The 55,005-nt window shown below is 71.9% G+C and carries 54 protein-coding genes (2 of these 54 only partly in view); 26 read left to right on the top strand and 28 right to left on the bottom strand.

All coding sequences use genetic code 11. From position 1 onward, the window contains the following. From AB0G79_RS07835 to AB0G79_RS07815, 5 genes are all read left to right on the top strand, one after another. Positions 1–860, top strand: partial view of an FAD-dependent oxidoreductase gene (locus tag AB0G79_RS07835; RefSeq protein WP_360801800.1) — the 3' portion only. 382 nt of this gene lie to the left of the window's left edge; the window shows 860 of its 1,242 coding nt (coding positions 383–1,242); the start codon falls outside the window, past its left edge; it ends in the stop codon at positions 858–860. Continuing rightward, positions 857–3,394 (top strand): nitrite reductase large subunit NirB, encoded by a 2,538-nt coding sequence (gene nirB, locus AB0G79_RS07830; protein ID WP_360801797.1) that lies wholly within the window; start codon positions 857–859, stop codon positions 3,392–3,394. Before AB0G79_RS07835 ends, nirB begins: the two co-directional genes overlap by 4 nt. Beyond that, positions 3,391–3,750: a nitrite reductase small subunit NirD gene (gene nirD, locus AB0G79_RS07825; protein ID WP_360801794.1), complete on the top strand. Its 360-nt coding sequence runs from the start codon at positions 3,391–3,393 to the stop codon at positions 3,748–3,750. The genes nirB and nirD overlap by 4 nt, the downstream gene beginning before the upstream one ends. Before the next feature lie 37 nt (positions 3,751–3,787). Next, positions 3,788–4,375, top strand: coding sequence for a TetR family transcriptional regulator (locus tag AB0G79_RS07820; protein WP_360801791.1), 588 nt, complete (start codon positions 3,788–3,790; stop codon positions 4,373–4,375). A gap of 110 nt (positions 4,376–4,485) precedes the next feature. Further along, complete coding sequence (locus AB0G79_RS07815) at positions 4,486–5,262, top strand: SDR family oxidoreductase (protein ID WP_360801788.1); 777 nt, start codon at positions 4,486–4,488, stop codon at positions 5,260–5,262. 31 nt (positions 5,263–5,293) lie between these two features. On the opposite strand, the gene AB0G79_RS07810 is transcribed toward AB0G79_RS07815, so the two are convergent. Both AB0G79_RS07810 and AB0G79_RS07805 read right to left on the bottom strand, forming a co-directional pair. Continuing rightward, positions 5,294–5,716, bottom strand: a complete 423-nt coding sequence (locus AB0G79_RS07810; protein WP_360801785.1) for a VOC family protein — start codon at positions 5,714–5,716, stop codon at positions 5,294–5,296. 110 nt (positions 5,717–5,826) lie between these two features. Further along, positions 5,827–6,276: a group III truncated hemoglobin gene (locus AB0G79_RS07805; RefSeq protein WP_360801782.1), complete on the bottom strand. Its 450-nt coding sequence runs from the start codon at positions 6,274–6,276 to the stop codon at positions 5,827–5,829. Between the two features lie 180 nt (positions 6,277–6,456). On the opposite strand from AB0G79_RS07805, the gene AB0G79_RS07800 reads away from it, so the two are divergent. Then, a complete protein-coding gene (locus tag AB0G79_RS07800) occupies positions 6,457–7,614 on the top strand; it encodes an alkaline phosphatase PhoX (RefSeq protein WP_360801779.1) in 1,158 nt (385 codons plus the stop codon). On the opposite strand, the gene AB0G79_RS07795 is transcribed toward AB0G79_RS07800, so the two are convergent. The 3 genes from AB0G79_RS07795 to dusB all read right to left on the bottom strand — a co-directional run bounded on the left by AB0G79_RS07795 (position 7,584) and on the right by dusB (position 13,421). Then, on the bottom strand, positions 7,584–8,615 hold the full coding sequence (locus AB0G79_RS07795; protein ID WP_360801776.1) for a helix-turn-helix domain-containing protein: 1,032 nt from the start codon (positions 8,613–8,615) through the stop codon (positions 7,584–7,586). The two genes, AB0G79_RS07800 and AB0G79_RS07795, sit on opposite strands and share 31 nt — an antisense overlap. Before the next feature lie 591 nt (positions 8,616–9,206). After that, positions 9,207–11,918 (bottom strand): pyruvate, phosphate dikinase, encoded by a 2,712-nt coding sequence (gene ppdK, locus AB0G79_RS07790; protein ID WP_360801773.1) that lies wholly within the window; start codon positions 11,916–11,918, stop codon positions 9,207–9,209. Between the two features lie 366 nt (positions 11,919–12,284). Continuing rightward, positions 12,285–13,421 carry a tRNA dihydrouridine synthase DusB gene (dusB, locus tag AB0G79_RS07785; protein ID WP_360801771.1) on the bottom strand — a complete coding sequence of 379 codons (1,137 nt, stop codon included), beginning with the start codon at positions 13,419–13,421 and terminating at the stop codon, positions 12,285–12,287. 112 nt (positions 13,422–13,533) lie between these two features. Between dusB and AB0G79_RS07780 the strand changes: the two genes are divergently transcribed. Together AB0G79_RS07780 and AB0G79_RS07775 are read left to right on the top strand one after the other, a co-directional pair. Continuing rightward, on the top strand, positions 13,534–15,012 hold the full coding sequence (locus AB0G79_RS07780) for an MFS transporter (protein ID WP_360801768.1): 1,479 nt from the start codon (positions 13,534–13,536) through the stop codon (positions 15,010–15,012). A 126-nt stretch (positions 15,013–15,138) separates the two neighbouring features. After that, positions 15,139–15,843 carry a VC0807 family protein gene (locus AB0G79_RS07775; protein ID WP_360801765.1) on the top strand — a complete coding sequence of 235 codons (705 nt, stop codon included), beginning with the start codon at positions 15,139–15,141 and terminating at the stop codon, positions 15,841–15,843. A 67-nt stretch (positions 15,844–15,910) separates the two neighbouring features. Here AB0G79_RS07775 and AB0G79_RS07770 read toward each other — a convergent pair whose 3' ends face one another. Beyond that, positions 15,911–17,290, bottom strand: coding sequence for a glycine--tRNA ligase (locus AB0G79_RS07770; protein WP_360801762.1), 1,380 nt, complete (start codon positions 17,288–17,290; stop codon positions 15,911–15,913). A gap of 177 nt (positions 17,291–17,467) precedes the next feature. Here AB0G79_RS07770 and AB0G79_RS07765 point away from each other — a divergent pair, with 177 nt between their 5' ends. The 4 genes from AB0G79_RS07765 to AB0G79_RS07750 all read left to right on the top strand — a co-directional run bounded on the left by AB0G79_RS07765 (position 17,468) and on the right by AB0G79_RS07750 (position 20,639). Next, the gene (locus AB0G79_RS07765) at positions 17,468–18,457 is read left to right on the top strand and encodes a metal ABC transporter substrate-binding protein (protein ID WP_360801759.1); all 990 of its coding nucleotides are present in this window, start codon (positions 17,468–17,470) and stop codon (positions 18,455–18,457) included. A gap of 44 nt (positions 18,458–18,501) precedes the next feature. After that, positions 18,502–19,266: a metal ABC transporter ATP-binding protein gene (locus tag AB0G79_RS07760; RefSeq protein ID WP_360801756.1), complete on the top strand. Its 765-nt coding sequence runs from the start codon at positions 18,502–18,504 to the stop codon at positions 19,264–19,266. A gap of 2 nt (positions 19,267–19,268) precedes the next feature. Beyond that, a complete protein-coding gene (locus tag AB0G79_RS07755) occupies positions 19,269–20,144 on the top strand; it encodes a metal ABC transporter permease (protein ID WP_360801753.1) in 876 nt (291 codons plus the stop codon). Positions 20,145–20,228: 84 nt separating this feature from the next. Further along, positions 20,229–20,639 carry a Fur family transcriptional regulator gene (locus tag AB0G79_RS07750; RefSeq protein WP_360801751.1) on the top strand — a complete coding sequence of 137 codons (411 nt, stop codon included), beginning with the start codon at positions 20,229–20,231 and terminating at the stop codon, positions 20,637–20,639. Between the two features lie 59 nt (positions 20,640–20,698). Here AB0G79_RS07750 and AB0G79_RS07745 read toward each other — a convergent pair whose 3' ends face one another. The 3 genes from AB0G79_RS07745 to recO are packed head-to-tail and all read right to left on the bottom strand — an operon-like array spanning position 20,699 to position 22,827. Beyond that, positions 20,699–21,232: a YcxB family protein gene (locus AB0G79_RS07745; RefSeq protein WP_360801748.1), complete on the bottom strand. Its 534-nt coding sequence runs from the start codon at positions 21,230–21,232 to the stop codon at positions 20,699–20,701. Between the two features lie 10 nt (positions 21,233–21,242). After that, positions 21,243–22,067 (bottom strand): isoprenyl transferase, encoded by an 825-nt coding sequence (locus tag AB0G79_RS07740; RefSeq protein ID WP_360801745.1) that lies wholly within the window; start codon positions 22,065–22,067, stop codon positions 21,243–21,245. Between the two features lie 10 nt (positions 22,068–22,077). After that, the gene (gene recO / locus AB0G79_RS07735; RefSeq protein WP_360801742.1) at positions 22,078–22,827 is read right to left on the bottom strand and encodes a DNA repair protein RecO; all 750 of its coding nucleotides are present in this window, start codon (positions 22,825–22,827) and stop codon (positions 22,078–22,080) included. 146 nt (positions 22,828–22,973) lie between these two features. On the opposite strand from recO, the gene AB0G79_RS07730 reads away from it, so the two are divergent. Together AB0G79_RS07730 and AB0G79_RS07725 are read left to right on the top strand one after the other, a co-directional pair. Beyond that, positions 22,974–23,447 (top strand): carboxymuconolactone decarboxylase family protein, encoded by a 474-nt coding sequence (locus tag AB0G79_RS07730; RefSeq protein WP_360801739.1) that lies wholly within the window; start codon positions 22,974–22,976, stop codon positions 23,445–23,447. 33 nt (positions 23,448–23,480) lie between these two features. Further along, entirely contained in the window at positions 23,481–24,410 is a 930-nt protein-coding gene (locus AB0G79_RS07725; protein ID WP_360801736.1) for an RNA polymerase sigma-70 factor, read from the top strand. Here the strand turns inward: AB0G79_RS07725 and AB0G79_RS07720 are convergent. Together AB0G79_RS07720 and AB0G79_RS07715 are read right to left on the bottom strand one after the other, a co-directional pair. Continuing rightward, entirely contained in the window at positions 24,407–24,622 is a 216-nt protein-coding gene (locus AB0G79_RS07720; protein WP_360801733.1) for a hypothetical protein, read from the bottom strand. The genes AB0G79_RS07725 and AB0G79_RS07720 overlap by 4 nt on opposite strands. Continuing rightward, positions 24,619–24,840: a hypothetical protein gene (locus AB0G79_RS07715; protein ID WP_360801730.1), complete on the bottom strand. Its 222-nt coding sequence runs from the start codon at positions 24,838–24,840 to the stop codon at positions 24,619–24,621. The genes AB0G79_RS07720 and AB0G79_RS07715 overlap by 4 nt, the downstream gene beginning before the upstream one ends. A 132-nt stretch (positions 24,841–24,972) precedes the next feature. Here AB0G79_RS07715 and AB0G79_RS07710 point away from each other — a divergent pair, with 132 nt between their 5' ends. The 8 genes from AB0G79_RS07710 (at position 24,973) to AB0G79_RS07675 (ending at position 32,551) form a co-directional block, all read left to right on the top strand. After that, the gene (locus tag AB0G79_RS07710; protein ID WP_360801723.1) at positions 24,973–25,806 is read left to right on the top strand and encodes a helix-turn-helix transcriptional regulator; all 834 of its coding nucleotides are present in this window, start codon (positions 24,973–24,975) and stop codon (positions 25,804–25,806) included. Then, positions 25,788–25,982, top strand: coding sequence for a DUF397 domain-containing protein (locus AB0G79_RS07705; protein ID WP_360801720.1), 195 nt, complete (start codon positions 25,788–25,790; stop codon positions 25,980–25,982). Before AB0G79_RS07710 ends, AB0G79_RS07705 begins: the two co-directional genes overlap by 19 nt. Next, a complete protein-coding gene (locus tag AB0G79_RS07700) occupies positions 25,979–26,143 on the top strand; it encodes a hypothetical protein (protein ID WP_360801717.1) in 165 nt (54 codons plus the stop codon). The genes AB0G79_RS07705 and AB0G79_RS07700 overlap by 4 nt, the downstream gene beginning before the upstream one ends. A gap of 30 nt (positions 26,144–26,173) precedes the next feature. Continuing rightward, complete coding sequence (locus AB0G79_RS07695; protein WP_360801714.1) at positions 26,174–26,971, top strand: hypothetical protein; 798 nt, start codon at positions 26,174–26,176, stop codon at positions 26,969–26,971. A 66-nt stretch (positions 26,972–27,037) separates the two neighbouring features. Then, positions 27,038–27,850, top strand: a complete 813-nt coding sequence (locus tag AB0G79_RS07690) for a hypothetical protein (protein ID WP_360801711.1) — start codon at positions 27,038–27,040, stop codon at positions 27,848–27,850. Positions 27,851–28,017: 167 nt separating this feature from the next. Next, a complete protein-coding gene (locus AB0G79_RS07685; protein ID WP_360801708.1) occupies positions 28,018–29,388 on the top strand; it encodes an FAD-dependent oxidoreductase in 1,371 nt (456 codons plus the stop codon). Positions 29,389–29,458: 70 nt separating this feature from the next. Beyond that, a complete protein-coding gene (locus AB0G79_RS07680; protein ID WP_360801705.1) occupies positions 29,459–31,102 on the top strand; it encodes a LuxR C-terminal-related transcriptional regulator in 1,644 nt (547 codons plus the stop codon). Between the two features lie 78 nt (positions 31,103–31,180). Continuing rightward, on the top strand, positions 31,181–32,551 hold the full coding sequence (locus tag AB0G79_RS07675) for an FAD-binding oxidoreductase (RefSeq protein ID WP_360801702.1): 1,371 nt from the start codon (positions 31,181–31,183) through the stop codon (positions 32,549–32,551). A 16-nt stretch (positions 32,552–32,567) separates the two neighbouring features. Here AB0G79_RS07675 and AB0G79_RS07670 read toward each other — a convergent pair whose 3' ends face one another. From AB0G79_RS07670 to leuA, 3 genes are all read right to left on the bottom strand, one after another. Next, the gene (locus AB0G79_RS07670; RefSeq protein ID WP_360801699.1) at positions 32,568–33,260 is read right to left on the bottom strand and encodes a TerB family tellurite resistance protein; all 693 of its coding nucleotides are present in this window, start codon (positions 33,258–33,260) and stop codon (positions 32,568–32,570) included. Positions 33,261–33,392: 132 nt separating this feature from the next. Further along, on the bottom strand, positions 33,393–34,829 hold the full coding sequence (locus AB0G79_RS07665; RefSeq protein ID WP_360801696.1) for a choice-of-anchor A family protein: 1,437 nt from the start codon (positions 34,827–34,829) through the stop codon (positions 33,393–33,395). A 229-nt stretch (positions 34,830–35,058) separates the two neighbouring features. After that, positions 35,059–36,831, bottom strand: coding sequence for a 2-isopropylmalate synthase (leuA, locus tag AB0G79_RS07660; protein WP_360801693.1), 1,773 nt, complete (start codon positions 36,829–36,831; stop codon positions 35,059–35,061). A gap of 293 nt (positions 36,832–37,124) precedes the next feature. On the opposite strand from leuA, the gene AB0G79_RS07655 reads away from it, so the two are divergent. After that, the gene (locus AB0G79_RS07655) at positions 37,125–38,201 is read left to right on the top strand and encodes a M4 family metallopeptidase (protein ID WP_360801690.1); all 1,077 of its coding nucleotides are present in this window, start codon (positions 37,125–37,127) and stop codon (positions 38,199–38,201) included. 27 nt (positions 38,202–38,228) lie between these two features. Next, entirely contained in the window at positions 38,229–38,480 is a 252-nt protein-coding gene (locus AB0G79_RS07650; RefSeq protein ID WP_360801687.1) for a protealysin inhibitor emfourin, read from the top strand. Between the two features lie 3 nt (positions 38,481–38,483). On the opposite strand, the gene AB0G79_RS07645 is transcribed toward AB0G79_RS07650, so the two are convergent. The 7 genes from AB0G79_RS07645 to AB0G79_RS07615 form a co-directional block, all read right to left on the bottom strand. After that, positions 38,484–39,815, bottom strand: coding sequence for a TerD family protein (locus AB0G79_RS07645; protein ID WP_360801684.1), 1,332 nt, complete (start codon positions 39,813–39,815; stop codon positions 38,484–38,486). Positions 39,816–39,854: 39 nt separating this feature from the next. Further along, the gene (gene era, locus AB0G79_RS07640) at positions 39,855–40,796 is read right to left on the bottom strand and encodes a GTPase Era (protein ID WP_360801681.1); all 942 of its coding nucleotides are present in this window, start codon (positions 40,794–40,796) and stop codon (positions 39,855–39,857) included. Between the two features lie 60 nt (positions 40,797–40,856). Further along, positions 40,857–41,864 carry a DUF916 domain-containing protein gene (locus AB0G79_RS07635; protein ID WP_360801678.1) on the bottom strand — a complete coding sequence of 336 codons (1,008 nt, stop codon included), beginning with the start codon at positions 41,862–41,864 and terminating at the stop codon, positions 40,857–40,859. A gap of 64 nt (positions 41,865–41,928) precedes the next feature. Continuing rightward, positions 41,929–43,263 carry a beta-xylosidase gene (locus AB0G79_RS07630; protein ID WP_360801675.1) on the bottom strand — a complete coding sequence of 445 codons (1,335 nt, stop codon included), beginning with the start codon at positions 43,261–43,263 and terminating at the stop codon, positions 41,929–41,931. Positions 43,264–43,453: 190 nt separating this feature from the next. Then, positions 43,454–43,936 carry a hypothetical protein gene (locus AB0G79_RS07625; protein WP_360801672.1) on the bottom strand — a complete coding sequence of 161 codons (483 nt, stop codon included), beginning with the start codon at positions 43,934–43,936 and terminating at the stop codon, positions 43,454–43,456. 221 nt (positions 43,937–44,157) lie between these two features. Beyond that, the gene (locus tag AB0G79_RS07620) at positions 44,158–44,520 is read right to left on the bottom strand and encodes a cytidine deaminase (protein ID WP_360801669.1); all 363 of its coding nucleotides are present in this window, start codon (positions 44,518–44,520) and stop codon (positions 44,158–44,160) included. A gap of 88 nt (positions 44,521–44,608) precedes the next feature. Continuing rightward, complete coding sequence (locus AB0G79_RS07615; protein ID WP_360801666.1) at positions 44,609–45,496, bottom strand: helix-turn-helix transcriptional regulator; 888 nt, start codon at positions 45,494–45,496, stop codon at positions 44,609–44,611. 109 nt (positions 45,497–45,605) lie between these two features. Here AB0G79_RS07615 and AB0G79_RS07610 point away from each other — a divergent pair, with 109 nt between their 5' ends. Beyond that, on the top strand, positions 45,606–47,036 hold the full coding sequence (locus tag AB0G79_RS07610) for an MFS transporter (protein ID WP_360801663.1): 1,431 nt from the start codon (positions 45,606–45,608) through the stop codon (positions 47,034–47,036). 1 nt (position 47,037) lies between these two features. Here AB0G79_RS07610 and AB0G79_RS07605 read toward each other — a convergent pair whose 3' ends face one another. The 5 genes from AB0G79_RS07605 to AB0G79_RS07585 all read right to left on the bottom strand — a co-directional run bounded on the left by AB0G79_RS07605 (position 47,038) and on the right by AB0G79_RS07585 (position 51,459). Beyond that, positions 47,038–47,391, bottom strand: a complete 354-nt coding sequence (locus AB0G79_RS07605; RefSeq protein WP_360801660.1) for an MmcQ/YjbR family DNA-binding protein — start codon at positions 47,389–47,391, stop codon at positions 47,038–47,040. After that, positions 47,388–48,683 carry a hemolysin family protein gene (locus tag AB0G79_RS07600; protein WP_360801657.1) on the bottom strand — a complete coding sequence of 432 codons (1,296 nt, stop codon included), beginning with the start codon at positions 48,681–48,683 and terminating at the stop codon, positions 47,388–47,390. Before AB0G79_RS07600 ends, AB0G79_RS07605 begins: the two co-directional genes overlap by 4 nt. 4 nt (positions 48,684–48,687) lie before the next feature. Further along, positions 48,688–49,185, bottom strand: coding sequence for an rRNA maturation RNase YbeY (gene ybeY, locus AB0G79_RS07595; protein ID WP_360801654.1), 498 nt, complete (start codon positions 49,183–49,185; stop codon positions 48,688–48,690). A 12-nt stretch (positions 49,186–49,197) separates the two neighbouring features. Beyond that, positions 49,198–50,235, bottom strand: a complete 1,038-nt coding sequence (locus AB0G79_RS07590; protein ID WP_360801651.1) for a PhoH family protein — start codon at positions 50,233–50,235, stop codon at positions 49,198–49,200. 105 nt (positions 50,236–50,340) lie between these two features. Next, positions 50,341–51,459, bottom strand: a complete 1,119-nt coding sequence (locus AB0G79_RS07585; protein ID WP_360801648.1) for a PfkB family carbohydrate kinase — start codon at positions 51,457–51,459, stop codon at positions 50,341–50,343. Between the two features lie 264 nt (positions 51,460–51,723). Here AB0G79_RS07585 and AB0G79_RS07580 point away from each other — a divergent pair, with 264 nt between their 5' ends. After that, complete coding sequence (locus tag AB0G79_RS07580; protein WP_360801645.1) at positions 51,724–52,968, top strand: MFS transporter; 1,245 nt, start codon at positions 51,724–51,726, stop codon at positions 52,966–52,968. A 311-nt stretch (positions 52,969–53,279) separates the two neighbouring features. On the opposite strand, the gene AB0G79_RS07575 is transcribed toward AB0G79_RS07580, so the two are convergent. Together AB0G79_RS07575 and AB0G79_RS07570 are read right to left on the bottom strand one after the other, a co-directional pair. Continuing rightward, the gene (locus tag AB0G79_RS07575; RefSeq protein WP_360801642.1) at positions 53,280–54,281 is read right to left on the bottom strand and encodes an adenosine deaminase; all 1,002 of its coding nucleotides are present in this window, start codon (positions 54,279–54,281) and stop codon (positions 53,280–53,282) included. A gap of 10 nt (positions 54,282–54,291) precedes the next feature. After that, positions 54,292–55,005, bottom strand: the 3' portion of a protein-coding gene (locus AB0G79_RS07570) for a ribonuclease Z (protein ID WP_360801639.1). The gene runs 189 nt beyond the window's last position; only the last 714 of its 903 coding nucleotides appear in the window; its start codon lies off the right edge, out of view; its stop codon occupies positions 54,292–54,294.

Below are 55,005 nucleotides of genomic sequence, written 5' to 3'. Positions count from 1 at the left end.
TGCGCGCGCTGGTGCGGCCCGGGGTGCGGGCGGTGGTCATCGGCGGCGGGCTCCTCGGCGTCTCGGCGGCGCGGGCCCTCGCGGAGCTGGGCGCGGAGGTCGTCCTCACGCAGCAGGGCGAGCGGCTGATGGAACGCCAGCTGGACGCGGCGGCCTCGGCGTTGCTCCGCGAGCACGTCGAGTCCCTCGGCGTCGAGGTGCACACCGAGTGCCGGGTGAGCGGCCTGCGGCAGCGGGAGGGCGCGGTGACGGCGGTCGAACTGGCCGACGGCTACGTCCTCGACGCGCAGGTCGTGGTCCTGGCGTGCGGGGTGCGGCCCAGGGTGGCGCTGGCCCGCGAGGCGGGGCTCGACGTGGCGCGGGGGGTCGTGGTCGACGACGAGCTCCGCACCTCGGACCCGTACATCCACGCGGTCGGCGACTGCGCGGAACACGCCGGTCACCTCTACGGCCTGGCGGGTCCGGCCATCGAGCAGGCGGACGCCCTGGCGGACCTGCTGCTCCCGGAGTCGGCCGGTCCCCGCCGCGCCGGCGCCCTCACCGGCACCCGCTACACCGGCACCCGCGCCCTGACCCGCCTCACGCTCACCGGCCCCCGGCCGCTCGATCTCGCCGCGTTCGGGGAGGCGACCGCCCAGCCGGGGGACGACGTCGTGCAGCTGACGGACGCGACCCGGGGGGCGTACCGGAAGGTCGTCGTCCGCGGGGACCGGCTCGTCGGGGGCGTCCTGCTCGGCGACCTCGCCGCGGTCGGCACGCTCGCCCGGGCCTGGGAGGGCGACGAAGCCCTCCCCGAGGCCCCCCTTCTCCACCTGCTCACCCACGAAGGCCACGACGGCCATGACGGAGGCCCCTCATGACCACCCCCACCATCGTCCTGGTCGGCCACGGAATGGTCGGCCAGCGCTTCCTGGAGGCCCTCGCCGAGCGTGGCGTCACCGAGCGCGCCCGGATCGTGGTCCTCTGCGAGGAGCCGCGCCCGGCCTACGACCGCGTCCACCTGACCTCGTACTTCTCCGGCAAGACCGCGGAGGACCTCTCGATGGTCGAGGACGGCTTCCTGGAGAAGCACGGCATCGAGCTGTACGTGGACGACCCGGCGGAGTCCGTCGACCGCGGGGCCCGTACCGTCACGGCCCGTTCCGGCCGCGTCTTCGCGTACGACACCCTGGTCCTGGCCACCGGCTCGTACCCCTTCGTCCCGCCCGTCCCCGGCAAGGACGCCCGCGGCTGCTTCGTCTACCGCACGATCGAGGACCTCCTCGCGATCGAGGAGTACGCGAGGACGGCGACGACCGGCGCGGTCGTCGGCGGCGGTCTGCTCGGCCTGGAGGCGGCCGGCGCGCTCAAGGGCCTCGGACTCGACACGCACGTCGTGGAGTTCGCGCCGCGCCTGATGCCGGTGCAGGTCGACGAGGGCGGCGGCGCGGCCCTGCTCCGGACGATCGAGAAGATGGGCCTGACCGTCCACACCGGCACCGGGACGCAGGAGGTCGTGGCCTCCGCCGACGGCGCCGTGACGGGCATGCGCCTGTCGGACGGCTCCGAACTTTCCACGGACATGGTGGTGTTCTCGGCCGGCGTCCGCCCCCGCGACCAGCTGGCCCGCGACTGCGGTCTCGCCGTCGGCGAGCGCGGCGGCATCACCGTCGACGAGCAGTGCCGTACGTCCGACCCGGCGGTCTTCGCGATCGGCGAGTGCGCGCTCGCCTCGGACGGCCGGGTGTACGGCCTGGTGGCGCCCGGCTACGAGATGGCGCTCACGGTGGCGGACACCCTGGTCGCCGACGAGTCCGGGGAGGGCGGGAAGTCCTTCACCGGCGCCGACCTCTCCACCAAGCTCAAGCTCCTCGGCGTCGACGTCGCCTCCTTCGGCGACGCCCACGGCGCCACCGAGGACAGCCTCGACGTCGTGTACTCGGACTCCCGCTCGGGCGTCTACAAGAAGCTGGTGGTCTCCGGCGACGGCGTCCTCCTCGGCGGCGTCCTGGTCGGCGACGCCGAGCAGTACGGCATCCTCCGCCCGCTCACCGGCTCCGTCCCGCCCGTCTCCCCCGAGCAGCTGGTCCTCCCGGCCGGCCTCGGCGCGCCCGTCGCGCTCGGCCCCTCGGCCCTGCCGGACGACGCCGTCATCTGCTCCTGCCACAACGTCACGAAGCACGCCATCGGCCAGTGCGAGTCGCTCGCCGAGGTGAAGAAGTGCACCAAGGCCGGCACGGGCTGCGGCAGTTGCGTGAAGGTCATCGAGAAGCTGCTGCCGGCCCCGGCCGACAACGGCCTGTGCCGCGACTTCTCGTACACCCGCAGCGAGCTGTACGAGATCGCCCGCACCCTGCGGATCACCTCCTTCGCCGCGCTGCTCGACTCGCACGGCCGGGACGCGGCGAAGGGCGGCGAGGGCTGCGAGGTCTGCAAGCCGACCGTCGGCTCGATCCTGGCGTCGCTCGCCCCGACACTGGGCATCGGCGGGTACATCCTCGACGGCGAGCAGGCCTCCCTCCAGGACACCAACGACCACTTCCTCGCCAACATGCAGCGCAACGGCTCCTACTCGGTCGTGCCCCGCATCCCCGGCGGCGAGATCACCCCGGACAAGCTGATCGTGATCGGCGAGGTGGCACGGGACTTCGGCCTCTACACGAAGATCACCGGCGGCCAGCGCATCGACCTCTTCGGCGCCCGGGTGGACCAGCTCCCCTCCATCTGGACCCGCCTGGTCGACGCGGGCTTCGAGTCGGGCCACGCGTACGGCAAGTCGCTGCGCACGGTGAAGTCCTGCGTGGGCCAGACCTGGTGCCGCTACGGCGTCCAGGACTCGGTGAGGATGGCGATCCAGCTGGAGCTGCGCTACCGGGGCCTGCGCGCCCCGCACAAGCTCAAGTCGGCGGTCTCGGGCTGCGCCCGCGAGTGCGCGGAGGCGCAGTCCAAGGACTTCGGGATCATCGCCACGGCGAACGGCTGGAACCTGTACGTCGGCGGGAACGGCGGCGCGACCCCGCGCCACGCGGACCTGCTCGCCCAGGACCTCTCGGACGCCGAACTCGTCCGGCTCATCGACCGGTTCCTCATGTTCTACATCCGGACGGCCGACCGCCTGGAGCGGACGTCGACCTGGCTGGAGCGCCTGGAGGGCGGCCTCGCCCACCTCAAGGACGTCGTGGTGCACGACTCGCTCGGCCTCTGCGACGAGCTGGAGGCGCTGATGGCCGCGCACATCGAGGACTACCAGGACGAGTGGGCGCAGACCCTGGACGACCCGGACCGGCTGCGGCGCTTCGTCTCCTTCGTGAACGCGCCCGAGACGCCCGACCCGTCGGTCCGGTTCACGCCGGAGCGCGACCAGATCAAGCCGGATCTCACGTTCCTCACCCTGGAAGGGGTCACCTCCCGATGACGACGACCACGCCGACGACGACTGCGACCCTCGAACTCTCCCCTTCCCCCGACGCCTGGATCACGGTCTGCGAGGAGTCCCGGCTCACCCCGGGCCGGGGCGTGGCCGCCCTGCTCCCGGACGGCCGGCAGGCCGCGGTCTTCCGGGACCGGGCGGGACGGACGTACGCGATCGACAACCGCGACCCGTTCACGGGCGCCCAGGTGCTCTCCCGGGGCCTCCTCGGCTCGGTCGACGGGCGGCCGTTCGTCGCCTCGCCGCTCCTGAAGCAGCGCTTCGACCTGGAGACGGGCCGGTGCCTGGACGACGACGAGGTGGCGGTGCCGGTCTACGCGGTCCGCAGCACGACCACGTAACTTGACTGATCGTTCCAGATGATCGTACGGTCCTTTCATGGCCAGGACCAAGGAATTCGATCCCGAGGCCGCGCTCCGGGCAGCCCTGGAACTCTTCTGGGAGCGCGGCTACGAGGCGACGTCGATGGCGGACCTCGTGGAGCACCTCGGGGTCGGCCGGGCCAGCCTCTACGCGACCTTCGGGAACAAGCACGACCTGTACATGAAGGCGCTCGACCGCTACCTGGAGACCCGCGACCCGGAGATCGTCGAGGCGCTCTCGGCGCCGGGTCCGGCCCTGCCGGGCGTGCGGGCGCTCGTCCGCCGCTTCACCGCCGAGGCGGCGAGCGAGGGGCGGCAGCGGCTCAACGGCTGCTTCGTCACCAACTCGGCGGCGGAGCTCGCCCCGCACGACCCGGCGGTCGCCCGGCGGGTCGAGCTCAGCTGGGAGCAGATGGAGACGCTGCTGTACGGGGCCCTCACCCGGGCCCGGGCCGGCGGCGAACTCCCGGCGGACCGGGACCCGCGCGCCCTGGCCCGCATGCTGCTCGTCCTGCTCCAGGGCATCCGGGTCGTCGGCAAGGCGTCGACGGAGCCGGGTCGGGTCCTGGACGCGGCGGAGCAGGCGCTGTCCCTGCTGGACTGAGGGGGACGAGCGAAGGGCGCCCACGGGGGGCGCCCTTTCTTCGGACCCAATTATGGAACGTACGGTCAAGTTCAGAGCATCCGCATCAACCGACGACAGAGGAGTCACCCATGACGTCCGCCCGCCCCACCGCCCGCTTCACCGACCGCTCCGCCCTCGTCACCGGCGCCGGATCCGGCCTCGGCCGGGCCATCGCGCGCGCCCTCGCCGCCGAGGGCGCGAAGGTCGTCGTCTCCGGCCGCACCGCCGCCTCCCTCGCCGAGACGGTGGCGCTGATCGAGGCGGACGGGGGCACCGCGGCCGCTGTCACCGCCGACGTGGCGGACGCCGGGTCCGTGCGGGAGCTCGTACGGCGCACGGTCGAGCTCCACGGCGGGCTCGACGTGGCCGTGAACAACGCGGGCGTCTTCCGGGGCGGGACGAGCACCGCCGACTTCCCGCTCGACGCGTGGCGGGAACTGCTCGACACCAACCTGACGGGCGTCCTGCACTCGCTCCAGGCGGAGATCGCGCACATGCGGGCGCACGGCGGCGGCTCGATCGTGAACATCTCGTCCAACCTCGGCGCCCACGTCCGCCTCCCCGGGCTCTCCGGCTACCAGGTCTCGAAGGCGGCCGTGTCGGCGCTCACCCGGGCCGCCGCCCTCGACCACATCGCCGAGGGGGTGCGGATCAACGCGGTCAGCCCGGGGGCCTCGGAATCCGCCATGTCGCTGCTGCCGGGCGAGACCGAGGCCGAGCGGGACGTCCGGATGAAGGGGCAGTCGCCGCTCGGCCGGCTCACCTCTGCCGCCGAGGTGGCGGCCGCGGTCCTGTACCTCGCGTCGGACGACGCGGGCTCCGCCGTCGGCACGGACCTGGTGGTCGACGGCGGGGTCTCGGCCTGATCCCGGTCCGCCCGCGTCACTGCCGGAGGGGTCAGGCCTGGCCGCCCGCGGCGGCGGCCGGGTCCATCCAGAAGACCTCCCAGTGGTGGCCGTCGAGGTCGGCGAAGGAGCGGCCGTACATGAAGCCCATGTCCATCGGCTCCTTCGCCGGGCTGCCGCCGGCGGCCAGCGCCGCGTCGGCGAGCTCGTCGGCCTTCGCGCGGCTCTCGGCGCTCAGGGTGATCAGCACCTCCGTCGCCTTCGTCGCGTCGGAGATCGCCTTGCCCGGGGCGGTGAAGCTCGCGAACTTCTCCTCCGTGAGCAGCATCGCGAAGATCGTGTCGCTGATGACCACGCAGGCGGCGGTCTCGTCGCTGAACTGCGGGTTGATGGAGTAGCCGAGCTTCTCGTAGAAGGCCTTGCTCGCGTCGAGGTCCTTCACGGGCAGGTTCACGAAGATCATCTGCGGGGCCATGGCGGGTGCTCCTGGTTCGTTCGGTGCTGTCGGGAGGTAAGACGGGCCCGCCTCCCGGAACTCATCGCCGTCCCGGAGAATTCTTCGAAGATTTTTTCGCTCGGGCCACCTCAGGCGGCCGAGCGGAGCCGGAGTGCCGCCAAAGGGATGAATCCGCCCTCGCCGCCGCCGGTCGGGGCGTCGCGCCCCGCGAGCCTGCGCAGCAGCGAGAGCGCGATCCGCTCGCCCTGCGCCTTGGCCCGGTCGGCGAGCGGGCCCGCGTGGAGGCCGTCGACGGTGGCGTGCCAGAGCTGCACCCAGCGGCCGAAGTGGGCGGCGGTGAGGGGGCGGGCCGCGTGGAGCGCGGCGTGCGGGGCGAAGGCGTCCTTGCGGTACTCGGCGGTACGCAGGAGGGCGCGCTCCCAGAAGTCGGTGATGCCCGGCAGATGGGCCTCCAGGTCCGTCCCGGCGACCTCGGTGAAGAAGGGGCCGACGAGGGGGTCGGCGAAGGCGGCGCCGTAGAAGCGGCGGAGCAGGGCGTCGAGGTCGGCGCGGTCGCGGATGTCCCTGGTGGCAGCCATGCGCCCCAGTGTCGCGCACGGGTCGAGCGCCCTCCAGAGACGAAGGTCCCGGTGGTGTCCTCTTCCGCTTCACCGCTTGTTGATGCACAGTCAACTCCGTACTCCTAGGTTCCGGAAGCGCGCGACCCCGCCGCCGACCGGCGAGGCGGGGCGGTTCATCACCCTCATCAGGAGTGAGACGTGGAGCGACGCAGTTTCCTGCGTGGAGCGGTCATCGGCACCTCCGCCGCCGCCTTCGGCGGCAGCCTCTGGCACGGGGCGGCCTTCGCCGCTCCCGCCCAGCCCGGCGCGGGCCCCTACGGGGCGCTCGGCGCGGCGGACGCGAACGGCATCATGCTGCCGGCCGGATTCACCAGCCGGGTGATCGCCCGGTCCGGCCAGACCGTGACCGGCACCTCGTACACCTGGCACAACGCCCCCGACGGCGGCGCCTGCTTCGTCGACGGCACGGGCTGGATCTACGTCTCCAACTCGGAGATCAACCCGAGCGGCGGCGCGAGCGCGGTCAGGTTCAACTCCTCCGGCACGGTCACCGGCGCGTACCGCATCCTCTCCGGCACCCGCCAGAACTGCGCCGGCGGCGCCACCCCGTGGAACACCTGGCTGTCCTGCGAGGAGGTGTCCCTCGGATACGTCTACGAGTCGAACCCCTGGGGCGGCACCGCCTACCGCCGGGACGCGATGGGCAGGTTCAAGCACGAGGCCGCCGCCGCCGACCCGGTCCGCAAGGTCATCTACCTGACCGAGGACGAGACCGACGGCTGCTTCTACCGCTTCATCCCCACGACCTGGGGCAACCTCTCCTCCGGCACCCTCCAGGTCTTCAAGGCCTCCACCGCCACCTCGGGCACCTTCACCTGGCAGAACGTGCCGGACCCGGACGGCGCGCCGACCACCACCCGCAACCAGGTCTCCGGCGCCAAGCGGTTCAGCGGCGGCGAGGGCTGCTACTACGCGAACGACACCGTCTGGTTCACCACCAAGGGCGACAACCGCGTCTGGCAGGTGAACCTGGCCGCCGGGACGTACGAGCTGGCCTACGACGACTCGCTGGTCTCCGGCGGCGGCGCCCCGCTGACCGGCGTCGACAACGTCACCGGCACCTCCTCCGGCGACCTGTTCGTCGCCGAGGACGGCGGCAACATGGAGATCTGCGTCATCACCCCGGACGACGTCGTGGCGCCGTTCCTGCGGATCACCGGCCAGTCGAGCTCCGAGATCACCGGCCCGGCCTTCTCCCCCGACGGCCGCCGCCTGTACTTCTCCAGCCAGCGCGGCACGAGCGGCAGCTCGTCGGGCGGCATCACCTACGAGGTGACCGGGCCGTTCCGCGCGTAGGACCTGCGGGAGCCCAGCTCCACCGTCCGCCGGCCGCCGCCCAGGAGGGCGGCGCCCAGCGGCGTCAGGGTGTGCAGGACCGCGTTGCCGTGGCGCAGGGTCGCGATGAGCCCGGCCTCGCGCAGGACGCCCGCGTGCTGGCTCGCGGAGGCCAGGGAGACCCCGGCCCTGCGGGCCAGCTCGCTCGTCGTCCCGCCGTCGCCTATGGCGTGCAGGACCGTCGAGCGGGTCTGGCCGACCAGCTTGGCCAGCGAGGAGCCACCCGGCGCACGGACGGTCGGCGCCTCGCCGTGGGTGATCGGGTAGACGAGCACCGGCGGCAGCGCGGGATCGCGCAGCACGACCGGGGTGCCCCGGCAGAAGTACGAGGGCTGGAGCAGCAGCCCCCGGCCGTCCAGGTGGACGTCCCGGTCGACCGGGTAGTCCGCCTCCAGGACCGGCGCGCGCCAGCGCAGCATCGGCGGCAGCGAGGCGAGGAGCTCCTCGGCCCCGCCGTCGAGCAGGGCCCGGCCGCGCCGCGCCCGGTCCGCCTCCACCCGGGCCCGCAGATGCGGCCAGTACGGCTCGATCGCGGCCCGGTGGTAGCTCCGCAGGGCCCCCACGAGCCGGTCGAAGGGCTCCGCGCCGCCGTCGGCGAGGGCGCGGAGCGAGTGGGGGACCGTACGGGCTCCGGAGCGGTCGGCCGCGAGGAGCGAGAGCTCGGAGCGCAGCCGGCCCGGCTCGGTCCCGCGGATCGCCTGGAGCCCTTCGTCGAGTCCGTGGACGCCTTCGGCGGGCGTCAGGAAGTCCGGGAAATATCCCCGGCTCGGGACGAGCGCGGCGAGGAGCCGGGTCTCACCGCCGAGCCTCGTCCTGGCGTCCGTGCGCCATTCCTTGTAGACGACGGATCCGCGGCGGTCTCTTAAGCGGTGAAAACTCAGAATGGTTTCCCACAGAACATCAGGCCGTGCGGCCGTCCGCACCCCCGCCAAGTCGTTTCCTGTGAAATGAATCCGCAGCATGATGACGTCCCCACCTGTGCACTCGCAACCACCCCCGGCAACGAGTATGCACAGCATCACAGCACGTTACCAGGGTGTTTCAGCCAGAGTTGAAAAGCATCGCGGCAAACGCTGCCGGAACGAAAAGCTAGGCGGGTCGGGCAGGAAACCTTCAGGACCGAGGTGGCGTGACGAAGACCGTGGGGGGCTTTGCGCGTCCGGCGGCGGTCGGCGAGGTTGCGGCTCACCTGCCCGGCATCGGTAAAGGGCGCGGCCTCCGGGTGGGGATCCGGAGGCCGCGCCTGTCCGTTTCTTCACTTGAGAAAACGTGAAGAAACAGAAAAGTTCAATGGCGAAGAATTATAGCCGTCTCAATTGAACAGGAACTCACATCTGATCGACGGGCACGGAAAATGAGCGCGGCCAAAGACGACGGGACGGACACCTCCGCACAAAGGTGTCCGTCCCGTCTCTCTTTGGTGCCCGGAGCCGCCGCCCGTCGGTGAGGGTCCTGAGAGACCGACGGCGGCTCCGGTGGTACCGCTGCCGAACCGGGGGCCGGGGGGCCCGACCGCCACACCCGGGCCCCGGTTCAGCAGGCTCTGTGAGGGATCAGCGGCTGTCGCTGCCCTTGGCCTCGGCGGCGGCACGACCGGCCTCCAGGCGCGCCACCGGGATCCGGAAGGGCGAGCAGGAGACGTAGTCGAGACCGACCTCGTGGAAGAAGTGCACCGACTCCGGGTCGCCGCCGTGCTCGCCGCAGACGCCGAGCTTGATGTCGGGGCGGGTGGCGCGGCCGGCCTGGGCGGCGCTGCGCACGAGGGCGCCGACGCCGTCCTTGTCGATGGTCTCGAAGGGGCTGACGCCGAAGATGCCCTTCTCCAGGTACGCGGTGAAGAACGAGGCCTCCACGTCGTCGCGGGAGAAGCCCCAGACCGTCTGCGTCAGGTCGTTGGTGCCGAAGGAGAAGAACTCCGCGGCCTCGGCGATCTGGCCGGCGGTGACGGCGGCGCGGGGCAGCTCGATCATGGTGCCGAGCGCGAGCTTGAGCTCGACGCCGGTGCGGGCGACGACCTCGGCGATGACCTGCTCGGCCTCCTCGCGGACGATCTCCAGCTCCTGGACGGTGCCGACGAGCGGGATCATGATCTCGACGCGCGGGTCGCCCTTGGCGTCGACGCGCTGGGCGGCGGCCTCGGCGATGGCGCGGACCTGCATGGTGAACAGGCCGGGGATGACCAGACCGAGGCGGACGCCGCGCAGACCCAGCATCGGGTTCTGCTCGTGCAGCCGGTGCACGGCCTGGAGCAGGCGCAGGTCGTTCTCGTGCGGCTCCTTGCGGGACTCGGCGAGGGCGACGCGCACCGACAGCTCGGTGATGTCGGGCAGGAACTCGTGCAGCGGCGGGTCGAGCAGGCGGACCGTGACGGGCAGCCCGTCCATGGCCTCGAAGAGCTCGACGAAGTCCGTCTTCTGCAGCGGGAGCAGGGCCTCCAGGGCCTCCTCGCGCTCCGTGTCCGTGTCGGCCAGGATCAGCCGCTCGACGAACTGGCGGCGCTCGCCGAGGAACATGTGCTCCGTGCGGCACAGGCCGATGCCCTGCGCGCCGAAGCGGCGGGCGCGGAGCGCGTCCTCGGCGTTGTCCGCGTTGGCGCGGACCCGGAGGCGGCGGACGCGGTCGGCGTACGCCATGAGGCGGTGCACGGCGGCGACGAGCTCGTCGGCGTCGTCGGCGCCGGCGTGCATGCGGCCCTCGAAGTACTCGACGACCGGGGAGGGCACGACGGGTACCTCTCCGAGGTAGACCTTGCCGGTGGAGCCGTCGATGGAGACGACGTCACCCTCCTCGACGACCTGGCCGTCGGAGGTGGTCATGCGGCGGCGCTTGGTGTCGACCTCGAGCTCCTCGGCGCCGCAGACACAGGTCTTGCCCATGCCGCGGGCGACGACGGCGGCGTGCGAGGTCTTGCCGCCGCGCGAGGTGAGGATGCCCTCGGCGGCGATCATGCCGTCCAGGTCGTCCGGGTTGGTCTCGCGGCGGATCAGGATGACCTTCTCGCCGGAGCGGGACCACTTGACGGCCGTGTACGAGTCGAAGACGGCCTTGCCGACGGCCGCGCCCGGGGAGGCGGCGATGCCGCGGCCGATCTGTTCGACCTTCGCGGTCTCGTCGAACTTCGGGAACATCAGCTGGGCGAGCTGGGCGCCGGTGACGCGCTGGAGCGCCTCGGCCTCGTCGATCAGGCCCTGGTCCACGAGCTGGGTCGCGATGCGGAAGGCGGCACCGGCGGTGCGCTTGCCGACGCGGGTCTGGAGCATCCAGAGCTGGCCGCGCTCGATGGTGAACTCGATGTCGCAGAGATCCTTGTAGTGGGTCTCCAGCGTGCTCATGATGTGCATGAGCTGGTCGTACGACGTCTTGTCGATCGACTCGAGGTCGGCGAGCGGCACGGTGTTGCGGATGCCGGCGACGACGTCCTCGCCCTGCGCGTTCTGCAGGTAGTCGCCGTAGACGCCGGCGTGGCCGGAGGCGGGGTCGCGGGTGAAGGCGACGCCGGTGCCCGAGTCGGGGCCGAGGTTGCCGAAGACCATCGAGCAGACGTTGACGGCGGTGCCGAGGTCGCTCGGGATGCGCTCCTGACGGCGGTACAGCTTCGCGCGGTCGGTGTTCCAGGAGTTGAAGACGGCCTCGATGGCGAGGTCCATCTGCTCGCGGGCGTCCTGGGGGAAGTCGCGGCCGGTCTCGGTCTTCACGATCTTCTTGAAGTGCTCGACGACCTTGCGCAGGTCGGCGGCGTCCAGGTCGGTGTCGCTGGCGACGTTCTTCGTGGCCTTGGCCTCGTCGAGGGCCTCCTCGAAGAGCTCGCCGTCGACGCCGAGGACGGTCTTGCCGAACATCTGGATCAGGCGGCGGTACGAGTCCCACGCGAAGCGCTCGTTGTCGGCCTGGGCGGCGAGGCCGTTGACGGACTCGTCGGAGAGGCCGATGTTCAGGACCGTGTCCATCATGCCGGGCATGGAGAACTTGGCGCCCGAGCGGACGGAGACGAGCAGCGGGTCGTCGGCCTGGCCGAGCTTCTTGCCCATCCGCGTCTCGAGAGCGTCGAGGTGAGCGGAGACCTCGTCGCGGAGCGCGGCGGGCTCGGAGCCGCTCTCGAGGTAGACCTTGCACGCTTCGGTGGTGATCGTGAAGCCCGGAGGCACCGGGAGGCCGAGGTTGGTCATCTCGGCGAGGTTGGCGCCCTTGCCACCGAGCAGGTCCTTCAGGTCCCTGTTGCCCTCGGTGAAGTCGTAGACGAACTTCTGATCATTGTTTTCCGACACGGGTCCCGACTCCTCGATGACTCGGTTGGCTGCCCTGACGGCGAGGAACATACCCAGATCGAAGGCTTCTGTGGAGGTACGCCTAGCGGACACATGGTCTTAACCACCCGTCCGCCAGCACTTCGAAAGTAACTGAGAGGTAGCTTCCGCTTTCAGGACCCGAAGCCCGGATGGCCGAATCTTGGCGCTGGCCGCTCAAGTGAGCGCCAATCGGAGCATTTGTGTTCAACTCTTGAACGCAAAAAGGGTGGCACCCCGTGCCACCCTTCAGGCGGTGCAGCCGTCCGTAACCTGCTCATGTGAGCGCCACCCCCCTCAGGGGTGGCGAGGATCACTCCTCGGGGCGCACGAATGAGCGGCCCGATCTCACCCTCCGGACGTGTCCAGCTCGGCGTCCTCGCTCACGCCAGCGCAGTCGTACGGGTCCTTCAACCAGCCGTCCGGCAGGACAACCCGGTTGTTTCCGGACGTACGGCCCCGGGGGCCGTCCGCACCCACCGGCCACGGCTGGTCCAGATCAAGCTCGCTCAACTGAGCGCGCAATTCGTCCAGCGATGAAGTAATCGCCAGCTTCTTGCGCATCTCGGAGCCGACGGCGAAGCCCTTCAGGTACCAGGCCACGTGCTTGCGGAAGTCGATGACACCGCGTGCCTCGTCGCCCAGCCACTCGCCGAGCAGCCGCGCGTGCCGCACCATCGCGTCCGCGACCGCCCGCAGCCCCGGCTGCGCGTACTCCCCCGTGCCCTCGAACCCGGCCACGAGGTCCCCGAAGAGCCACGGCCGCCCGAGGCAGCCGCGCCCGACCACGACGCCGTCGCAGCCGGTCTCCTTCATCATCCGCAGCGCGTCGTCCGCCGACCAGATGTCGCCGTTGCCGAGCACCGGGATCTCCGGCACGTGCTCCTTGAGCCGCGCGATGGCGTCCCAGTCGGCCGTGCCGCCGTAGTGCTGGGCGGCGGTCCGCCCGTGCAGCGCGATGGCGGTGACGCCCTCCTCGACGGCGATCCGCCCCGCGTCGAGGTAGGTGATGTGGTCGTCGTCGATGCCCTTGCGCATCTTCATGGTGACCGGCAGGTCACCCGCGTTCGACACGGCCTCGTGGAGGATCGCGCGCAGCAGCGGCCGCTTGTACGGCAGCGCCGAGCCGCCGCCCTTGCGGGTCACCTTCGGGACCGGGCAGCCGAAGTTCAGGTCGATGTGGTCGGCGAGGTCCTCGTCCACGATCATGCGGACGGCCTTGCCGACGGTCACCGGGTCGACGCCGTACAGCTGGATCGAGCGCGGCTGCTCGGTCGCGTCGAAGCGGATGAGCTGCATCGTCTTCTCGTTGCGCTCGACCAGGGCGCGCGTCGTGATCATCTCGCTCACGAACAGCCCCTTGCCGCCGGAGTACTCGCGGCAGAGGGTACGGAAGGGGGCGTTGGTGATGCCGGCCATGGGCGCGAGCACCACCGGCGGCTGCACGATGTGCGGGCCGATGGCGAGAGGGGAGAACGCGGTCATTGGCCCATTGTCCCGCACCGCGCGCTCAAGCCGTCAGCCGTCCCGCACCGCGCGCTCAAGCCGTCAGCCGTCCCGCACTGCGCGCTCGAGTCCCCAGCCCTACGATCCGCACATGCCCGAGCTCACGCCCCCGAAGCTCCCGCCCCCGACCGCCCCCGACCAGCTCCCCCGCCGCAGACAGCTGCTCGTCCTGGCGATCTGCTGCATGAGCCTGCTCATCGTCAGCCTCGACAACACCGCGCTCAACGTCGCCCTCCCGTCCATCGGCCGCGAGCTCGACGCCGGCGTCTCCGGGCTCCAGTGGACGATCGACGCCTACAGCCTCGTCATCGCCACCCTCCTCATGCTCGGCGGCTCCACCGCCGACCGGATCGGCCGCCGCAAGGTCTTCGTGACCGGCCTCGTCGTCTTCGCGCTCGGTTCGCTGCTCTGCTCCCTCGCGCCCAGCCTGGAGGCGCTCGTCGCCTTCCGGGCGCTCCAGGCCGTCGGCGGCGCGATGCTCAACCCGGTCGCGATGTCGATCATCACCAACACCTTCACCGAGCCCGCCGCCCGCGCCCGGGCCATCGGCGTCTGGGGCGGGGTCGTCGGCATCTCCATGGCCGCCGGGCCGCTCGTGGGCGGTCTGCTCGTCGAGGCCGTGGACTGGCGGGCGATCTTCTGGGTGAACCTCCCGGTCGCGACCGTCGCCCTCCTCCTCACCCTGCGGTACGTCCCCGAGTCCAGGGCTCCCCGGCCCCGCCGTCCCGACCCCGTCGGACAGGTCCTCGTCGCGGTGCTCCTCGGCTCGCTCACGTACGCGATCATCGAAACCGCCCCGCTCTTCGCCCTGGTCGCGGCCGCCGCGCTCGCCGGGCTGCTCCTGTACGAGCCGCGCCGCCGCGAGCCCCTGATCGACCTGCGGTTCTTCCGCAGCGCGCCGTTCAGCGGGGCCACCGTCATCGCGGTCTGCGCCTTCGCCGCGCTCGGCGGCTTCCTCTTCCTGAACACGCTGTACCTCCAGGACGTGCGGGGCCTCTCCCCCCTGGACGCGGGCCTGTACATGCTGCCGATGGCGGGCATGACCTTCGTCTGCGCCCCGCTCTCCGGGCGGCTCACGGGCGCTCGTGGGCCGCGCCCCTCGCTGCTCGTCGCGGGGACGGCCATGGCGGCGGGCCCGCTGCTCTTCGCCGCGTTCGAGGCGGAGACGAGCGACGCGCTGCTCTTCACCGGGTACGTGCTCTTCGGCATCGGCTTCGGCGTCGTGAACGCGCCGATCACCAACACGGCCGTCTCGGGCATGCCCCGCGCCCAGGCGGGGGTGGCCGCGGCGGTGGCGTCCACGAGCCGCCAGGTCGGCCAGACCCTCGGCGTGGCGGTGGTCGGCGCGGTCCTGGGTGCCGGGATGGCCGGGGGCTCGCGCGAGGAGGTGTTCACGGCCGCCGCCCGCCCCGGCTACTGGATCGTGACGGCCTGCGGGCTCGCGGTCCTCGCCGTGGGCGCCCTGACGAGCGGCGCGTGGGCCCGCGGCACGGCGGAGCGGACGGCGCGGGCCCTGGAGACGGCCGACGGCCCGCCGGCGCCCGTCCCGGGGGCCCAGCGGAGGCGATGACGGACAGGGGGATCTGCCGTCACGAGAACCACTTGAAGATCATTTGGCCCGGAATCTCCCCTTCCCTGTCCGGTGCATGACTAGCCTGCCCAGGCAGCACCCGACCGTCTTCACCCAGGGGGAACCATGTCCGCACCCGACCGACCGGGCCCTCCCGCCCGCTCCGGCGCAGCCTCCGCACTCGGCTGGATCCTGACCATCGGCCTCAACGTGGTCGCGCCGATCGTCACGTACAACACGCTCACCGAGGACCACGGCTGGTCCGAGTTCGCCGCGCTGCTCGCGAGCAGCGCGTGGCCCGTCCTGGACACCGCGATCATGGTGGCCTGGCGGCGCAAGGTGGACGAGTTCGCGCTCGTCACCCTGGTCTTCCTGGTGATCACGGCGGTGGTCTCGCTCGTCGGCGCGCACACCGCCCGCGCGCTCCTGGTCAAGGACTCGGGCGTGACGGGCCTCTTCGGCCTGCTCTGCCTGGCGACGCTCCTGGCGCCCCGCCCGCTGATGTTCTACTTCGGCCGCAAGTTCGCGACCGACGGCACCCCGGCGAGCACGGCGTGGTGGAACGGCATGTGGGAGTACGAGGGCTTCCGCTCGACCATGCGCACGATGACGCTGGTGTGGGGCGTGGCGTACGTGGCCGAGGCCCTGGTCCGCATCGCCCTGGCGTACGCGCTGCCGACCGACACCATGGTCGTCGTCAGCCCGGTCCTGCTCTACTCGGTCCTCGGCGCACTGGGCGTCTGGACGGCCTGGTTCGGCAAGCGCCGCGCGGCCGAGGGCGCCCGGCGCCAGGCCGAGGCGGAAGCGGCGGCAGCGGCGGCGGCCTCCTGAGGCGTACGGAGAAGCCCCCGGCTCCGAGAACGGAACCGGGGGCTTTCCCGTACGGGAACCCAGCGGGTCAGCAGCCGAGCAGGCGGCTGCCCAGGTAGCTCTGGATCTGGTCGAGCGAGACGCGCTCCTGCTTCATGGTGTCGCGCTCGCGCACGGTCACCGCGTTGTCATCGAGCGTGTCGAAGTCGACGGTGACGCAGAACGGGGTGCCGATCTCGTCCTGGCGACGGTAGCGGCGGCCGATGGCGCCGGCGTCGTCGAACTCGATGTTCCAGTTCTGGCGCAGGTCCGCCGCGAGGCCCTTGGCCTTCGGGGAGAGCTGCGGGTTGCGGGAGAGCGGCAGGACCGCGACCTTGACCGGGGCGAGGCGGTGGTCGAGGCGCAGCACCGTGCGCTTCTCCATGACGCCCTTGGCGTTCGGCGCCTCGTCCTCGACGTACGCGTCGAGGAGGAAGGCCAGCATCGCGCGGCCGACACCGGCGGCCGGCTCGATGACGTACGGCGTGTAGCGCTCGCCGGACTCCTGGTCGTGGTAGGTCAGGCTGGCGCCCGAGGCCTTGGAGTGCGCGCTCAGGTCGTAGTCGGTGCGGTTGGCGACGCCTTCCAGCTCGCCCCACTCGCTGCCGCCGAAGGAGAAGCGGTACTCGATGTCGGCGGTGCGCTTCGAGTAGTGGGAGAGCTTCTCCTGCGGGTGCTCGAACCAGCGCATGTTCTCCTCGCGGAGACCGAGGCCGGTGTACCAGTTCCAGCGCTGCTGCATCCAGTACTCCTGCCACTCCTCGTCCTCACCCGGCTTGACGAAGAACTCCATCTCCATCTGCTCGAACTCGCGGGTGCGGAAGATGAAGTTGCCCGGAGTGATCTCGTTCCGGAAGGACTTGCCCATCTGCGCGATGCCGAACGGGGGCTTCTTGCGCGCGGTGGTCTGCACCTGGGAGAAGTTGGTGAAGATGCCCTGGGCGGTCTCGGGGCGCAGGTACGCGACGGAGCCGGTGTCCTGGGTCGGGCCGAGGTGCGTGGAGAGCAGGCCGGAGAACTGCTTGGGCTCCGTGAAGGTGCCCTTGTTGCCGCAGTTGGGGCAGTTGAGGTCCGTGAGGCTCTCGGGGGCGCGGCCGTGCTTCTCCTCGTACGCCTCCTCCAGGTGGTCCGCGCGGAAGCGCTTGTGGCAGGAGGTGCACTCGGTCAGCGGGTCGGTGAAGGTCGCGACGTGGCCGGAGGCCTCCCAGACCTCGGTGGCCAGGATGACCGACGAGTCGATACCGACGACGTCCTCGCGCGCGGTGACCATGTAACGCCACCACTGGCGCTTGAGGTTCTCCTTGAGCTCGACGCCCAGGTGTCCGTAGTCCCAGGCGGCACGCTGACCGCCGTAGATCTCACTGCAGGGGAAAACGAAGCCACGGCGCTTGCTGAGGCTGACGATGGTGTCGATCTTGTCGGCGGCCACGGTGCTCTCTTCATTACGACGACGAAGTGCGAATGCCACAGGTTACCGGCGCGCCCACCCCCCGCATCAAATCGGTTCCCCGCGCCCACCCCCGCCCTCGCCGCGGCCGCTGACCGTGGCCCGGGCCACACATAGGACAATTGACAATCGTTTCCACTTTTGTTGAAAATGAGTGTCATGAACGTACGCCGTCTGATACCCACCACCGCCGTCGCCGGAGCCGTCACCCTCGGTCTCGTCACCCTCTCCGCCTGCGGCGGAACGTCCAACGCCGCGGACAAGGGGGACGGCGGAAAGCTGGACGTGGTCGCGTCGTTCTACCCCATGCAGTACCTGGCCGAGCAGATAGGCGGCGGCCACGTGGCCGTCAACACGCTCACCAAGCCCGGCGTCGAACCCCACGACCTGGAGCTCAAGCCGAAGCAGATCGGCGAGCTCGGCGAGGCCGACGTCATCCTCTACCTCAAGGGCATCCAGCCCGCCGTCGACGAGGCCATCGCCCAGGCCGGCGTCAAGAACACGGTCGACGCCGCCACCCTCACCACGCTCGAAGAGCACGGCAACGAGGTCGGCCACGCCCACGAGGGCGAGGAGCACGCCGCCGAGGAGGCCGGCCACGAGGGCCACGACCACGGGTCCGAGGCCGGCGCCGACCCCCACATCTGGCTCGACCCCGTGAAGTACGCCGAGGTCGCCAAGGGCGTGGGCAGCGCCCTGGAGAAGGCGGACCCGGGCCACGCCGCCGACTACAAGAAGAACACCGACGCCCTGGTGAAGAAGCTCGGCGCCCTGAACACCGAGTTCGAGACGGGGCTCAGGAACACCACCACGAAGACGTTCATCACCACCCACTCCGCCTTCGGCTACCTCGCCGAGCGCTACGGCCTGGAGCAGGAGGGCATCACCGGCATCGACCCCGAGTCGGAGCCGAGCCCCGCCCGCATCAAGGAGCTCCAGGACATCGCGGAGAAGGACAAGGTCTCCACCGTCTTCTTCGAGACCCTCGCGAGCGACAAGACCGCGAAGACCCTCGCGGGCGACACCGGTCTCAAGACCGACGTGCTCGACCCGCTGGAGGGAATCACCGACAAGTCCAAGGGCGATGACTACATCGAGGTCATGCAGTCCAACCTCGCCGCGTTGAAGAAGGCCCTCGGCGCCAAGTGACCAGGGCAGCACAGGCGACACAGGCAGCACAGCAGGAGGCACGCATGAGCGACGAGCCCGTCATTTCCGTCCGCGGAGCCACGGCGACGCTCGGCTCCCGGCCCGTCCTCCGGGGCGTCGACCTCACCGTCCACCGCGGTGAGGTCGTCGCGCTGCTCGGCGCCAACGGCTCGGGCAAGTCGACCGCCGTCCGCTCCGTCATCGGCCAGGTCCCGCTGACCGGCGGCCGGATCGAGCTGTTCGGCACGGAGCAGAAGCGGTTCCGCGACTGGGCCCGCGTCGGTTACGTACCGCAGCGGACGACCGCCGCCAGCGGCGTCCCCGCGACGGTCCGGGAGGTCGTCTCCTCCGGCCGGCTCTCCCGCCGCAGGTTCGGCTGGACGACGAAGGAGGACCGGGCCGCCATCGAGCGGGCCATCGCCCTCGTCGGCCTCGCCGACCGGGCCAGGGACTCCGTCTCCGCGCTCTCCGGCGGCCAGCACCAGCGCGTGCTGATCGCCCGCGCGCTCGCCTCCGAGCCCGAGCTGCTGATCATGGACGAGCCGATGGCCGGCGTGGACCTCGCGAGCCAGGAGATCCTGGCCGCGACCCTGCGCGAGCAGGTCGCGGGCGGCACGTCCGTCCTCCTCGTCCTGCACGAGCTCGGTCCGCTCGAACCGCTCATCGACCGCGCGGTCGTGCTCCGCGACGGCTGCGTCGTCCACGACGGCCCGCCGCCGGAGGCCGTCGGCCAGCACGCGCTGCCCGGCCACGACCACGTACATCCGCACGCGGCCGGCGAGCCGCTCCGCACGGGACTGCTGACCTGACCATGGAAATCCTCCAGCTCGCCTTCATGCAGCGCGCGCTCCTCGCGGCCGTGCTCGTCGGCATCACCGCGCCCGCCGTCGGCATCTACCTCGTCCAGCGCCGCCAGGCGCTCATGGGCGACGGCATCGGCCACGTCGCCATGACCGGTGTCGGCCTCGGCTTCCTGATGAACTCCAACCCGGTCTGGATGGCGACCCTCGTCGCCGTCGCGGGCGCCGTCGCGATGGAGCTGATCAGGGCGTACGGGAAGACCCGCGGCGACCTCGCGCTCGCGCTCCTCTTCTACGGCGGCATGGCCGGCGGCGTCCTGCTGATCAACCTGTCGCCGACCGGCTCGAACGCCAACCTCAGCTCGTACCTCTTCGGCTCGCTGTCGACGGTGTCGACCGAGGACATCACGGCCATCGCGCTCCTCGCGGCCTTCGTCGTCCTCGTCACGGTCGGCCTGCGCAAGCAGCTCTTCGCCGTCAGCCAGGACGAGGAGTTCGCCCGCGTCACCGGCCTCCCGGTCCGCGCCCTGAACCTCCTCATCGCGGTCACGGCCGCGGTGACCGTCACGGTCGCCATGCGGGTCGTCGGCCTGCTGCTGGTCAGCGCGCTCATGGTGGTGCCGGTCGCGGCGGCCCAGCAGCTGTCGAGGTCCTTCCGGACGACCTTCGTCCTCGCGGTCGCGACGGGCGTCACCGTCACCCTGGCGGGCACGGTCACCTCGTACTACCAGGACGTACCGCCCGGCGCGACGATCGTCCTGTACGCGATCGGCGTCTTCGTCGCCCTGACCCTGCTGGCGACCCCGCTGGCCCGGCGCCGGGCCCGGGCCGCCGAGGCGGCGGCGCCGGGGACGACGGGCGCGGAGAACTGCGACGTGAAGGTGTAGGAGGGCACGGCGCACGGCCCGGGAGGGCCCGTACGGGGGGCTGGCAGAATGGCGGGGGCAGCACAGACATCCAAGGAGGCCCCCGTGGTGACGGCAGGACCCCCCGTACGAGGCCGCTCGACCAAGCAGCGGGCCGCCGTGGCGGCGGCGCTGAACGAGGTGGACGAGTTCCGCAGCGCCCAGGAGCTGCACGACATGCTCAAGCACCGCGGCGACTCCGTCGGCCTCACCACCGTCTACCGCACGCTCCAGTCCCTCGCGGACGCGGGCGAGGTCGACGCGCTGCGCACCAGCGACGGCGAGACGGTCTACCGCCGCTGCTCGACCGAGGACCACCACCACCATCTGGTCTGCCGCGTCTGCGGCAAGGCCGTGGAGGTCGAGGGTCCGATGGTGGAGCAGTGGGCCGAGACGATCGCCACGGAGCACGGCTTCGTGAACGTGGCGCACACGGTCGAGATCTTCGGCACCTGCGCGGAGTGCGCGGCGAAGTAGTCGGACGTACGGCGAGGGGCCCGCACCGAATCGTTTCGGTGCGGGCCCCTCGCCGTGGGTCAGGCCTTCTCGATGTTCCGGTCGAGGACCGCCCGGAGCCGGTCGACGTCGGCCGGGTCGGGGAGGCCGTGCTTGGGCAGGTACGCGAAGCCACTGCCGGAACCCTTGGCGGTGAGCAGGACGAAGAGCCGGGGCGTCTCGACGTACCGGGGCATCAGCCCCCAGCGGACCGTCGTCTCGGTGTCCCGGGAGGACCACCGCCCGCCGTCCTCGTCGACGACGCAGGTGATCTCGCCCTGGCCCCGGACCGCGACGAAGTAGGCGCGGGCCGTCGCCCACATCGTGGCCCCGGGCAGGACGAGGAGCACGACACAGGCCGCCGCCATCTTGATCGAGACGTCCGCGTCGGGCGTTCCCGACGCCAGCGACACCAGGCCCACGAGGAGCACCACGAAGCCGACGGTGACCCGGGCGATCCACAGCGTCAGCCGCCACCAGAGCAGGGCCCGCATCCGTATCCGTACCGCCTCGCGGATGTCCGCGAAGGCGGCGGGATAGGTCAGGTGGATCGCGTCCGTCGTCGTCTCCCCCATGACGGCGGCCTCAGGCCTTGTCGAGGACGGCGAGGTCCGCCGGGTCGACGCCGCCGAAACGGCGGTCGCGGGAGGCGTACTCGACGCACGCCCGCCACAGGTCACGGCGGTCGAAGTCGGGCCACAGCACGTCCTGGAAGACCATCTCCGCGTACGCGCTCTGCCAGATCAGGTAGTTGGAGGTGCGCTGCTCGCCGCTGGGCCGCAGGAAGAGGTCGACGTCCGGCATGTCCGGGTAGTACAGGTACTTCTGGATCGTCTTCTCGGTGATCTTCGCCGGGTCGAGCTTTCCGGCCCTCACGTCCTCCGCCAGCGCCTGCGCCGCGTCCGTGAGCTCGGCGCGACCGCCGTAGTTCATGCAGAAGTAGAGCGTCAGCTTGGTGTTGTCCTTGGTCTGCTCCTGCGCGACCTGGAGCTCCTTGGCCACCGACTTCCACAGCTTCGGCATGCGGCCGACCCAGCGGACCCGGATGCCGAGCGCGTCGAGCTGGTCGCGGGTCTTGCGGATGAAGTCGCGGTTGAAGTTCATGAGGAAGCGCACCTCCTCGGGCGAGCGCTTCCAGTTCTCGGTGGAGAAGGCGTAGAGCGAGATCGCGCCGACGCCCATCTCCAGCGCGCCCTGGAGGACGTCGAGCACCTGCTCGGCGCCGACCTTGTGCCCCTCGGTGCGCGGCAGACCGCGCTCCTTGGCCCACCGGCCGTTGCCGTCCATGACGATCGCGACGTGCTCGGGGACGAACTCGGACTCCAGCTTCGGCGGGCGGGCGCCGGACGGGTGCGGCTCGGGGGTGGCGTACTCCCGGCGCTGGCGCCCGAGGATGCGTCCGATGGCCATGGGTGCTCTCCTAGCTTTTCTCTACGTACCGCAGCGAGCGCAGGCCGCGCTCCAGGTGCCAGTGCAGATAGGCGGACACGAGCCCGCTGCCCTCCCTGACGTGACGCGGCTCGCACGCGTCCGCCGTCGCCCAGTCGCCGGTGAGCAGCGCGCTGAGCAGGCCGATGGCCTCCGCAGAGGGTACGACGCTTCCGGGGACCCGGCAGTCGCCGCAGACGGATCCGCCCGCCGCGACCGAAAAGAACCGGTTGGGTCCGGGAAGGCCGCATTTCGCACAGTCGTCGAAGCTGGGCGCGTAGCCGTTCACGGCGAGGGAGCGGAGGAGGAAGGCGTCCAGGATGAGGTGCGGGGCGTGCTCGCCCCGGGAGAGGGTCCGCAGACCCCCGACGAGCAGCAGGTACTGCTGGACGGCGGGCTCGCCCTCGTGGTCGGTGAACCGTTCCGCCGTCTCCAGCATGGCGGTGCCCGCCGTGTACCGGGCGTAGTCGGTGACGATGCCCCCGCCGTACGCCGAGATCGTCTCGCTCTGCGTGCAGAGCGGCAGCCCGCGTCCGACCAGCTCACTCCCCCGGGCGAAGAACTGCACGTCCACGTGCGAGAACGGTTCGAGGCGCGCGCCGAACTTCGACTTGGTCCTGCGCACCCCGCGCGCGACGGCGCGCACGCGCCCGTGACCGCGCGTGAGCAGCGTGATGATGCGGTCCGCTTCACCCAGCTTCTGGGTGCGCAGCACGATGCCGTCGTCGCGGAACAGACTCATGCGGCCATTCTCGCGTACGGGTACGACAGTCCGGCGCGGGGAGACCCGGGGAGACCCAGGTCACACGCGACCGTGTCACAGGCGCGTGCCCTGTCTCGTCCCAGGAGTGAAGCCACTCCGACGGACACAGATCAGGAGCACACGCCATGGACGCCCGACTGAACCTCTTCACCAACCCGACCTTCGGCAAGTCCCTCAAGCACCTCATGGCGGCGGGCAAGGCGGTCAAGGAGTCGACGGTCCCGGCCGCGACCCAGGAACTGGTCGCCCTGCGCGTGAGCCAGATCAACGGCTGCGCGGCCTGCGTCGACATGCACACCAAGGACGCGGCCCACGCGGGCGAGACCGCGCAGCGGCTGAACCTGGTGGCCGTCTGGCGCGAGGCGACCGTCTACACCGAGGCCGAGCGGGCCGCCCTCGAACTCGCGGAGGAGGGCACCCGGACCGCCGACGCGGCCGGCGGCGTCAGCGACGAGGTCTGGGCACGGGCCGCCCTCCACTACGACGAGGAGCAGCTCGCCGCGCTCGTCCTGCACATCGGCTTCATGAACCTCGCGAACCGTCTGAACGTGATCACGAGGCAGCCGGCGGGCGACTACGTCCCCGGCCAGTTCCACTGACAAGATCGCGACTGACACGAAGGGGTCCGTGACATGAGCAAGGTCGAGGAGTTCGAGGAGCTGCGTCCGCTGCTCTTCTCGATCGCCTACCGCATTCTGGGCAGCGTCGGCGAGGCGGAGGACGCCGTCCAGGAGACGTGGCTGCGCTTCGACGCCTCCCCGACCAGGCCGGACAACACCAAGGCGTTCCTCTCCACCACCGTCACCCGACTCGCGATCGACGTGCTGCGCTCGGCACGCGTGCGGCGGGAGGAGTACGTGGGCCCGTGGTTCCCGGAACCCCTCCTCTCCGACCCGTACGAGGACCCGGCCCGCGCGGCGGAACTGGCCGACTCGGTCTCCATGGCGTCCCTGCTCCTCCTCGAACGCCTCACCCCTCTCGAACGGGCCGTCTTCCTCCTCCGCGAGGTCTTCGCCTTCGACTTCGCGGAGATCGCCGAGGCGGTCGACCGCTCGGAGGCCGCCTGCCGCCAGCTGCTCGTACGGGCCCGGCGCCACATGCACGAGGGACGCCCCCGTTTCGCGGCGGACCGCGAGGAACGCCGGAAGCTGGCGGCACGCTTCTTCGACGCCCTCCAGAACGGCGACGTCGACGGACTCCGCGGCCTCCTCTCCGCCGACGTCCAGCTCGTCGGCGACGGCGGCGGCAAGGCCCCCAACTTCGCCCGCACGATCCTGGGCGCGGACAACGTGGCCCGGCTCCTCGGCACGGTCTTCCCGTCGCTCCTGGCCATCGACGTCACGTGCGAGCCGCACGAGGTCAACGGCCAGCCCGGCGCGATCTACCGCGACCGGGACGGCAAGGTCCTCCAGACCATCGCCCTGGACTTCGCCGACGGCCGGATCCAGACGATCCGGGCCGTCCTCAACCCCGACAAGCTGGCCCACCTGGGCCCGGTGGCGGACGCGTGGGCACTCACGAAGGAGGTCCAGCGAATCCGCCGGGGGCGCGGGGACTTCTAGGGGACCTCGCCCCGGCTCCGGGCATTCACGTGCGCGGTGGCGGCGCTCAGCCGCTCCGCCGAGGTCGCCTCGCGCACGCCGTCGGGCTCCACGTCCCACTCCCGCCCGCCGCCGATCCCACGGAGCTGGATGTACGGGCCCTCATGCCCCATGACCGTCCCGACCCTTCCGGTACGGATCTCCACGACGTACGACCCGATGGGCAACGTCATACCTCGCCCTCCTCCCCTGCCGGCAGCGCGGCGGCGATCAGCCGTGCGGTCTCCGCCGTGCAGCATCCCAATTCCACGAGCGGCCTCGGGGGGTTCGCGGCGAGGGTGACGACGTCGAGCCCCAGCGAGGGCAGTGTGATTCCCGCCCTCGCCAGTGCCTCGCGCAATTCCGTCACGGCCGCCTGTGCGTCTTCGAGTGTCCCCGGGGTCGTCTTCATGATGTCTTCCTTCACCAACGTATGCCTTTCTGAATCCATTTCCGGCTTCGCCTCTCCAGGGTGGGGGCGGATCCGTAGAATCGGCAGACGCGCAGGCCATACAACTGGGGCGTAGTGGTGGGGAGTTAGGTCATGGCCAAGGCCAGGCGGGACGAGGCGTGGGCGTACTTCGGCGAGCTGCTGAAGGAACACCGGGAGACAGCGGGGCTCTCGCAGAGCGAGCTCGGCGATCTGGTGTTCGTCTCCGGTGGATACATCGGACTGTTCGAGCAGGGAATTCGAAAGCCACAGCTGGATGTGGCGAAGCGGATCGACACCGCACTACAAACCGGCGGTATTTTCGAACGGACAGTTCGCCATCTCATCAACAAGTCGCCGTACGCGTCCTATTTCCAGGCGGTGGCGGATCTGGAGGTCATGGCGACGCGGATCTGCGAGTTCGCACCGCTCGTGATTCCGGGCCTGCTACAGACAAGGGAGTACGCCCGGGCGGTGACGGTCGCGGCGAACCCGTTCGCCACAGAGGAGTACGTCGAGGAGAAGGTCGCATCACGCCTGCACCGGTCCCGGATCCTCAAGGACCCCACAAGGCCCGAGTATTGGGTCGTCCTGCACGAGAACACACTGGTCACACCGGTGGGTGGATCGGCGGCGATGGCAGAGCAGCTCGACCACATCGCGCAGCTGATCCGGGACCGCTGGCTCCTGCTGACCGTGATCCCCCGCGCGGCCGGAGCACACGCCTCAATGGACGGCTCACTGCGACTCATGGAGTTTGAGGACCAGCCGCCAACGGCCTATACAGAGACGTCGTTTACGGGAACGCTCCTCGATGATCCGGCAGTGGTGAAGCGCGCGCAGCGCGCCTACGATCTGCTCAGGGTCACCGCCTTGTCGCCGGCGGAGTCCCTGAACCTGATCGAGGCGGCGGCGGAGGACTTCAGACGATGCGCGCGTATGACCTGACCAACGCCCACTGGTTCAAGAGCAGCTACAGCAACGGCGAGGGCGGCAACTGCGTCGAGGTCTCCCCGGACTTCCCCGGCACCGTCCCCGTCCGTGACAGCAAGAACCCCACCGGCCCCGTCCTCGTCGTCCCCGCCGCCGCCTGGTCGGTGTTCGTCGCCGGTATCGCCGGGTGACGTCGGAGCTCCCCGCCCTCGTCCTGCGCGGCAGCGGCGACGCCGTACTCCGCCGCCAGGACGACGCGGTGACGCTCCGCCGCGCGCGCGACGCCGCCGCCACCGCGTTCGCGACCACCGGCGGGATCGGCTGGCTGACCGCCGCCGCGATCCGGCACTGAGTCCGCCGGACGCCCCCTACCATCACCCCCATGCCGAGCCTCTCGTCCATACCCGTCCTCACGGGCAAGGACCGCACCAACCTCACCGCCGTCTCCGACGGGCTGCTCCTGCGCGGTCGCCACGTGGAGATCAACATCCCGGGCCGGGCCGTGGCCCGCGTGCGCGCCGAGGGGGCTTCGGTCGCCGTCGAGCTGCGGGCTCCGGCGGGGGCCGTGCCGGTGGTGTACCGGATCGAGGGGGTCGACGCGGTACGCGCCGTCGCGTTCGCCGACGGGGTGAACTCCCTGCTCGAACCGGCGGGAGCCGACGGCGAGGAGGTCGACGGCGCTTCGCTCGTCGTCTCCGACACCCGCACGACGCCGCGGACGCGTCGCGCGCTGCGCCGGGCAAAGCGGCTCATGCTCGCCACCGTCGCGGCGACCGTCGTCGGGACCGTGGCCGCCGGGGTGGCCGGGGGCGCCGCCCACGCCGTCGTCGTCGTCATCTTCCTCCCGATGGTCTGCGTGTGCCTCGTGGGCTTCGCCCACGACCTGACGGACTGGGCCGGGATCCGGCGGATCCGCAAGCACGGCGTCAGGGAGTTCGCCCGGCCGTCGAACGCGCCGGGGACGTACCTGTACCCCGACGGCACCGGGCTGCACCACGCCCTCGTCAAGCTGAGCGGCGGGCCGTACCTGGAGGTCGTGTACGACCCCGAGGACCCGGCGGACGTCGTCTCGCTGCGGCCGGGACCCATGGAGCGCCTCTCCCACGCGGTGGGGCTGTTCCTCCTGTTCTGCGCGGCACTCTTCGGGCTCCTGATGGCGATCATGCTGTCGGAGGCCTAGGGGGTGGGCGAGACCTGGCCCGAAAAGCCTTCACCGGCCGTCCACTTCGCGCCTACGATCACGCGCATGTCGCCCACCTCACCGATACCCGCCCTCAGGGGCCCCGACGGCACCGGCGCGCGCGTCGACGGGCGGACGCTGCTCGTACGCCAGGTCATGGAGGAGATGCAGGTCTACCTGGAGGCCGTCGCCCGCCTGCGCGCCGAGGGGCGGACGCTCGCCGTCGAGCTGACGGCCGAGGCCGGGGCCGTACCGGCGGTGTACCGGTACGAGGGCGCGGACGAGGCTTCCGTCGCGGCCTTCGCGGACGCGGTGAACGCGCTGCTGCCCGAGACGCCCGCGCGGGTCGACGGCACGCAGTACATGGCGGGCGTCCGCCTGGGCCGCGACCTGCAGGAGCGGAGGCTCCACCGCGTCCTCAGGCGCTCGTCGCTGTACGGGGCCTGCGTGGTCGTCGCGGCGACGGTGGCGGCCGGCTTCGTCATGCCCGCCGCCGCGACCGCCGGGGTGGCGGTCTTCGCGACCCTCGGGATGCTGGTCCTGGTGGGCTGCGCGGCGGCGCTGTACGGGCCGTACCGCGAGGCGTACCTGCGCCGGCACGGCGTGCGCGTGACCGCCGAACGGGTTCCGGGCGAGAGCCGGTACGCCTACCGGGACGCTTCCGGTCTCGAACGGGTGGTGCGGGGCTCCGGCGAGGCGTGGACCCTCGACGTGCTCTACGACCCCCGGGATTCCGGGCGCGTGCTCGTCCCCCGTTCCCTGGGCCGGCGGCTCCCGGGGCTCGTCGGGATCGGGGCCGCCGCCCTCCTCGGCCTCGCCTTCCTCGCCCTGCCGGTCGCGGCCCTGGTCGAGGCGCTGCTCGGTCTCGACGGCGCCTGACGCACGAGGGGGGCACCGACCCCCTCATCGCCCCCCTTATGGACCCCATAAGTTCGCCTTATGAGTCCATAGACCGGGCCCGGGTACCACTCCGCGCGAGAAGTTATTTAGGGTGACCTAAGTGTCGGCGGCTTCGCCGCCACGTCGCTTGCGAAGGGAACCCAGTCATGCCCCGCCCCCTCCGGGTCGCGATCGTCGGCGCCGGCCCCGCCGGAATCTACGCCGCCGATGCGCTGCTGAAGTCCGAGGCCGCCGCCGAGCCGGGCGTGTCGATCGACCTCTTCGAGCGGATGCCGGCCCCCTTCGGCCTCATCCGGTACGGCGTCGCCCCCGACCACCCCCGCATCAAGGGCATCATCACCGCCCTCCACCAGGTCCTCGACAAGCCGCAGGTCCGCCTCTTCGGCAACGTGAACTACGGCACCGACGTCCACCTCGACGACCTGCGCTCCTTCTACGACGCGGTGGTCTTCTCCACCGGCGCCATGTTCGACCGCGAGCTCCGCATCCCCGGAGTCGAGCTCGACGGTTCGTACGGTGCCGCCGACTTCGCCTCCTGGTACGACGGCCACCCGGACGTCCCGCGCACCTGGCCCCTGGAGGCCGAGAAGGTCGCCGTCCTGGGCGTCGGCAACGTGGCGCTCGACATCGCCCGGATCCTCGCGAAGACGGCGGACGAGCTGCTGCCGACCGAGATCCCGGCCAACGTCTACGAGGGCCTGAAGGCCAACAAGGCCCTTGAGGTCCACGTCTTCGGCCGTCGCGGTCCCGCGCAGGCCAAGTTCAGCCCGATGGAACTGCGCGAGCTCGACCACTCGCCGAACATCGAGGTCATCGTCAACCCCGAGGACATCGACTACGACGAGGGCTCGATCGCCGAGCGCCGCAAGAACAAGCAGACCGACATGGTCGCCAAGACCCTGGAGAACTGGGCGATCCGCGACGTCGGTGACCGCCCGCACAAGCTCTTCCTGCACTTCTTCGAGTCGCCCGTCGAGATCCTCGGCGAGGACGGCAAGGTCGTGGGCCTGCGCACCGAGCGCACCGAGCTCGACGGCACCGGCAACGTCACGGGCACCGGGACCACCACCGACTGGGACGTCTCCGCCGTCTACCGCGCGGTCGGCTACCTCTCCGACGAGCTCCCGAAGATCCCGTGGGACACCACCACCGGCACCATCCCCGACCAGGGCGGCCGCGTCATCGAGGAGTCCGGCGAGCACATGGCCTCCACGTACTGCACGGGCTGGATCCGCCGCGGCCCGGTCGGCCTCATCGGCCACACCAAGGGCGACGCGAACGAGACCGTCGCCAACCTCCTGGACGACTTCGCCAACGGCCGCCTGCTGACCCCCGAGGCCCCCGAGGCCGACGCGGTCGTCTCCTTCCTGGAGGGCAAGGGCGTCACGTACACGACGTGGGAGGGCTGGTACGCCCTCGACGCCGCCGAGAAGGCGCTGGGCGAGCCGGAGGGCCGCGAGCGCATCAAGATCGTCGAGCGCGAGGACATGCTGCGCGCCAGCGGCGCGATCCGGTAGTCCGCCCGTCCCACGCGCGCCTTCGCCTCTTTCCGGTCCTACGCTGAAAGGACAGGGAAGAGGCGAAGGCATGTCCGCACCCACCGCCGGCCCCGGGACGTACGCGCTGCTGCACGCCGAGGACCGGCACCCCACCCGGGCCCTCACCGGCGAGGACCTGGCCGAGCTCGCCGACGCGGCCTGGTGGTCGGGGCACGTCGAGGAGTCCGTCACCGCGCGCCTCCGCGCCCACGCCGCCTGCCTCGCCGCCGGTGACCACCGGGGCGCCGGGCTCGCCGCCTGGTGGCTGTCGTACGAGTACGAGGCGCTCGGCCGGCCCGCCGCCGCGGCCGGCTGGCTGCACCGCGCCCGCCACCACCTCGCCGCGCTGCCGCCCTGCCCCGAGCAGTGCTTCCTCGCCTGGACGGACGCCGGGGAGGCCACCGCGCGCGGCGACCACGCCGCCGCCCTCGCCGGGGCCGCCCGCATGACCCGCCTCGCCTCCGACGACCCCGAACTCCTCGCCCTCGCCCGCCAGGCCACCTCCGCCGCCCTCCTCGCCCAGGGCCGCCGCGCCGAGGCCCTCGGCGAGCTCGACGAGGCCATGTGCGCGGTCACCGCGGGCGAGCTGGGCGACGTGTTCACCGGCTGGCTGTACTGCCTGGCCCTCACCCAGTGCATGGAGTGCGCCGACCTCGGGCGGGCCGCGGAGTGGACCGACGCGGCGATGCGCTGGTGCGCCCCCTCGGGCGACAACCCCTTCCGGGGCGTCTGCCGGGCCCACCGGGTCGAGGTCCTCGACCTCCTCGGCGACTGGCCCCTGGCCGAGGCGGAGGCCCGCCAGTCCTGCCGGGAGATCCCCGTGGACTGCCTGGAGTCGGCCGCCGCCGCCTTCTACGCCGCCGGGGACGTGCAGCGCCGCCAGGGCCGCCTGGACGAGGCCGCCGTCTCCTACGCCCACGCCCACGAACTCGGCCGGATCCCGCAGCCCGGCCTCGCCCTGCTGCGCCTCGCGCAGGGCCGCGCGGACGCCGCCGTCGCAGGCATCGCCCTCGCCCTGGCCTGCGCGGACGAGCACGGCCCCGACCTCCTCTGCCGCGCCCGCCTGCTCTCCGCCCGTACGGAGGTGGCCCTCGCCGTCCGGGACGCCGCCGGGGCGGCGCGGGCGGCGGCCGAGCTCGACGGGCTGGCCGCGGCGGCCGGGGAGGCGCCGCTGCTGCGGGCGACGGCCGACACCGCGCTCGGCTCCGTCGCCCTCGCCGAGAACCGCACCGGCCCGGCCCTGCGGCTGCTGCGCCGGGCGCTCGCCGGATGGCTCGGCCTCCGCGTCCCGTACGAGGCCGCCCAGGTGCGGATGCTGCTCGCGGCGGCCGGCCGGTCCCTCGGCGACGAGGAGGCGGCCCGGCTCGAGCTCGGCACCGCGCGGGCGGCCTTCGAGCGGCTCGGGGCCGTCCCGGACGCCCGGCGCGCGGCGGCCCTGCTCTCCGGAGGGAGGCACGCCGGGAAGGACCGGAGGCTGCCGGGCGGCCTGACCGCCCGCGAGGCGGAGGTCCTGCGGCTCGTCGCCGGGGGCGGCACGAACAAGGAGATCGCGGGCGCCCTCGTGATCAGCGAGCACACCGTCTCCCGGCACCTGAACAACATCTTCGCCAAGCTGGGCGTGGGTTCACGGGCGGCGGCGACGGCGTACGCGTACGCCCACGACCTCGTGCCGCCGCCCCCGTCCGTGGTGTGAACGGCCCATCACGCTCCCGCCCCGCGATGGGCGATTCGGGCGATGCGGCCCGCTCCCCCGCCCGGCTAGACCGGAACCATGACCACCACGACCGCTCCCCTGAACACGCTCCGCGGTGCCGTGCGCGGCACCGTCGTGACCCCCGGCGACCCCTCGTACGACGAGTCCCGGCGGGTCTACAACGCCCTGCACGACCGCCGCCCCGCCGTCGTCGTCCACGCCGTGGACGCCGGCGACGTGATCGCGGCGGTGCTGTACGCCCGGGAGCACGCGCTCCCGCTCGCCGTGCGCGGCGGCGCGCACGCGGTCGCCGGGCACGGCACCGTCGACGACGGCCTCGTGGTCGACCTGTCCCGCATGCGGGGCGTCCGCGTCGACCCGGCGGCCCGCACGGCCCGCGCCGAGGGCGGCGCCACCTGGGGCGACTTCAACCACGCGACCCACGCCTTCGGCCTCGCCACCACCGGCGGCGTGGTCTCCACGACCGGCGTCGGCGGACTGACGCTCGGCGGCGGCATGGGCCACCTCGCCCGCCGGTACGGCCTGAGCTGCGACAACCTGATCGGCGCCGACGTCGTCACCGCCGAGGGCACGCTCGTCACCTGCGACGCCGAGCGGAATCCCGACCTGTACTGGGCGCTGCGCGGCGGCGGCGGGAACTTCGGGGTCGCGACCTCGCTCCTGTTCCGGCTGCACCCGGTGGACGACGTCTTCGCCGGGCTCACCTGCTATCCGCTCGACGGGGACGTGGTCCGCGCCTGGCAGGCGATGAACGCGGACGCGCCCGTCGAGCTCAACACGATCCTCGTGATCGCGCTCGGCCCCGAGGAACCGTTCCTGCCCGAGCGCTGGCACGGCCGCCCGATCTGCGCCGCGTTCACCTGCTTCACCGGCCCCGGGTCCGAGGACGAGAAGGTCCTCGCCCGCCTGGACACCCTCGGTCCGGTCGTCGGCCGGTTCATGGACCGGATGCCGTACCCGGTGATCAACACCCTCTTCGACGAACAGCTCCCACCGGGGCTCTACCACTACTGGAAGGGCAACTTCAGCCGGGAGCTCACCGAGGGCGCCGTCGCCGCGCACGTCGCGTACGGCGAGACGATGCCGGCGATGGAGTCGGACACCGCGATCTTCCCGATCGACGGGGCCTGCCACGAAGTGGGGCCCGAGGAGACCGCGTTCGCCTACCGGGACGCCGTCTTCTCGCACTCGTTCGGTGCCAGCTGGAGCCGCGCGGCGGACTCGGAGGCGAACATCGCCTGGACCCGCGCCTACGACGAGGCCCTGCGCCCGCACACCCAGGCCGGCGGGTACGTCAACTTCATGGACACCGACGACCAGGACCGGGTGCGGGTCAACTACCGCCAGAACTACGACCGGTTGCGCGAGGTCAAGCGCCGGTACGACCCCGACAACGTGTTCCGGCTGAACCAGAACATCGTTCCCTGAGCCGCTTGTCCGGCCGTTACGGGACCTTGCGGGCCGAGGCGATGAGACGGACGGTGTCGTCGGGTGCGAGCCCGAGCGCGTTCCCGACGGTCCCGAGGACCTCCATCTCGTTCGGGCTGTACGCGCCGTCGGCGAGGGCGATCCGGGCGGCGTCGAGGAGGATCGACTCCCGCCCGGAGGGCGCGAGATGGGGGGTGAGCGGTTCGAGCGCCTCGTGGATCTCGATCGCGAGGAGGGTGCCCTCGGGGTTGACCTCGGGCATGAAGCGGCCGGTGTCGGCCGCGAGCGCCTCGACGAGGTCGACGAGCTGGACGGCCGTGCAGTCCGCGTAACCGGCGGCGCGGACCGCGCTCACGGCCCGGTCGAGGACCGCGCGGGAATCCGTACCCCCGGCGCAGAGGAGGGCCAGGGCGACGGTGTGCACGCCGTCCCTGAGCATGGCCGAGAAGCGTGCCGTCGTCGGGCGTTCGAGGACCTCGACACCGAAGTGGGTGTGGCAGGCCGCGCACTCGACGACGGGCCCCGTACAGCCCCTGGGCAGGACCGGGATGCCGAGGACGGCGAACCTGCGGCGGCCGGTGCGCCGCCGGTAGTTCCGGTCGCCGCCGCACTCCTCGCAGAAGAACTCGCCGTCGCCGATCGTGTTCCACGAGGTGCGGATTCCGCAGACGCCCACTTTCCCACCACGTGAATTCCGGGCAGACCGCACACGCACCTCCTCAACGGCCCGGCTGCACTGCCGGCGTTGGCGTGATGTTAGCCACATCCGTGATGTGGCGTCAGCACCTCGTCGACAGTTCACCGTGGAGATGGCCGAGACACGTCACTGCCCGGAGGCGCCTCAGGAGGCGCGGCGGCGGCGCTTTGCGAAGGCCAGGAAGCCTCCGCCGGCGAGGAGCGCGGCGACGGCGGCGGCGATCGCACCGGGGCCGACGGACGAACCCGTCGTCGCGAGATCACCCTCCGGGGTGGCGGACGGCGCGGGGGCGCCGGTGGCCCCGTCGGGGGTCTCGGAGGCGTCGGGCGTCGCGGGTGCCTCCGGGGTCCCCGCGGTCTCACCGGGCGCCGACGGGGAGGCGGAGGTGCCCGGGGTCCCGGTGCCGCCGGGGGTCTCGGAGGTCTCCGGGGTCTCCGGGGTCCCGGTGACGGCCGGGGTCTCCGGCGTCCCGCCGTCGCGCTCGGTCGGCGTCGGCTCGGGGGTCGCGGGCGGGCTCGGGACGGAGGTCTCGGTCGGCGTCGGGGGCTTCGGGGTGACGACCTCCTCCGGGGTGGTCGCCTTCGGGAGGCAGCCGGAGAAGTTCATCTGGTGGGTCTCGGCGCCGGGGACGGTGACGAGCTCCTCGGCGATGACGGATCCGTTGACGTGGCCGGGACCGATCCCCTGGCCGCCCATCTCGACCTTGGCGTTCGGCGCGAGGATCGTGCCGGGCCACGAGGTGTAGTTCTTCTTCACGCTCTCGGCCTGCGGGAAGTTCCAGAGCATCCGGGACCGGATCCCCTCGAAGTCGCCGTTCGCGAGGGCGTAGTCGTCGACGACCGGAGCGGTGCCGTCGGCGCCCTGGTAGTAGACGCCGTAGGTGGGGGCGGTGCTCATGTCGTACGAGGAGCCGAGCACGTTCACGAGGGTCGAGGAGCCGGCCGGGACCTTGAAGGTGAGGGCACCGGCCTTCTGCAGGTCCTCGGCGGCGACGGCGAAGACGTTGAGCTTCGCGTCCGTGCCGGTGAAGAAGAGACCGAGGCCGTCCTTGGCGACGGTGCCGTTGGCCGCGACGCCCGCCCAGCCGGTGGAGAGCGCACGGAGCGACGCGAACTCCTTGCCGAAGTCGATCGGGGAGGTCGGGGAGGCGCCCTCGGCGACCTTGCCGCCGTCGACGCCGAAGCCCTGGCCGGGGGTGGAGCGGTCGACGACCCTGCCCGCGACGCCCGTGCCGTTGTCCAGGACGACCTGGTTCGCGTACAGCGTGCCGCCGACGACGAGGCTGTGGCCGCCGGGGAGCTCGGCGAGGTCGGCGCCGGTGAGCTTGTGGCCGATGGAGAAGCCGGAGGGCTGCTTCGGGTCGCCGAAGGTGGCGTCGCCGCCGACCGCGACCGCGCCCTCGGAGTCGGAGTGGCGGACGGAGTCCTTCTCGACGAACTCCGCGTACAGACCTGCGGTGCCGAGCGGGTTCGTCACGCAATCCGCGCCGGCCGGGGCGGCGGAGGCGGCGGGGACCCAGGCGAGGGTCGCGCCGGTCACGGCGAGGACGGCGGCCACGGCTGCGGACGTGCGCATGCGCATGCGGAACTCCAGGTCAGGGAGTACGAGAAGGGAGGTGTCCGAGGGGACGGTGTGACCTTCCGGCACAGCCCGATCTGCCGTCAACTCCCCTGATATGAGACCGATTCCGACATCACGCCACGATCTTCCTTAAGCGAACCTGAAACAATCCGGAGACGTGACGCAGCTCACGAAACGCGGCTGCCCGCACTCCCACCGGAGGGAGTGCGGGCAGCCGGTGCGCGAAGGGTCAGCGGGCGGCGCGGTTGACCGCCGAGATGACCGCCTTCAGGGAGGCGCGGGTGGTGTTGGCGTCGATGCCGATGCCCCACAGGACCTTGCCGTCGATGGCGCACTCGATGTACGAGGCGGCCTGCGCGGAGGCGCCCTCGCTCATCGTGTGCTCCTGGTAGTCCAGCAGGCGGGCGTCCACGCCGATCTCCTGGAGCGCGGCGAAGAAGGCCGAGATGGGGCCGTTGCCGGAGCCGGACAGGACGACCTCGGCGCCGTCGACGACGGCCTCGACGGTCAGCGTGTCCGTGCCGTCGGTGTCGGAGGTGGTCTGGCCGGAGCGCAGCTGGATGCGGCCCCAGGCGGAACCGTCGTTGCCCGCGCTGGGCAGGTACTCGTCCTGGAAGACGGCCCAGATCGCGGCCGGCGTGACCTCGCCGCCCTCGGTGTCGGTCTTCTGCTGGATGATCCGCGAGAACTCGATCTGCATCCGGCGGGGCAGGTCCAGCTTGTGGTCGTTCTTCAGGACGTACGCGATGCCGCCCTTGCCCGACTGGGAGTTGACGCGGATGACGGCCTCGTAGGAGCGGCCGACGTCCTTCGGGTCGATGGGCAGGTACGGGACGGCCCACTCGATCTCGTCGACGGTCTTGCCCTGGGCGGCCGCGTCGGCCTCCATGGCGTCGAAGCCCTTCTTGATGGCGTCCTGGTGGGAGCCGGAGAAGGCGGTGTAGACGAGGTCGCCCGCGTAGGGGTGGCGCGGGTGGACCTCCATCTGGTTGCAGTACTCGGAGGTACGGCGTACCTCGTCGATCTGCGAGAAGTCGATCTGCGGGTCGACGCCCTGGCTGAACAGGTTCATGCCCAGGGTCACCAGGTCGACGTTGCCGGTCCGCTCGCCCTGCCCGAACAGGCAGCCCTCGATGCGGTCGGCGCCGGCCATGATGGCCAGCTCGGCCGCGGCCACGGCCGTGCCGCGGTCGTTGTGCGGGTGGACGGACAGGCAGACGTGCTCGCGGCGGGTCAGGTTCCGGGACATCCACTCGAAGCGGTCCGCGTGCGTGGACGGCGTCGAACGCTCCACGGTGGCGGGCAGGTTGAGGATGATCTCGCGGCCCGGGCCCGGCTGCCAGACGTCGCAGACCGCCTCGCAGACCTCCAGCGCGAAGTCCAGCTCGGTGTCGGTGAAGATCTCGGGGCTGTACTGGTAGCCGAAGGTCGTCTCCGGGCCCAGCAGCTTCTCCGCGTACTCCATGACCAGGCGGGTGCCGTCCACGGCGATCTGCTTGATCTGCTCCTTCGAGCCGCGGAAGACGACCCGGCGGAAGGTGGGCGCGGTGGCGTTGTACAGGTGGACGGTCGCGCGCTTGGCGCCGACCAGGGACTCCACGGTCCGCTCGATCAGGTCCTCGCGGGCCTGGGTCAGGACGGAGATGGTGACGTCGTCCGGGATCGCGCCCTCTTCGATGATGGAGCGGACGAAGGCGAAGTCGGTCTCGCCGGAGGACGGGAAGCCGACCTCGATCTCCTTGTAGCCCATGCGGACCAGCAGGTCGAACATCTCGCGCTTGCGCGCCGGGGACATCGGGTCGATCAGGGCCTGGTTGCCGTCGCGCAGGTCGGTGGAGAGCCAGCGGGGCGCCTGGGTGATGCGGGCCTCGGGCCACGTGCGGTCGGGGATCTCGACGGCCTCGTACCGGCCGTACTTGTGGATCGGCATCCCGGACGGCTTCTGCGCGTGCGTGGCGTTGGTGATCGGCGTGGGGCGGCTGACGAAAGGCGACTGAGACATGTGCGTAGGGCTCCTCGGGTCCTCTGGAGGGACGGCCGACTGTCGAACGCAACACCGAAACCCGCGGGGAGGGAGTCGGCCTACGACTACAGGCCCTCGCCGCGGCAGCTAAGGAGAAGCAGCCCGAAACGCATGATGTGCGTCACCATAACCCAGCCCCGGCGGAGCCGGACGTCCCGTTTCAGTATGCGGGACGGGGCCCGCGTCAAGGCACGAAGGTGACCCATCACTCCATTTCGCCAATCCTCGTCACATCCCGTGACACGGGCACCACGCGGTGCCACATTGCGGGCATGACTCCCCACACGGCCTCCCGCACGCACGGGGCCTCCCCCGCCTTCTGCTCGATCGTCCCGCCGCACCTCCTGGAGCACCTGGCGCACTCCTCGGACCCGGCCGTCGCCGCCGCCGCGCGCCGCACCCTGATCGCCGACGCGGCGGCCCGTACGTTCCGCGTGCTGCCGCTGCCCGGTGCGGCGCCCACGCTCGCCGCCGCCGAGGCCGGCCGTCCGCACCGGACGGTGTACGACTGCGGCCACGGCACGGACCTGCCGGGCGAGCGGGTCCGCGCGGAGGGCGAGGAGGCGACCGGCGACGCCACCGTCAACCGCGCGTACGCCGGTCTCGGCGCCACCTTCGACCTCTTCCTGGACGCCTTCGGCCACGACTCGATCGACGGCGCCGGGCTGCCGCTGCACGCCTCCGTCCACTACGACGAGAAGTACGGCAACGCCTTCTGGAACGGCGAGCAGATGGTCTTCGGCGACGGGGACGGCGAGATCTTCCTCGACTTCACGCTGCCCGTCGACGTCATCGGCCACGAGCTGGCCCACGGCTTCACCCAGTACACGGCGAACCTGGAGTACTTCGGCCAGTCCGGCGCCCTCAACGAGTCCGTCTCCGACGTCTTCGGCTCGCTGGTGAAGCAGTACGCGCGCGGGCAGAACGCGGAGGAGGCCGACTGGCTCATCGGCGAGGGCCTCTTCTCCCCGGCCGTCGAGGGCACGGCGCTGCGCTCCATGAAGGCGCCCGGCACCGCCTACGACGACGACGTCCTCGGCAAGGACCCGCAGCCGGCCCACATGGACGACTACGTCCGCACCGGCCGGGACAACGGCGGCGTGCACATCAACTCCGGCATCCCCAACCACGCCTTCTACCTGGTCGCGACCGGCCTCGCGGGCAACGCCTGGGAGCGGGCCGGACGGATCTGGTACGACGTGATGACCGGCGGGACCCTCACCCCCGACGCCCGCTTCTCGGAGTTCGCGGCGGCCACGGTGGAGGCGGCGAAGGCCCGCTTCGGCGACGGCGAGGAGGTCAAGGTCGTCCACCGCGCCTGGACGACCGTGGGCGTACCCACGACCTGACCGGCGTCCGGCTGGTAGACAGGTCCCATGCGGATTCGAGTGCGGCGCACGGGCGGTTTCGCGGGCATCGAGCGGTCGGCGGAGGTGGCGGTCGCGGACCCGGACCTCCGCGCCCTGGCCGCCACCGTCCTCGCGGACGGCGACGGGGACACCCGGGGCGTCCCGGACGGCTTCGCGTACGAGATCACCATCGACGGCCGCACGGTCCGCTGCTGCGACCCGCGCCTCACGGACGCGCAGAGGGCCCTCGTGACGAGGGTCCTCAAGGAAGGCGCGTAGGGGTCACTTCCGGCGCCAGAACCGGTTCTCCTTCGGCGGCCGGACCTTCAGGGTCCAGTCGCCCTCGGCGACTCGGAGGTACACGAGCAGGGGTCCCGCGGGCAGCGGACGCGAGTCCCGGGGCAGGCGGTTCGCCTCGTTGGCGAGCAGGTGGCGCCGCCCGTCCGGCTCGTAGCCGTGCACGTTGAACCACTCGTGGCTCAACCCCGTGCGGAGCCGGGAGGAGAGCTGCCCGGCGGGGCCCGTGTACAACAGCACGTCGGAACCCCGGCCCTCGGCGGCGCCGTCGAGGGCCTCCACGGCGCTCACCGGACGGACGGCGACCGTCCACCGCTGGTCGTGGCCGGCGACGCGCAGTCGCAGCGGCGCCTTGCCGTCGTACCGCACGAGCCCGCGGCCCTCGTAGTCGTCCATCAGCGTGTTCGCCACCAGGACGTCGCCGTCGCCCTTCTCGTCGAGGGTGCGCACGGTGAGATAGCCCTTGCCGGGCCGGTACGTGTCGACGACGAGGTAGCCGGCCGGGATCGGCACGTCGACGGTGAACTCGGCCTTGCCCTCGCCGCTGCGGACGAACTCCGGGAAGTCCTCCCCGAAGAGCTCGACGTCCGAGCGCGGACCGGTCCGCGGGGGCCGCTGCACGGGGACCCCTGGCGGTGTCCCTACGGCCTCCGCCTCGGCCTCCCGCGCCTTGGCCAGGAGCTCGGCGGGGATGGCCTCCGGAGGAGCCCCCGCCGACGCGGGCTCGTCGTCGGGGGCGGGCTCGTCGTCGGGAACGGGCTCGTCCTCGGGGGCGGGGTCCGGGTCCCGGCCCACGATGCCGAAGTCCTCCGCGAGGCCGACGAGGCCGGAGGCGTACCCCTGGCCGACCGCCCGGAACTTCCACCCGCCGTCGCGCCGGTAGAACTCGCCGAGGACGAACGCCGTCTCGGTGCTCGCGTCGTCGACCGCGTACAGCGCGAGCTGCTCGCCGGTGGCGGCGCTCACCGTGCGGATGTGCAGGCCCGGGACCTGGCCGAACGTCCCGTGCTCGCTGGAGGCGGTGATCACGATGCGCTCGACGGCGGGCTCGACGCGCTCGGTGTCGATCTGCAGCCAGTCGGCGACCCGCCGCTGCCCGTCCCGTACCTGGTCGAGCAGGCGCACCGCGCCGGAGGCGTGCGCGGGCTGGTTGTAGAAGACCAGGTCGCCGTCGCCCCTGACCCTGCCCTCCGCGTCGAGCAGCAGGGCCGAGGCGTCGACCTCCGGAACCCCGTCACCGCCCGCCTGCCGGACGACCGCGACCCGCCACGCCTGCCCGGGGACCGGCAGGTTTCCCCCCTTGACGATCTCTGTCACGGCGCCATGGTGGCACGTTCCGTGGGGGGTGCCCAGGGGCTAGAAGCCGAGCTTCCGCAGCTGCTTCGGGTCGCGCTGCCAGTCCTTCGCGACCTTCACGTGGAGGTCGAGGAAGACCGGCGTGCCGAGGAGGGCCTCGATGTGCTTGCGGGACTTCATGCCGACCTCCTTGAGGCGGCTGCCCTTCGGGCCGATGATGATGCCCTTCTGGCTGGGGCGCTCGATGTACACGTTGGCGTGGATGTCGAGCAGCGGCCGGTCCGCCGGGCGGTTCTCCCGGGGGATCATCTCCTCGACGACGACCGCGATGGAGTGCGGCAGCTCGTCCCGTACGCCTTCGAGCGCGGCCTCGCGGATCAGCTCCGCGACCATGACCTGCTCGGGCTCGTCCGTGAGGTCGCCCTCCGGGTAGAGCGGCGGGGACTGCGGGAGCAGCGGGATGAGGAGGTCCGCGACGAGCTGGACCTGCTTGTCGCCGACGGCGGAGACGGGCACGATCTCGGCCCACTCGATGCCGAGCTCGCGGCCGAGCTGGTCGATGGCGATGAGCTGCTCGGCGAGGGTCTTGGAGTCGACCAGGTCGGTCTTGGTGACGATGGCGACCTTGGGGGTCTTCTTGATCTCGGCGAGCTCCTTGGCGATGAAGCGGTCGCCGGGGCCGAGCTTCTGGTCGGCCGGCAGGCAGAAGCCGATCACGTCGACCTCGGCCCAGGTGGTGCGCACGACGTCGTTGAGCCGCTCGCCGAGGAGCGTGCGCGGCTTGTGGAGGCCGGGGGTGTCGACCAGGATCAGCTGCGCGTCGGGACGGTGCACGATGCCCCGGACGGTGTGCCGGGTGGTCTGCGGCCGGTTCGAGGTGATGGCCACCTTCTGGCCGACCAGAGCGTTCGTGAGGGTGGACTTGCCCGCGTTGGGGCGGCCGACGAAGCAGGCGAAGCCGGCCCGGTGGACGGCTTCGGTTTCAGGGTTGCGAGCGCTCATGGGGGCCATTGTCCCCGATGAGCGCCCGCCTCACGTACCCAGTACGGCTTCGGTACGGCCTCAGGCGTCGACGAGCTGCTCCGCCGGGGCCTCGCCGGGCTCGTCGGCGGGGGCGCGGCGGCGCCGTGCCCGCAGGGCGACGACGCCTCCCGCACCGCCCGCGAGCAGGACCGTCGCGGCGAGCCAGGGCACGGCGAGGAAGGACACCTCCGCCGTCTCCCTCACGTCCTTGGCGGTGGCGGTGAGGGTCACGTCGCCCCAGTCGAGCTGCGGCGAGCCGTTCCACCGCTCGGTGAGCCGGATCTTCTGCCGGGGCAGCAGCTCGGAGGGGACGTGGGCGAGGTCGCGGGCGAGGAGGGTGCGGCCGAAGAGCCCCTCGGCCCTGAGGGCGACCTTGGGGTTGAGGGTGACGTTCCCCCGGTTGTGGAGGGTGTACGAGACGACGGCGCCGCTCTCCCCCGTGCCGGGCACGAGCGGCCGGTCCTGTTCGAGGGTGACGTCCTCCAGGCCGAGCGCGGGGACGGTGGGCCCGTTGACCCGCAGGTAGACGCGGGCGCCGACGGCCCGCTGGACGCCGACGGCGACGGAGCCCGGTCCGCTGGGGCTGATCCGCTCGTCGAGGGCGACGAGGGCGCCGGGGTGGTCGCCGGGGTCGGCGTCGGCGGGGACGGTGAGGGTGAACGGGACGGTGACGGCGGAGCGCGGCGGGACGGTGATCCGGGTGCGCTCGACCTTGATCCACGCGCCGGCGCCGGTCTGCTTCTCGGCCCGGGTGCGGATCGCGAAGCCGCCGTCGCGGTCGGTGTTGTACGCGTCGGCGCCGTACAGCCGGAAGCTGAGCGGCGCGGCCGTCTTGTTGGTGACGGTGACCCGGTCGGTGAGCGAGGTGCCGGGGTCGAGCGAGAGGTAGAAGTACGGGCGGCTGCCGGGTTTGGCGGCGGCGGGTGTGGCCGGGTAGACGGCCCACTCGCCGTTCTCTGCGGCGGCGGCCTGCGGAGGGGCTCCGAGCAGCACGAGGAACGCGCTCAGGAGGGCGGACAGGACCAGGTACGGCTTGCTGCTGCGCACGGTGCGGAAACCCCCGGGTGCGGAGCGGGCCGGCCGGGGGTTCTCCGGCCGGCCCGCCGGGTGGTCAGGACAGGGTCAGCGTGAGCACGCCCGCGTACGACCCGGGCGCGGTGAACGCCGGGATGTCGAGGGAGAGCCCGGCGTCGACGGTGAACTCACCACCGGTGAGGGTGCCGTTCGCCGTGGAGGCGAGGGTCGCGCCGGCGCTGCCGACGGGCCCGGCCGAACCGGCGACGCAGACGCTGGGGCTGCCGGCCTTGGCGGTGCAGGCGGGCGTCCAGCTGAGGTTCCCGGCGCCGATGGGGTCGCCGGGGCCGGCGAAGTCGGTGACCTTGCCGGTCAGGGACCAGCCCGCGGGGCCGCCGCGGAAGTCCTTGACCGTCACCGTCTTCAGGGCTCCGGTGGCCGCACCGCCCGTGCCGAAGTCGACCGCGGACAGCTCGACCGCGTCCCCTGCCTGGCTCATGGAGAGCTCACCGGCGTTGACCGCCGCCGTGAGGGTCTGGCTGTTCGGCGGGGTCGGGACGACGACCTTGTACTTGACCGGGCCCGCGCCCTTCTCCGGGTCCCAGGCACCGCCCTCGTACGCCACGACGCCGGTGGTCGCCACGTCGTTCACCTTCAGGCGGGCGACGAAGCCGCCCTCGCTGTCGGTGGTGACGAGCATCTTGTCGGCGGTCTCCGCGCCACCGGCGCGGCCGACGACGGTGACCTCGGCGAGCGGCGTGAACTTGGTGCCGGTCACGGTCACGCGCACGCCGGGGTCGCCCGAGCTGGTCTCCAGGGCGAGCGTCCGGGCGTTGGGGCTGGTGACGGGGCCTGCTTCGACCGTCTCGGAGACCGGGGCGGGCGGGTTCAGCACCGTGCAGGGGGTGTCCAGCTCCATGAGGTAGCTGGTGTGGATGTTGTAGTCCCCCGGGGAGAGCGTGATCGATCCGGGCTCGGTGACCGTGAACGTACCGGTCATCGAGAAGGCCGGGAAGGAGCCCTTGCCCGGGACGGGCGGGTTCTTCTTCGGGCCGGTGACGTTGATCTGGCCGGTCTGGGCGCCGCCGAGGACGACCTTGCCGGTCGGGGTCATGATGTCGGCCGGGAGCGCGAGGTCGACGGGGTTCGAGGCGGCGGGCTTGGTGATCGTGTAGGTCACGGTCACCGTGTCGCCGACCTTCGGGGCCGCCTTGTCGACCGTGATCTCGGCGGTCGTCGTGCCCGTGATCGGCGGGATCTGGGCGATCGGCGGCGGGACACAGCGCGTCTCGAACTGCACCGGGGTCGAGCTCTCGGTGGCCAGCGCCGGGGCGGCGAGGGCGCCGCCCGCGGCGACCGCGAGAGCGGTGGCGCCGAGGGCGGCGGTCCAACGCCGTCTTCGGGTCGCCGCCCGGGATCGGGTGATTGCCATGTGTGGGTCCCCTCCTGAGGGATGAGAGGGCGCCATTGACGGCTGTGGGCCGAGAGAAGTCAATGCCATCGAAAACCACCGACTGATGACCCATCAGATCCTGTCAAGATCAGCTCATGTACGGATATGCCCTGGTCACGCCGGAGACCGGTGCCGCCTTCGGCGACACCGGTCAGGGGTGGAACGGGGTTCAGCTGATGACGAAGGGGCCGGGCGACTGGTTCGTCACGGCGTCGCAGCTGATGGTGATGCCCATGACCACCATCGAGAGCGAGGTGCCCGCGAAGTACGAGTTGAGCCTGTCCCCCACGGCCACGGTCCCGCTGAGGGGTCCGATGGTGACGGCCCCGCCCGAGGGGATCGCCGGGTTCTTCTTACCGGTGAACGTCCGGACGGGTCCGGTCGAGTTGGCCAGCTTCAGCGTGGCGTTGATCGTGTCGGCGCCGAGCGCGATCGGCGTCGTGACGGCCGTCGTGATCGTGACCGTCATGGTCGTGCCGCTGTGGGTGGCCGTGAGCGTGGCGCCCCCGGTGTTGTACGGGGAACAGTCGTACGTCGCCGTGGCGCTGCCCGGCGCCACGGCGGCTCCGGCCGTCGGGGCGTAGGCGAGGGCGGTGGCGGCGAGCGCTCCGGTGAGGACCGCGACCGTTCCTAAGGTGCTTCTGCTTCTCATGGCGAGTTCGAACCCCATTCCATGCCTGACGCAGGGGTGCGGACACTGCGTGAAAGGAGGATTTCTGACGGCCCGTCGGGCCAGCCGCTGCTTATTGAGACGCAGACCACCGGGGAAGGCAAGAGAAGATGCGGTGATCCTTCACAAACGCGCAAGGGCCCGGCGTCACACCGGGCCCTCACTGTCCGTTTCTCGCTGTTCGCTCGCGCGTCCCAGCCCTCTCAGCCGGCCGTGACCGCCGTACGGAGCTGCCCGTCGGGACCCGCGAGCAGCACCGGCGCCTCCGGGCCGCCCAGGTCCCGTACCGCCGCGCGGTCCTCGTCGGAGACGGCCTCGGCGTTCGACACGACGGCCGCCGCCTCCAGGGACCGGGCCCCGCTGGCGACCGCCATCGCGACCGCCGTCCGCAGCGCGCTCAGCCTGAGCGAGTCGAGCTCGACGGTGCCGGCGACGTAGGTGCGTCCGGTCTCGTCGCGCACGGCCGCGCCCTCGGGCACGCCGTTGCGGGCGCGGGCGCTCCGCGCCAGGGTGATGATCTTGAGGTCCTCGGGCCCGAGGTCGCCGTGCTCGCTGCTGAGTGTCATGCCCCGAGCATAGGACGGAGACCGCCCGCAGCCCGCGAGGGGCCGTCCTCAGCCGACGAGGGCCGTCCTCAGCCCGCGAGGGCCGTCCTCAGCCCGCGATCGGGTACATCGCCCCGCGCCGCCCCTCCGGGGAGACCAGCCACTCCAGCTTCGCCGCCGTGTCGGACTCCGGAAGCGGGGTGTGCATGACGATGACCAGGTCCGGGCGGGCGGGGACGCGAAGCTGGGTGGCCTCGACCATCAGCGTGCCGACCAGCGGATGCTCCAGCTCCTTGCGGGTCTGGCCGCCGGGCCGGACGTCCCGCCGCTCCCAGAGCTCCACGAACTCCGGACTGCGCTCGGTGAGTTCCTCGATCACGGCGCGGAACCCCTCGTCGTCCGGGGCCTCCGTGCAGGCGGAACGGAACTGGGCCACGACCTTGGGCGCGATCGACTCCCAGTGGGGCGCCCGGGAACGGTAGAGCTCGTCGGTGAAGAAGGCGACCAGGCAGTTCTGGGCGATCTCGGGCCGCATCCCGAGGACGATCGACGCCGCGTCGTTGTAGAGGACCGTGTTCCAGTACACGTCCATGATGTGCGCGGGGAACGGCATCCAGGCGTCGATCAGCCGCCGCAGACCGTCGCACATGTCCTGGTCCTCCGGGGCGGCCTCCAGGGCCGGCGGGTTGAGGGCCGCGAGGACGTACAGATGGCGCCGCTCCGCCGGGCTCAGCCGCAGCACGCGTGCCACCGAGTCGAGGACCTGCGGGGAGACCGTGATGTCCCGGCCCTGTTCGAGCCACTGGTACCAGGAGACGCCGACCCCGGCGAGGACCGCGACCTCCTCGCGGCGCAGCCCGGGAGTGCGGCGTCGCCCGCCGCCGTCCGGGAGCCCCGCGTCGGCCGGGGTCACCCGGGCCCTGCGGCTCATCAGGAACTCGCGCAGCTCGCCGAGGCGGTGCTGCTTGGCTGTGACGGTCTCGGCGACGGTGGCCACGTCCGCTTCCTCCCCCTGGATGCCTGGCGTGCCGGGTATGCGTGGTGGTACGACCAACAGGATAAGTACCCGCTCCCCACGGTTGTTCCCGCGCCGCGAGAGTCGTCGCATGGCAACGACGACCAGCAAGCCCTCCCCGCCCGCCGCTCCCCCCGCCGAGCCGGCCGCCCCGCCCTCCCTCACCGGCCGCAACCGGCTCATCCTCTTCGTCCTGTGCGCCGCCCAGTTCATGGTGGCGCTCGACTTCTCCGTCCTGAACGTCGCCCTGCCGGCCCTCGGCACCGACCTCGGCCTGAGCCACTCCGCCCTCCAGTGGGCCGTCACCGCCTTCGCGCTGCCCTCCGGCGGCTTCCTGCTGCTCTTCGGCCGCGTCGGCGACCTCTACGGCCGCAAGCGGCTCTTCCTCTCCGGTCTCGTGCTCTTCGGCGCCGCCTCGCTGCTCGCCACCTTCGCCTGGGACCCGGCCTCGTTCCTCACCGGCCGCGCGCTCCAGGGCCTCGGCGCCGCCGCGATCGTGCCCACCGGCATGTCGCTCCTGACCACGACCTTCCCCGAGGGCCCGCTGCGCGACCGTGCCCTCGGCATCTCCGGCACCCTGCTCTCGCTCGGCTTCACCGTCGGCATGGTGCTGGGCGGGGTCATGACCGACACCCTCGGCTGGCGCTCCACGATGGGCCTGCTCGCCCTCTTCACCGTGATCGTCCTGCCGCTGGCTCCCCGGCTGCTGCCCGAGTCCCGCACCCCCGAGAAGCCCCGGCTCGACGTGCCGGGCGCGGTGACCGTCACCGGTGGCCTGCTCTCCCTGATCTACGCCCTGTCGACGGCGGCCGAGCGCGGGTTCGGCGGCGCGGACGTGCTGGTCACTCTGGTGGCGGGCGTGGTGCTGCTCGTGGCCTTCGTCCTGATCGAGTCCCGGAGCCCGGCGCCCCTGGTCTCGCTGCCGATGCTGCGGCGGCGGACGGTCGCCTTCGGCAACCTGGGCGGTCTGATCACCTTCTCGATGATGTCGACGGTCGTCTTCGTCCTGACGCTCTACCTCCAGGAGACCCTGGGGCTCTCGTCCTTCGCCACCGGGCTCGTCTTCGGCGTGCAGGGCGTCTTCGCCATCGTGGGCGGCACGCTCGCGCCGAGGGTGATCGGCCGGTTCGGCGCCCGCCGCGTCCTCGTCGGCTCGCTCCTCGGGCAGGGGCTGCTGACGGCCGCGATCCTCGGCGTCGGACGGGACTCGGGGGTCCTTCTCGCCGCCGCCGCGGCCTCGGTGGCCTGCGTGTTCCACCTGGGCGCGATCGTCTCGTACGGCCTGATCGTCACCTCGGGCGTCCCGGACGAGCAGCAGGGCCTGGCCACCGGCCTGGTCACCACGACCCAGCAGGTCGGGCTCACCGTCGGCATCCCGCTGCTCGGCGTCCTCGCGACGACCGGCGGTGACCTCTTCGGCGGCGTCCGCACGGTGATCGCCCTGGACGCGGCGATCGTGCTCGCCACGGCGGCCCTGGTCGCCCTGGGCCTGCGCCGGGGGCGGGCCGGAGGGCGGTCCTGACTCAGGGCCGGTCGAGCCGGAGCCTTACCGCCTTCGGCAGACCCGCCACGACCAGGTCGTACGAGTCCTCGACGAGCTCCCGGACCATCCGGTCCGGGAGCCCTCCCACGGTCACCGTGTTCCAGTGCCGCTTGTTCATGTGGTAGCCGGGGGCGACCGCCGGGAACTCCTCGCGGAGCCGCACGGCCTCCTCCGGGTCGCACTTGAGGTTGACCCGCAGCGGCTCGGCGTCGAGCCAGGACAGCGCGAACACCTTGCCCGCGACCTTGAAGACGGAGACGTCGGGCCCGAAGGGGAACTCCTCCGCCGCGTCGTTGAAGTCCAGGCAGAAGGCCCGCAGCCGCTCGGGGGTCACGCCGCCCGCTCCTCCGCTTCCAGGGGTTCCACGAGAACGGTGACGATCTTGTTCCGGCGGCCGGCCGGGGCCTCCGCCGTCAGCCGCAGCGAGCGGCCGTCCGGCAGCTCGACGACCGCCTTCGCACCCGCGATCGGCACGCGGCCGAGCGCCTTGGCGAGGAGGCCGCCGACGGTCTCCACGTCCTCGTCGTCGTACTCGTCGGGGCCCAGGCCGTACAGCTCGCCGAGGTCGCCGATGTCGAGGCGGGCGGTGACCCGGTGGCGGCCGTCGCCGAGCTCCTGGACCGGCGGCAGCTCCCGGTCGTACTCGTCGGTGATCTCGCCGACGATCTCCTCCAGGATGTCCTCGATCGTGACGATGCCGGCCGTGCCGCCGTACTCGTCGATGACGACGGCGACGTGGTTGCGCTCCTGCTGCATCTCGCGCAGCAGGTCACCGGCGTTCTTCGTGTCCGGCACGAAGGCGGCGGCCCGCATCGCGGTCGACACCAGGTCGGCCTCGGAGTCGCGGTTGATGTGCGTCTTGCGGACGAGGTCCTTCAGGTACACGATCCCGACGATGTCGTCCTCGTTCTCGCCGGTCACCGGGATCCGGGAGAAGCCGGAACGCAACGCGAGGGTGAGGGCCTGACGGATCGTCTTGTACCGCTCGATGCAGATGAGGTCGGTGCGGGGCACCATGACCTCCCGGACCAGGGTGTCGCCGAGCTCGAAGACGGAGTGCACCATGCGGCGCTCCTCGTCCTCGATCAGCGACTCCTGCTCGGCGAGGTCGACCATGGCCCGCAGCTCGGCCTCGGAGGCGAAGGGGCCCTTGCGGAAGCCCTTGCCCGGCGTCAGCGCGTTGCCGATGAGGATGAGCAGCTGCGGGATCGGGCCCATGATCCGGGCCAGCGGCAGCAGCACGTACGCGGCGGCGGTCGCCGTGTTCAGCGGGTGCTGCCGGCCGATCGTGCGCGGCGAGACGCCGACGGCCACGTAGCTGACGAGGACCATGACGGCGATCGCGACGAGCAGCGCCTCCCACGTCTCCGGGAAGGCCTCAAGGCAGGCGTAGGTGACGAGGACGCCGGCCGCCATCTCGCAGGCGACGCGGACGAGCAGCGCCACGTTGAGATAGCGGGTCGGGTCCGAGGCGACCTGGGCGAGCTTCTCCGCCCCGCGCCGCCCGGACCGTACGGCCTCGGCGGCACGGAAGCTGGAGACGCGGGCGATACCGGCCTCGGCGCAGGCGGCGAGCCAGGCGACGACGACCAGCGCGACCGCGCCGAAGATCAGCGAGATGTCCATCGGGTCAGGAGACGGTCGGTGCCGGGGACGGGCCGGTGAGGCCCTTCTCCGCGCGCCAGCCGTCGACGATCGCCGCCTGGAGGCCGAACATCTCGGCCTTCTCCTCCGGCTCCTCGTGGTCGTACCCGAGGAGGTGGAGCACGCCGTGGACGGTGAGGAGCTGGAGCTCCTCGTCCATGGAGTGCTCGGTCGGCGCGTCCTTGCCCTGCTGGGTGGCGACCTCGGGGCAGAGCACGATGTCGCCGAGGAGCCCCTGCGGGGGCTCCTCGTCGTCCTTCGACGGCGGGCGCAGCTCGTCCATCGGGAAGGACATGACGTCCGTCGGCCCGGGCAGGTCCATCCACTGGATGTGGAGCTGCTCCATCGCCTCCGCGTCGACGACGATCACGGAGAGCTCGGAGAGCGGGTGGATGCGCATGCGCGCGAGGGCGTAGCGGGCGATGTCGAGGATCGCCTGCTCGTCGACCTCGGTTCCGGACTCGTTGTTGACGTCGATCGACATGGTGCTCTTCTGCTACTTCCCGTTGCGGCTGTCGTACTTCTCGTACGCGTCGACGATACGGCCGACGAGCTTGTGCCGTACGACATCCTGCGACGTGAGCGTGGAGAAGTGCACGTCGGGGACGCCGTCCAGGATGTCGCGGACCTGACGCAGACCGCTCTTCGTCCCGTTCGGCAGGTCGACCTGGGTGATGTCACCGGTGATGACGATCTTCGAGTCGAAGCCGAGACGGGTGAGGAACATCTTCATCTGCTCGGGGTTCGTGTTCTGCGCCTCGTCGAGGATGATGAACGCGTCATTGAGCGTGCGGCCGCGCATGTAGGCCAGCGGCGCGACCTCGATCGTCCCGTTGGTCATGAGCTTGGGGATCGAGTCGGGGTCGAGCATGTCGTGCAGGGCGTCGTAGAGCGGCCGCAGGTACGGGTCGATCTTCTCGTAGAGCGTGCCGGGCAGGAAGCCGAGCCGCTCGCCCGCCTCGACCGCGGGGCGGGTCAGGATGATCCGGGTGACCTGCTTGGACTGCAGGGCCTGGACCGCCTTGGCCATGGCGAGGTAGGTCTTGCCGGTACCGGCGGGGCCGATGCCGAAGACGATCGTGTGCTTGTCGATGGCGTCGACGTACCGCTTCTGGTTGAGCGTCTTCGGACGGATCGTGCGGCCCCGGCTGGAGAGGATGTTCTGCGTGAGCACCTCGGCGGGGGTCTCCCCGCCACCGTCCGCCGTTCCGTTCTCGCTCGCCCTGAGCATGGCGATCGAGCGTTCCACTGCGTCCTCCGTCATCGGCTGACCGGTGCGGAGCACCAGCATCATCTCGTCGAACAGGCGCTGTATCAGGGCGACTTCCGCCGCGTCCCCGACCGCGCTGACCTGGTTGCCCCGGACGTGGATGTCGGCGCGCGGGAAGGACTTCTCGATCACGCGCAGCAGCGCGTCACCGGAGCCGAGCAGGCTCACCATCGGGTGCTTCGCGGGGACGGTGAAGTGGGCGCGGGCCTGGTCGGGCGTCCCGTCGCGGGGCGCCTCGTCGGGTGCTGTGGGTGTCTGAGTCATGGGCCGGCACTGTGGCCTGCGCATACCTCCTGCTGAAGGGTTCTCGCCGCTCGACAACCTCTCGGCCTCCCAGCCTACGACCTGCCGCTGACAGCCCGAAGGGATTTACGGGGCGGCCGCGCGGAAGCCGATGGTCGGCACCGCCCTGCGCAGCGGCCAGGGCCGTGCCGGGGCGGGCAGCAGCCGCTCCAGGAAGGCGTACCGGTCACGGAGGGTCTCGGGGTCCTGGCAGGCGTGGCCCTGGACGTGCTGCCACCACGCGGCGATCTCGTCCCAGGTGGGGGCGGAGAGCGAGCCGCCGAACTCCTGGACGGAGAGGGCGGCGGTGAGCCCGGCGAAGGCGAGCCGGTCGGCGAGGGGCCAGTCGGCGAGGGTGCCGGTGACGAACCCGGCGACGAAGACGTCACCGGCGCCGGTCGGGTCGAGGGCGGAGACCTGGATGGCGGGGACCTCGGCGGTCTCGCCGGTGGCGCCGTCGACGGCGTAGGCGCCCTCTGAGCCGAGGGTGACGACCGCGTACCTGACCTTGTCGGCGAGGGCGCGGGCGGCGGCGCGCGGGCAGTCGGTGCGGGTGTACCGCATGGCCTCGGCGGCGTTCGGCAGGAAGGCCTCGCAGTGCTGGAGGTCGGTCAGCCCGGCGAGGTCCCAGCGGCCGGTCTCGTCCCAGCCGACGTCGGCGAAGACCTTGGCGCCACCGCGGGCGGCCTGCGCGACCCACGCCTCGGAGCGGCCGGGGACGAGGGAGGCGACGGCGGCGCGGGCGTGCGGCGGGTAGGCGGGCAGGGCGTCGCCGAGGGGCGGGGCGTCGTGGCCGTGGGAGACCATCGTCCGCTCGCCCTCGTACGCCATCGAGACCGTCACCGGGGAGTGCCAGCCGGGAACGGTCCGCGACAGCGACAGGTCGATGCCCTCGCCCTGCTCCAGGGCGTCCCAGCAGTACTCGCCGTAGTGGTCGTCGCCGAAGGCGGCGGCGAGGGAGGTGCGCAGCCCGAGCCGGGCGAGGGCGGTGGCCATGTTGGCGACGCCGCCGGGGCTCGACCCCATGCCGCGGGCCCAGGACTCGGTGCCGCGGACGGGGGCGCTGTCGAGGCCGGTGAAGATGATGTCGAGGAAGACCGTGCCGGTGAGGAAGACGTCGCAGGCGGGGTCCGTGGGCTCGCGCAGGCGCACCAACGGGTCGATCCCCGCGTCGTGTTGCTGCCGGTCTCCCTCGGTTGTACTCACGGCGGTCTCCCCGGTCGTGGTCGGCTCAGGCCAGTGTGCCCGATGGGGCCCGGGTGGCGGCTGTGACGCACGAGAGGAACCAGCAGAGGGAGGCCGGAATACCCGCTCTCGCGCCTTCCGAAACCAAAAGTGACCCGGATCACCGCACACGCCCTCGATCAAGGTCTTCTCGGACAACTCACCTGCTTGATACACATGGTTCCGCGCCCCCGTGCACCTCGCACCACAGGCCGCCCCCTCCCCCCTTTTTCCCTGGAAACGCCCATGCCGTCGCGGACCCGCGGCCCCGGGGCCCACGGCGCGCTCCTCGCGCTCGTCGCCCTCTTCACGGCCGGATACCTCGCCCCGTACCTCCTCCCGACGGTCGTCGGCCGGCTCGCCTCGGGCCTGGACCTCGCGCCCTCCCAGGCGGGCCTGATCGGCTCCGTCCTCCTCCTCGGCTCCTCCGCCGCCGGCTTCACGCTCGCCGCGCGCGGCCGGCGCCTCTCGCCCCGCCGCGCGGCCCGCGCGGGCCTCCTCGCGATGGCCGTCGGTTACGGCTCCGCCGCGGCGACGGACCTCGTACCGCTGGTGATCGCGGGCGCGGTCCTCGGCGGCATCGGCTCGGGCACGGCGACGGCCACCGCGGCGGCGGGCATCGCGGGCCGGGAGGACCCGCACCGCGCGTCGACCCTCGGCCTGCTCTCCGTCTCGGCGACGGCGGGCGCACTGTACCTGACCCTGCCGCACCTGGGCGGGGGCCACGCGACGCCGCTGGTCGCGATCGCGGCGACGGCGCTGGCGGTGTGGCCGCTGACGACCCACCTGCGGCCCACGACGACGCCTTCGACTCCCACGGGACGGGGACCCGCGTCCCCCCTCCCCCACCGCACCGCGGGCACGGCCCTCGCGGGAAGCATCCTGCTCTGGTCCCTCGCGCAGAACGCCCTCTGGGGCGTGAGCGGCCGCATCGGCCTCACCCAGGCGCACCTCTCCGAGGTGACCGTCGGCGCGGTCTTCGCGGCGGCGCTCGGCGCGGGCCTCGTCGGGGTCACGGCGGCGGGCGCCCTCGGCCGGCGCCTCGGCCGCGCGGCCCCGATCGGCGTGGGCACGGTCCTGATCGCGGGCTGCGTGCTCCTGAGCTCGACGGCGGGCGGCCTGGCGACCTTCGCGACCGGCGAGATCCTGTGGAACGCCGTCTACCCGGTCGTCCTCTCCTACCTCCTGGGCCTCGCCGCCTCCCTCGACCCACACGGCCGCTGGGCGGTCCTCGTCGGCGCGGCGTCCTCCCTGGGCGTCGCCTGCGGCCCGATCGCCGGCACCCTCCTCTCGGACGCGGCGGGCTACCCCGGCATGGGCGCGGCCCTCTGCGCCCTGCTCCTCCTGGTGGCGGCCCCCATGACGTCAGTGGCCCGCCGGACGGCGACGCCGACGGCGACGGCGACGGCGGTTGTACGCGTACGCGTGCCCGCCCGCCGCCGCCCGACGAAGTCGGCGTACGGCTTGGCGAAGCCGGGCGACCGCGGGTAACCCGGCCCCGCCGGCGTTTGAGGCGCGGGGCCCGGGGCAGAGCCCCGAACGCCTCAGCCCGTCTGGCGTCCAAGGACCGAGGCCCCGGGCAGAGCCCCTCCGAAGACTTCAGCCCGCCCGGCATCCGAGGACCGGGGCCCGGGGCAGAGCCCCGAACCCCTCAGCACGCCCGGCATCCGAGGACCGGGGTCCGGGGTCCGGGGTCCGGGGCGGAGCCCCGGTTTCGGGAAGGGGCGGGGTGGGGTGAAGGCCCCGCGCAGCGGCCCCCCGCCCCCCGTGCCCCGTCCCCCGCCCAGACCTCCCGCCCCGCCCTACTCCCCGCCCCGGAACACGTACGCCTCCACCTCACCGAGATACCGCTCCCGACGAGCCTCGTCGTCCTCCAGGAACGCCGCCAGGAACGAGTTCCGCGCCAGCTCCCGCAGCGTCTCCTCCCCCAGCCCCAACGCCTCGCCCACCGCCGAGAAGTTGTCCCCGACGTACCCCCCGAAGTAGGCGGGGTCGTCGGAGTTGACCGTCACCAGCAGCCCCGCCGCGATCATCTCCCGCAGCGGGTGCCGCTCGATCGTGTCGATGACCCGCAGCCGCACGTTGGACAGCGGGCACAGCGTCAGCGGCACCCGCTCCCGGGCGAGCCGCTCGACGAGCGACGGGTCCTCCATGCACCGCAGGCCGTGATCGACGCGCTCGACGCCGAGCACGTCGAGCGCCTCCCGGACGTAGGAGGCCGGTCCTTCCTCCCCCGCGTGCGCGACCCGCCGCAGCCCGAGCCGCGCGGCCTCCTCGTACACCTCGCGGAACTTCGCCGGCGGATGCCCGACCTCGGCGGAGTCGAGCCCGACCCCGGTGATCCGGTCGAGGTACGGCTTCGCGGCCTCCAGCGTGGCGAGCGCCGACTCGGCGGACTCGTCGCGCAGGAAGCACATGATGAGCCGCGTCGAGATCCCGTACCGCTCCTCGGCCCGGTCGAGCGAGGCCGCGAGCCCGTCGACGACGGTCCCGATCGGGATTCCGCGGGCGGTGTGCGCCTGCGGGTCGAAGAAGATCTCGGCGTGCCGGACGCCCTGGGCGGCGGCCCGCTCCAGGTAGGCGTCGGCGAGCTCGGTGAAGTCCTCGGCGGTGCGCAGCACGGCCATGAGCCCGTAGTAGAGGTCGAGGAAGGACTGGAGGTCGCTGAAGCGGTACGCCTCCCGCAGCGCCGCCGTGTCGGCGTACGGCAGGGTGACGCCGTTGCGCGCGGCGAGCGCGAAGGCGAGCTCGGGTTCGAGGGTGCCTTCGATGTGGAGGTGCAGTTCGGCCTTGGGTACGGGCATGGGTGGTGCTCTATCTCTTCGGTACGGGGACCCTCATCAGGTCCTGGGCAATGCTCAGCTCCCCCGTGAACCCGGCCGCCCTCGCCTGCCGCTCGAACTCCGACGGATCGGAGTACCGCTGCGAGAAGTGCGTGAGCACGAGGTGCCGCACGCCGGCGTCCCGCGCGACTCCCGCCGCCTGCCCGGCCGTCAGGTGGCCGTGGTCGACGGCGAGCCGGACGTCCTCGTCGAGGAACGTGGACTCGATGACGAGCATGTCGGCGCCCTCGGCGAGCGCGTGGACGCCGTCGCAGAGCCGGGTGTCCATGACGAAGGCGAAGCGCTGCCCGCGCCGGACCTCGCTGACCTCGTCGAGGGTCACCCCGCCGAGCACGCCGTCCCGCTGGATGCGGCCGACGTCGGGGCCCTTGATGCCGTGGGCGGCGAGCCGCTCGGGCAGGATGCGGCGCCCGTCGGGCTCGGTGATCCGGTAGCCGTACGACTCGACGGGGTGGGAGAGCTTGCGCGCGTCGAGGGTGAACGCCTCGGTGACCGCGAGCGGCCCGTCGGCGAGGACCGGCGCCTCGGTCAGCTTCACGGTCTCGCGGTAGGCCGTGGCGTACCGCAGCCGCTCGAAGAAGCGCCGGCCGCTCGCCGGGTAGTGCGCGGTGACCGGGTGCGGGACCTGGTCGAGGTTGATCCGCTGGATCACCCCGGCGAGGCCGAGCGAGTGGTCGCCGTGGAA

Origin of the sequence: Streptomyces sp. NPDC020807 (genome assembly GCF_040641575.1) — a bacterium.
Taxonomy (GTDB): domain Bacteria; phylum Actinomycetota; class Actinomycetes; order Streptomycetales; family Streptomycetaceae; genus Streptomyces.
This window is presented reverse-complemented; position numbering and strand designations above follow the sequence as displayed.

What these genes read in the sequence shown, in the direction of transcription:
- AB0G79_RS07625 (WP_360801672.1), bottom strand. Translation starts at nt 43,936, where the DNA reads ATGAGAAGCAGAAGCACCTTAGGAACGGTCGCGGTCCTCACCGGAGCG.
- AB0G79_RS07730 (WP_360801739.1), top strand. Translation starts at nt 22,974, where the DNA reads ATGGACGCCCGACTGAACCTCTTCACCAACCCGACCTTCGGCAAGTCC.
- AB0G79_RS07630 (WP_360801675.1), bottom strand. Translation starts at nt 43,263, where the DNA reads ATGGCAATCACCCGATCCCGGGCGGCGACCCGAAGACGGCGTTGGACC.
- AB0G79_RS07795 (WP_360801776.1), bottom strand. Translation starts at nt 8,615, where the DNA reads ATGCTGCGGATTCATTTCACAGGAAACGACTTGGCGGGGGTGCGGACG.
- AB0G79_RS07810 (WP_360801785.1), bottom strand. Translation starts at nt 5,716, where the DNA reads ATGGCCCCGCAGATGATCTTCGTGAACCTGCCCGTGAAGGACCTCGAC.
- AB0G79_RS07740 (WP_360801745.1), bottom strand. Translation starts at nt 22,067, where the DNA reads ATGGCCATCGGACGCATCCTCGGGCGCCAGCGCCGGGAGTACGCCACC.
- AB0G79_RS07675 (WP_360801702.1), top strand. Translation starts at nt 31,181, where the DNA reads ATGACCACCACGACCGCTCCCCTGAACACGCTCCGCGGTGCCGTGCGC.
- leuA (WP_360801693.1), bottom strand. Translation starts at nt 36,831, where the DNA reads ATGTCTCAGTCGCCTTTCGTCAGCCGCCCCACGCCGATCACCAACGCC.
- recO (WP_360801742.1), bottom strand. Translation starts at nt 22,827, where the DNA reads ATGAGTCTGTTCCGCGACGACGGCATCGTGCTGCGCACCCAGAAGCTG.
- AB0G79_RS07710 (WP_360801723.1), top strand. Translation starts at nt 24,973, where the DNA reads ATGGCCAAGGCCAGGCGGGACGAGGCGTGGGCGTACTTCGGCGAGCTG.
- AB0G79_RS07655 (WP_360801690.1), top strand. Translation starts at nt 37,125, where the DNA reads ATGACTCCCCACACGGCCTCCCGCACGCACGGGGCCTCCCCCGCCTTC.
- AB0G79_RS07720 (WP_360801733.1), bottom strand. Translation starts at nt 24,622, where the DNA reads ATGACGTTGCCCATCGGGTCGTACGTCGTGGAGATCCGTACCGGAAGG.
- AB0G79_RS07755 (WP_360801753.1), top strand. Translation starts at nt 19,269, where the DNA reads ATGGAAATCCTCCAGCTCGCCTTCATGCAGCGCGCGCTCCTCGCGGCC.
- AB0G79_RS07715 (WP_360801730.1), bottom strand. Translation starts at nt 24,840, where the DNA reads ATGAAGACGACCCCGGGGACACTCGAAGACGCACAGGCGGCCGTGACG.
- AB0G79_RS07575 (WP_360801642.1), bottom strand. Translation starts at nt 54,281, where the DNA reads ATGCCCGTACCCAAGGCCGAACTGCACCTCCACATCGAAGGCACCCTC.
- AB0G79_RS07580 (WP_360801645.1), top strand. Translation starts at nt 51,724, where the DNA reads ATGCCGTCGCGGACCCGCGGCCCCGGGGCCCACGGCGCGCTCCTCGCG.
- nirD (WP_360801794.1), top strand. Translation starts at nt 3,391, where the DNA reads ATGACGACGACCACGCCGACGACGACTGCGACCCTCGAACTCTCCCCT.
- AB0G79_RS07815 (WP_360801788.1), top strand. Translation starts at nt 4,486, where the DNA reads ATGACGTCCGCCCGCCCCACCGCCCGCTTCACCGACCGCTCCGCCCTC.
- AB0G79_RS07665 (WP_360801696.1), bottom strand. Translation starts at nt 34,829, where the DNA reads ATGCGCATGCGCACGTCCGCAGCCGTGGCCGCCGTCCTCGCCGTGACC.
- AB0G79_RS07620 (WP_360801669.1), bottom strand. Translation starts at nt 44,520, where the DNA reads ATGACACTCAGCAGCGAGCACGGCGACCTCGGGCCCGAGGACCTCAAG.
- AB0G79_RS07760 (WP_360801756.1), top strand. Translation starts at nt 18,502, where the DNA reads ATGAGCGACGAGCCCGTCATTTCCGTCCGCGGAGCCACGGCGACGCTC.
- dusB (WP_360801771.1), bottom strand. Translation starts at nt 13,421, where the DNA reads ATGACCGCGTTCTCCCCTCTCGCCATCGGCCCGCACATCGTGCAGCCG.
- AB0G79_RS07745 (WP_360801748.1), bottom strand. Translation starts at nt 21,232, where the DNA reads ATGGGGGAGACGACGACGGACGCGATCCACCTGACCTATCCCGCCGCC.
- AB0G79_RS07600 (WP_360801657.1), bottom strand. Translation starts at nt 48,683, where the DNA reads ATGGACATCTCGCTGATCTTCGGCGCGGTCGCGCTGGTCGTCGTCGCC.
- AB0G79_RS07705 (WP_360801720.1), top strand. Translation starts at nt 25,788, where the DNA reads ATGCGCGCGTATGACCTGACCAACGCCCACTGGTTCAAGAGCAGCTAC.
- AB0G79_RS07820 (WP_360801791.1), top strand. Translation starts at nt 3,788, where the DNA reads ATGGCCAGGACCAAGGAATTCGATCCCGAGGCCGCGCTCCGGGCAGCC.
- AB0G79_RS07765 (WP_360801759.1), top strand. Translation starts at nt 17,468, where the DNA reads ATGAACGTACGCCGTCTGATACCCACCACCGCCGTCGCCGGAGCCGTC.
- AB0G79_RS07695 (WP_360801714.1), top strand. Translation starts at nt 26,174, where the DNA reads ATGCCGAGCCTCTCGTCCATACCCGTCCTCACGGGCAAGGACCGCACC.
- AB0G79_RS07685 (WP_360801708.1), top strand. Translation starts at nt 28,018, where the DNA reads ATGCCCCGCCCCCTCCGGGTCGCGATCGTCGGCGCCGGCCCCGCCGGA.
- AB0G79_RS07590 (WP_360801651.1), bottom strand. Translation starts at nt 50,235, where the DNA reads ATGACTCAGACACCCACAGCACCCGACGAGGCGCCCCGCGACGGGACG.
- AB0G79_RS07610 (WP_360801663.1), top strand. Translation starts at nt 45,606, where the DNA reads ATGGCAACGACGACCAGCAAGCCCTCCCCGCCCGCCGCTCCCCCCGCC.
- ybeY (WP_360801654.1), bottom strand. Translation starts at nt 49,185, where the DNA reads ATGTCGATCGACGTCAACAACGAGTCCGGAACCGAGGTCGACGAGCAG.
- era (WP_360801681.1), bottom strand. Translation starts at nt 40,796, where the DNA reads ATGAGCGCTCGCAACCCTGAAACCGAAGCCGTCCACCGGGCCGGCTTC.
- AB0G79_RS07725 (WP_360801736.1), top strand. Translation starts at nt 23,481, where the DNA reads ATGAGCAAGGTCGAGGAGTTCGAGGAGCTGCGTCCGCTGCTCTTCTCG.
- nirB (WP_360801797.1), top strand. Translation starts at nt 857, where the DNA reads ATGACCACCCCCACCATCGTCCTGGTCGGCCACGGAATGGTCGGCCAG.
- AB0G79_RS07780 (WP_360801768.1), top strand. Translation starts at nt 13,534, where the DNA reads ATGCCCGAGCTCACGCCCCCGAAGCTCCCGCCCCCGACCGCCCCCGAC.
- AB0G79_RS07690 (WP_360801711.1), top strand. Translation starts at nt 27,038, where the DNA reads ATGTCGCCCACCTCACCGATACCCGCCCTCAGGGGCCCCGACGGCACC.
- AB0G79_RS07650 (WP_360801687.1), top strand. Translation starts at nt 38,229, where the DNA reads ATGCGGATTCGAGTGCGGCGCACGGGCGGTTTCGCGGGCATCGAGCGG.
- AB0G79_RS07805 (WP_360801782.1), bottom strand. Translation starts at nt 6,276, where the DNA reads ATGGCTGCCACCAGGGACATCCGCGACCGCGCCGACCTCGACGCCCTG.
- AB0G79_RS07680 (WP_360801705.1), top strand. Translation starts at nt 29,459, where the DNA reads ATGTCCGCACCCACCGCCGGCCCCGGGACGTACGCGCTGCTGCACGCC.
- AB0G79_RS07775 (WP_360801765.1), top strand. Translation starts at nt 15,139, where the DNA reads ATGTCCGCACCCGACCGACCGGGCCCTCCCGCCCGCTCCGGCGCAGCC.